57 protein-coding genes, 14 tRNA genes, 1 rRNA gene and 4 pseudogenes (1 of these 76 running past the window's edge) are annotated in these 57,671 nt (G+C 38.1%); 15 read left to right on the top strand and 61 right to left on the bottom strand.

Annotation, left to right across the window (positions count from 1 at the left end; all coding sequences use genetic code 11):
- From purB to DW963_RS11385, 4 genes are all read right to left on the bottom strand, one after another.
- On the bottom strand, positions 1-522 hold the start of the coding sequence (gene purB / locus DW963_RS11400) for an adenylosuccinate lyase (RefSeq protein ID WP_117915848.1). 909 nt of this gene lie to the left of the window's left edge; 522 of the gene's 1,431 nt are visible here — the first part of the coding sequence; it begins with the start codon at positions 520-522; its stop codon lies beyond the left edge, outside the window.
- Between the two features lie 92 nt (positions 523-614).
- The gene (locus tag DW963_RS11395) at positions 615-1,700 is read right to left on the bottom strand and encodes a hypothetical protein (RefSeq protein ID WP_147347597.1); all 1,086 of its coding nucleotides are present in this window, start codon (positions 1,698-1,700) and stop codon (positions 615-617) included.
- 299 nt (positions 1,701-1,999) lie between these two features.
- Positions 2,000-3,070, bottom strand: coding sequence for a hypothetical protein (locus tag DW963_RS11390; RefSeq protein WP_117915844.1), 1,071 nt, complete (start codon positions 3,068-3,070; stop codon positions 2,000-2,002).
- A 14-nt stretch (positions 3,071-3,084) separates the two neighbouring features.
- Positions 3,085-4,491 (bottom strand): hypothetical protein, encoded by a 1,407-nt coding sequence (locus DW963_RS11385; RefSeq protein ID WP_117915842.1) that lies wholly within the window; start codon positions 4,489-4,491, stop codon positions 3,085-3,087.
- Between the two features lie 199 nt (positions 4,492-4,690).
- Between DW963_RS11385 and DW963_RS11380 the strand changes: the two genes are divergently transcribed.
- Positions 4,691-5,401 (top strand): LytR/AlgR family response regulator transcription factor, encoded by a 711-nt coding sequence (locus DW963_RS11380; protein ID WP_158568717.1) that lies wholly within the window; start codon positions 4,691-4,693, stop codon positions 5,399-5,401.
- An 18-nt stretch (positions 5,402-5,419) separates the two neighbouring features.
- Positions 5,420-6,733: a sensor histidine kinase gene (locus DW963_RS11375; RefSeq protein WP_117915838.1), complete on the top strand. Its 1,314-nt coding sequence runs from the start codon at positions 5,420-5,422 to the stop codon at positions 6,731-6,733.
- A 13-nt stretch (positions 6,734-6,746) separates the two neighbouring features.
- Here the strand turns inward: DW963_RS11375 and DW963_RS11370 are convergent, their stop codons facing one another.
- From DW963_RS11370 to DW963_RS11355, 4 genes are all read right to left on the bottom strand, one after another.
- Entirely contained in the window at positions 6,747-7,343 is a 597-nt protein-coding gene (locus DW963_RS11370; RefSeq protein ID WP_117915836.1) for an HD domain-containing protein, read from the bottom strand.
- Between the two features lie 47 nt (positions 7,344-7,390).
- Positions 7,391-8,767, bottom strand: coding sequence for a uroporphyrinogen-III C-methyltransferase (cobA, locus tag DW963_RS11365; RefSeq protein ID WP_117915834.1), 1,377 nt, complete (start codon positions 8,765-8,767; stop codon positions 7,391-7,393).
- A gap of 262 nt (positions 8,768-9,029) precedes the next feature.
- Positions 9,030-10,472, bottom strand: coding sequence for an amidophosphoribosyltransferase (purF, locus tag DW963_RS11360; protein WP_117915832.1), 1,443 nt, complete (start codon positions 10,470-10,472; stop codon positions 9,030-9,032).
- Positions 10,473-10,498: 26 nt separating this feature from the next.
- Positions 10,499-11,377, bottom strand: coding sequence for a phosphoribosylaminoimidazolesuccinocarboxamide synthase (locus DW963_RS11355; protein WP_117915887.1), 879 nt, complete (start codon positions 11,375-11,377; stop codon positions 10,499-10,501).
- Positions 11,378-11,713: 336 nt separating this feature from the next.
- Here DW963_RS11355 and DW963_RS11350 point away from each other — a divergent pair, with 336 nt between their 5' ends.
- The 4 genes from DW963_RS11350 (at position 11,714) to DW963_RS11335 (ending at position 14,133) form a co-directional block, all read left to right on the top strand.
- Positions 11,714-11,998 carry a PilZ domain-containing protein gene (locus tag DW963_RS11350; RefSeq protein WP_243269336.1) on the top strand — a complete coding sequence of 95 codons (285 nt, stop codon included), beginning with the start codon at positions 11,714-11,716 and terminating at the stop codon, positions 11,996-11,998.
- A 261-nt stretch (positions 11,999-12,259) separates the two neighbouring features.
- The gene (locus tag DW963_RS11345; RefSeq protein ID WP_117915830.1) at positions 12,260-12,577 is read left to right on the top strand and encodes a hypothetical protein; all 318 of its coding nucleotides are present in this window, start codon (positions 12,260-12,262) and stop codon (positions 12,575-12,577) included.
- Positions 12,544-12,954 (top strand): hypothetical protein, encoded by a 411-nt coding sequence (locus DW963_RS11340; RefSeq protein ID WP_147344594.1) that lies wholly within the window; start codon positions 12,544-12,546, stop codon positions 12,952-12,954. The genes DW963_RS11345 and DW963_RS11340 overlap by 34 nt, the downstream gene beginning before the upstream one ends.
- Positions 12,955-13,260: 306 nt before the next feature.
- Positions 13,261-14,133: an Rpn family recombination-promoting nuclease/putative transposase gene (locus DW963_RS11335; RefSeq protein WP_117915826.1), complete on the top strand. Its 873-nt coding sequence runs from the start codon at positions 13,261-13,263 to the stop codon at positions 14,131-14,133.
- Positions 14,134-14,185: 52 nt separating this feature from the next.
- Here the strand turns inward: DW963_RS11335 and DW963_RS11330 are convergent, their stop codons facing one another.
- The 6 genes and pseudogenes from DW963_RS11330 to aspS form a co-directional block, all read right to left on the bottom strand.
- Positions 14,186-14,881 carry a glycoside hydrolase family 28 protein gene (locus DW963_RS11330; protein ID WP_243004321.1) on the bottom strand — a complete coding sequence of 232 codons (696 nt, stop codon included), beginning with the start codon at positions 14,879-14,881 and terminating at the stop codon, positions 14,186-14,188.
- A 26-nt stretch (positions 14,882-14,907) separates the two neighbouring features.
- Positions 14,908-15,561 carry a glycoside hydrolase family protein gene (locus tag DW963_RS11325; RefSeq protein ID WP_117915822.1) on the bottom strand — a complete coding sequence of 218 codons (654 nt, stop codon included), beginning with the start codon at positions 15,559-15,561 and terminating at the stop codon, positions 14,908-14,910.
- A gap of 32 nt (positions 15,562-15,593) precedes the next feature.
- Entirely contained in the window at positions 15,594-17,045 is a 1,452-nt protein-coding gene (gene gatB, locus DW963_RS11320) for an Asp-tRNA(Asn)/Glu-tRNA(Gln) amidotransferase subunit GatB (protein WP_117915821.1), read from the bottom strand.
- Between the two features lie 15 nt (positions 17,046-17,060).
- Positions 17,061-18,505, bottom strand: a pseudogene (gene gatA, locus DW963_RS11315) (Asp-tRNA(Asn)/Glu-tRNA(Gln) amidotransferase subunit GatA).
- A gap of 11 nt (positions 18,506-18,516) precedes the next feature.
- Positions 18,517-18,813, bottom strand: coding sequence for an Asp-tRNA(Asn)/Glu-tRNA(Gln) amidotransferase subunit GatC (gatC, locus tag DW963_RS11310; protein WP_012738698.1), 297 nt, complete (start codon positions 18,811-18,813; stop codon positions 18,517-18,519).
- 527 nt (positions 18,814-19,340) lie between these two features.
- On the bottom strand, positions 19,341-21,086 hold the full coding sequence (aspS, locus tag DW963_RS11305; protein ID WP_117915885.1) for an aspartate--tRNA ligase: 1,746 nt from the start codon (positions 21,084-21,086) through the stop codon (positions 19,341-19,343).
- Between the two features lie 553 nt (positions 21,087-21,639).
- On the opposite strand from aspS, the gene DW963_RS11300 reads away from it, so the two are divergent.
- Positions 21,640-22,593: an SGNH/GDSL hydrolase family protein gene (locus DW963_RS11300; RefSeq protein ID WP_158567494.1), complete on the top strand. Its 954-nt coding sequence runs from the start codon at positions 21,640-21,642 to the stop codon at positions 22,591-22,593.
- Positions 22,594-22,598: 5 nt separating this feature from the next.
- Here the strand turns inward: DW963_RS11300 and DW963_RS11295 are convergent, their stop codons facing one another.
- The 10 genes from DW963_RS11295 to glnA form a co-directional block, all read right to left on the bottom strand.
- Entirely contained in the window at positions 22,599-23,249 is a 651-nt protein-coding gene (locus tag DW963_RS11295) for an HAD family hydrolase (protein WP_117915816.1), read from the bottom strand.
- 23 nt (positions 23,250-23,272) lie between these two features.
- Positions 23,273-23,953, bottom strand: coding sequence for a FadR/GntR family transcriptional regulator (locus tag DW963_RS11290; RefSeq protein WP_286169348.1), 681 nt, complete (start codon positions 23,951-23,953; stop codon positions 23,273-23,275).
- A gap of 16 nt (positions 23,954-23,969) precedes the next feature.
- Positions 23,970-24,545 carry a cytidylate kinase-like family protein gene (locus tag DW963_RS11285; protein WP_158567493.1) on the bottom strand — a complete coding sequence of 192 codons (576 nt, stop codon included), beginning with the start codon at positions 24,543-24,545 and terminating at the stop codon, positions 23,970-23,972.
- A 109-nt stretch (positions 24,546-24,654) separates the two neighbouring features.
- Positions 24,655-25,347 carry an LrgB family protein gene (locus tag DW963_RS11280; RefSeq protein WP_117915811.1) on the bottom strand — a complete coding sequence of 231 codons (693 nt, stop codon included), beginning with the start codon at positions 25,345-25,347 and terminating at the stop codon, positions 24,655-24,657.
- Positions 25,340-25,735 carry a CidA/LrgA family protein gene (locus tag DW963_RS11275; RefSeq protein WP_117915809.1) on the bottom strand — a complete coding sequence of 132 codons (396 nt, stop codon included), beginning with the start codon at positions 25,733-25,735 and terminating at the stop codon, positions 25,340-25,342. Before DW963_RS11275 ends, DW963_RS11280 begins: the two co-directional genes overlap by 8 nt.
- Before the next feature lie 600 nt (positions 25,736-26,335).
- A complete protein-coding gene (locus tag DW963_RS11270; RefSeq protein WP_117915807.1) occupies positions 26,336-27,178 on the bottom strand; it encodes a bifunctional 5,10-methylenetetrahydrofolate dehydrogenase/5,10-methenyltetrahydrofolate cyclohydrolase in 843 nt (280 codons plus the stop codon).
- Between the two features lie 28 nt (positions 27,179-27,206).
- Positions 27,207-27,836, bottom strand: a complete 630-nt coding sequence (locus DW963_RS11265) for a cyclodeaminase/cyclohydrolase family protein (protein ID WP_117915805.1) — start codon at positions 27,834-27,836, stop codon at positions 27,207-27,209.
- 1 nt (position 27,837) lies between these two features.
- Positions 27,838-28,737 carry a diaminopimelate epimerase gene (gene dapF, locus DW963_RS11260; RefSeq protein ID WP_117915803.1) on the bottom strand — a complete coding sequence of 300 codons (900 nt, stop codon included), beginning with the start codon at positions 28,735-28,737 and terminating at the stop codon, positions 27,838-27,840.
- A gap of 52 nt (positions 28,738-28,789) precedes the next feature.
- Positions 28,790-29,344, bottom strand: coding sequence for an ANTAR domain-containing response regulator (locus tag DW963_RS11255; protein ID WP_117915801.1), 555 nt, complete (start codon positions 29,342-29,344; stop codon positions 28,790-28,792).
- A 44-nt stretch (positions 29,345-29,388) separates the two neighbouring features.
- The gene (gene glnA / locus DW963_RS11250; RefSeq protein WP_117915799.1) at positions 29,389-30,723 is read right to left on the bottom strand and encodes a type I glutamate--ammonia ligase; all 1,335 of its coding nucleotides are present in this window, start codon (positions 30,721-30,723) and stop codon (positions 29,389-29,391) included.
- A gap of 190 nt (positions 30,724-30,913) precedes the next feature.
- On the opposite strand from glnA, the gene DW963_RS13810 reads away from it, so the two are divergent.
- The 5 genes and pseudogenes from DW963_RS13810 to DW963_RS11230 all read left to right on the top strand — a co-directional run bounded on the left by DW963_RS13810 (position 30,914) and on the right by DW963_RS11230 (position 36,003).
- The gene (locus DW963_RS13810; protein ID WP_286169347.1) at positions 30,914-31,423 is read left to right on the top strand and encodes a CapA family protein; all 510 of its coding nucleotides are present in this window, start codon (positions 30,914-30,916) and stop codon (positions 31,421-31,423) included.
- Positions 31,354-32,250, top strand: a complete 897-nt coding sequence (locus DW963_RS11245) for a CapA family protein (protein WP_286169345.1) — start codon at positions 31,354-31,356, stop codon at positions 32,248-32,250. The genes DW963_RS13810 and DW963_RS11245 overlap by 70 nt, the downstream gene beginning before the upstream one ends.
- Before the next feature lie 69 nt (positions 32,251-32,319).
- Positions 32,320-33,327, top strand: a complete 1,008-nt coding sequence (locus DW963_RS11240; protein ID WP_286169343.1) for a polysaccharide deacetylase family protein — start codon at positions 32,320-32,322, stop codon at positions 33,325-33,327.
- Positions 33,328-33,399: 72 nt separating this feature from the next.
- Positions 33,400-34,623 (top strand): iron-containing alcohol dehydrogenase, encoded by a 1,224-nt coding sequence (locus DW963_RS11235; protein WP_117915797.1) that lies wholly within the window; start codon positions 33,400-33,402, stop codon positions 34,621-34,623.
- 1 nt (position 34,624) lies between these two features.
- Positions 34,625-36,003: pseudogene (locus DW963_RS11230) on the top strand (aldehyde dehydrogenase).
- Between the two features lie 72 nt (positions 36,004-36,075).
- Here DW963_RS11230 and DW963_RS11225 read toward each other — a convergent pair.
- From DW963_RS11225 to DW963_RS11175, 11 genes and pseudogenes are all read right to left on the bottom strand, one after another.
- Positions 36,076-36,945: an aldose 1-epimerase family protein gene (locus DW963_RS11225; RefSeq protein WP_158568715.1), complete on the bottom strand. Its 870-nt coding sequence runs from the start codon at positions 36,943-36,945 to the stop codon at positions 36,076-36,078.
- Positions 36,946-37,050: 105 nt separating this feature from the next.
- Positions 37,051-37,132: transfer RNA gene (locus tag DW963_RS11220), tRNA-Leu, on the bottom strand.
- A 42-nt stretch (positions 37,133-37,174) separates the two neighbouring features.
- Positions 37,175-38,572, bottom strand: coding sequence for an MATE family efflux transporter (locus DW963_RS11215; RefSeq protein WP_117915793.1), 1,398 nt, complete (start codon positions 38,570-38,572; stop codon positions 37,175-37,177).
- 175 nt (positions 38,573-38,747) lie between these two features.
- Positions 38,748-39,572, bottom strand: a complete 825-nt coding sequence (locus DW963_RS11210; protein ID WP_117915791.1) for an Mrp/NBP35 family ATP-binding protein — start codon at positions 39,570-39,572, stop codon at positions 38,748-38,750.
- A 12-nt stretch (positions 39,573-39,584) separates the two neighbouring features.
- Positions 39,585-41,855, bottom strand: a complete 2,271-nt coding sequence (locus tag DW963_RS11205) for an EAL domain-containing protein (RefSeq protein ID WP_117915789.1) — start codon at positions 41,853-41,855, stop codon at positions 39,585-39,587.
- A 100-nt stretch (positions 41,856-41,955) separates the two neighbouring features.
- On the bottom strand, positions 41,956-42,627 hold the full coding sequence (locus DW963_RS11200; RefSeq protein ID WP_286169341.1) for a class I SAM-dependent methyltransferase: 672 nt from the start codon (positions 42,625-42,627) through the stop codon (positions 41,956-41,958).
- A gap of 171 nt (positions 42,628-42,798) precedes the next feature.
- Complete coding sequence (locus DW963_RS11195) at positions 42,799-42,984, bottom strand: helix-turn-helix domain-containing protein (RefSeq protein WP_117915785.1); 186 nt, start codon at positions 42,982-42,984, stop codon at positions 42,799-42,801.
- A 197-nt stretch (positions 42,985-43,181) separates the two neighbouring features.
- Entirely contained in the window at positions 43,182-43,583 is a 402-nt protein-coding gene (locus tag DW963_RS11190; protein WP_117915783.1) for a DUF5688 family protein, read from the bottom strand.
- Positions 43,584-43,753: 170 nt separating this feature from the next.
- Positions 43,754-44,374 carry an NUDIX hydrolase N-terminal domain-containing protein gene (locus DW963_RS11185; protein ID WP_005334860.1) on the bottom strand — a complete coding sequence of 207 codons (621 nt, stop codon included), beginning with the start codon at positions 44,372-44,374 and terminating at the stop codon, positions 43,754-43,756.
- 461 nt (positions 44,375-44,835) lie between these two features.
- Positions 44,836-45,171, bottom strand: coding sequence for a nucleoside triphosphate pyrophosphohydrolase family protein (locus DW963_RS11180; RefSeq protein WP_117915781.1), 336 nt, complete (start codon positions 45,169-45,171; stop codon positions 44,836-44,838).
- A gap of 186 nt (positions 45,172-45,357) precedes the next feature.
- Positions 45,358-45,738: pseudogene (locus DW963_RS11175) on the bottom strand (zf-HC2 domain-containing protein); the annotation flags it as partial.
- Positions 45,739-46,088: 350 nt separating this feature from the next.
- Between DW963_RS11175 and DW963_RS11170 the strand changes: the two are divergent.
- Positions 46,089-46,502: pseudogene (locus tag DW963_RS11170) on the top strand (TnpV protein).
- A gap of 132 nt (positions 46,503-46,634) precedes the next feature.
- On the opposite strand, the gene DW963_RS13450 reads toward DW963_RS11170, so the two are convergent.
- From DW963_RS13450 to DW963_RS11150, 6 genes are all read right to left on the bottom strand, one after another.
- Positions 46,635-46,808: a hypothetical protein gene (locus tag DW963_RS13450; RefSeq protein WP_199669383.1), complete on the bottom strand. Its 174-nt coding sequence runs from the start codon at positions 46,806-46,808 to the stop codon at positions 46,635-46,637.
- A 12-nt stretch (positions 46,809-46,820) separates the two neighbouring features.
- Complete coding sequence (locus DW963_RS11165) at positions 46,821-47,135, bottom strand: DUF2178 domain-containing protein (protein WP_248834609.1); 315 nt, start codon at positions 47,133-47,135, stop codon at positions 46,821-46,823.
- A 1-nt stretch (position 47,136) separates the two neighbouring features.
- On the bottom strand, positions 47,137-47,340 hold the full coding sequence (locus DW963_RS11160) for a helix-turn-helix transcriptional regulator (protein WP_117536069.1): 204 nt from the start codon (positions 47,338-47,340) through the stop codon (positions 47,137-47,139).
- Positions 47,341-47,666: 326 nt separating this feature from the next.
- Positions 47,667-48,344, bottom strand: a complete 678-nt coding sequence (locus DW963_RS14180; RefSeq protein WP_502694426.1) for a hypothetical protein — start codon at positions 48,342-48,344, stop codon at positions 47,667-47,669.
- Positions 48,305-49,102, bottom strand: a complete 798-nt coding sequence (locus DW963_RS14175; RefSeq protein WP_502694425.1) for a MobA/MobL family protein — start codon at positions 49,100-49,102, stop codon at positions 48,305-48,307. Before DW963_RS14175 ends, DW963_RS14180 begins: the two co-directional genes overlap by 40 nt.
- A 247-nt stretch (positions 49,103-49,349) precedes the next feature.
- Positions 49,350-49,565: a helix-turn-helix domain-containing protein gene (locus DW963_RS11150; protein ID WP_004612412.1), complete on the bottom strand. Its 216-nt coding sequence runs from the start codon at positions 49,563-49,565 to the stop codon at positions 49,350-49,352.
- 171 nt (positions 49,566-49,736) lie between these two features.
- Here DW963_RS11150 and DW963_RS11145 point away from each other — a divergent pair, with 171 nt between their 5' ends.
- Both DW963_RS11145 and DW963_RS11140 read left to right on the top strand, forming a co-directional pair.
- On the top strand, positions 49,737-50,432 hold the full coding sequence (locus DW963_RS11145; protein ID WP_502694424.1) for a helix-turn-helix domain-containing protein: 696 nt from the start codon (positions 49,737-49,739) through the stop codon (positions 50,430-50,432).
- 87 nt (positions 50,433-50,519) lie between these two features.
- The gene (locus tag DW963_RS11140) at positions 50,520-51,818 is read left to right on the top strand and encodes a tyrosine-type recombinase/integrase (RefSeq protein WP_117915774.1); all 1,299 of its coding nucleotides are present in this window, start codon (positions 50,520-50,522) and stop codon (positions 51,816-51,818) included.
- Positions 51,819-52,015: 197 nt separating this feature from the next.
- On the opposite strand, the gene DW963_RS13335 is transcribed toward DW963_RS11140, so the two are convergent.
- The 20 genes from DW963_RS13335 to DW963_RS11045 form a co-directional block, all read right to left on the bottom strand.
- Positions 52,016-52,189 (bottom strand): PF20097 family protein, encoded by a 174-nt coding sequence (locus DW963_RS13335; protein ID WP_158568712.1) that lies wholly within the window; start codon positions 52,187-52,189, stop codon positions 52,016-52,018.
- Between the two features lie 745 nt (positions 52,190-52,934).
- Positions 52,935-53,007, bottom strand: a tRNA-Lys gene (locus DW963_RS11130).
- A gap of 66 nt (positions 53,008-53,073) precedes the next feature.
- Positions 53,074-53,146 (bottom strand) — tRNA-Gln (locus tag DW963_RS11125).
- Between the two features lie 13 nt (positions 53,147-53,159).
- Positions 53,160-53,233: transfer RNA gene (locus DW963_RS11120), tRNA-His, on the bottom strand.
- Between the two features lie 47 nt (positions 53,234-53,280).
- A tRNA-Arg gene (locus DW963_RS11115) sits at positions 53,281-53,354 on the bottom strand.
- A 4-nt stretch (positions 53,355-53,358) separates the two neighbouring features.
- Positions 53,359-53,428: transfer RNA gene (locus DW963_RS11110), tRNA-Gly, on the bottom strand.
- A gap of 19 nt (positions 53,429-53,447) precedes the next feature.
- Positions 53,448-53,522: transfer RNA gene (locus DW963_RS11105), tRNA-Pro, on the bottom strand.
- 145 nt (positions 53,523-53,667) lie between these two features.
- On the bottom strand, positions 53,668-54,150 hold the full coding sequence (locus DW963_RS11100; RefSeq protein ID WP_117915770.1) for a metallophosphoesterase family protein: 483 nt from the start codon (positions 54,148-54,150) through the stop codon (positions 53,668-53,670).
- Positions 54,151-54,171: 21 nt separating this feature from the next.
- Positions 54,172-54,759 (bottom strand): XTP/dITP diphosphatase, encoded by a 588-nt coding sequence (locus DW963_RS11095; protein ID WP_117915768.1) that lies wholly within the window; start codon positions 54,757-54,759, stop codon positions 54,172-54,174.
- A 2-nt stretch (positions 54,760-54,761) separates the two neighbouring features.
- A complete protein-coding gene (locus DW963_RS11090) occupies positions 54,762-55,922 on the bottom strand; it encodes a THUMP domain-containing class I SAM-dependent RNA methyltransferase (RefSeq protein WP_117915766.1) in 1,161 nt (386 codons plus the stop codon).
- A 60-nt stretch (positions 55,923-55,982) separates the two neighbouring features.
- Positions 55,983-56,333, bottom strand: coding sequence for a rhodanese-like domain-containing protein (locus tag DW963_RS11085; protein ID WP_117915764.1), 351 nt, complete (start codon positions 56,331-56,333; stop codon positions 55,983-55,985).
- Positions 56,334-56,433: 100 nt separating this feature from the next.
- Positions 56,434-56,607 (bottom strand): hypothetical protein, encoded by a 174-nt coding sequence (locus tag DW963_RS13445; RefSeq protein WP_195367708.1) that lies wholly within the window; start codon positions 56,605-56,607, stop codon positions 56,434-56,436.
- Between the two features lie 145 nt (positions 56,608-56,752).
- Positions 56,753-56,826 (bottom strand) — tRNA-Arg (locus DW963_RS11080).
- A gap of 23 nt (positions 56,827-56,849) precedes the next feature.
- Positions 56,850-56,936: transfer RNA gene (locus tag DW963_RS11075), tRNA-Leu, on the bottom strand.
- A 39-nt stretch (positions 56,937-56,975) separates the two neighbouring features.
- Positions 56,976-57,049: transfer RNA gene (locus DW963_RS11070), tRNA-Asp, on the bottom strand.
- Positions 57,050-57,066: 17 nt separating this feature from the next.
- Positions 57,067-57,140, bottom strand: a tRNA-Ile gene (locus tag DW963_RS11065).
- 4 nt (positions 57,141-57,144) lie between these two features.
- Positions 57,145-57,216: transfer RNA gene (locus DW963_RS11060), tRNA-Thr, on the bottom strand.
- A 29-nt stretch (positions 57,217-57,245) separates the two neighbouring features.
- Positions 57,246-57,317, bottom strand: a tRNA-Glu gene (locus DW963_RS11055).
- 63 nt (positions 57,318-57,380) lie between these two features.
- A tRNA-Asn gene (locus DW963_RS11050) sits at positions 57,381-57,452 on the bottom strand.
- 110 nt (positions 57,453-57,562) lie between these two features.
- Positions 57,563-57,671: ribosomal RNA gene (locus tag DW963_RS11045) — 23S ribosomal RNA — on the bottom strand; the annotation flags it as partial.

Genomic DNA, 57,671 nt, shown 5'->3' with positions numbered 1-57,671 from the left:
GTCCATAACTAATTCATTGAGCCATAATGTAGCTCTCTTACCAACTGTAGTTGGCTGTGCTGGCTGAAAATGTGTGAAAGCCAGTGTAGGCTGTGCCTTATATTTATCTGCGAACTTAGAAAGCTCATCAATAACATTAACAAGCTTCTTACGAACAAGCTTTAAGCCTTCTGTCATAATGATAATATCAGTATTATCACCAACATAGCATGAAGTTGCTCCAAGATGTATGATACCTTTAGCCTTAGGGCACTGAAGTCCGTAAGCATATACATGTGACATAACATCATGTCTTACTTCTTTCTCTCGTCTCTTGGCATCCTCATAGTTAATATCATCCTTGTGAGCCTTCAGCTCATCAATCTGCTCCTGTGTGATAGGAAGTCCAAGTTCATGCTCTGTCTCTGCTAATGCAATCCAGAGTCTTCTCCATGTCTTAAACTTCATGTCAGGAGAGAAAATGTACTGCATTTCCTTGCTTGCGTATCTTTCTGCAAGTGGTGTCTGATATCTGTCGTTCATCTCGTATCCGCCTTTCATATATCAATTCTAAGTATGCAATCATCCAGACCGCATACAAGTTAAGTATATCATAGCAGGCTTGTGTTTGCAATTTATGACTTTATTTTAAATTCTTTATACCGCTTGTGATTCTCTTTAATATTCCTATAAAATAAGATTCCCCCACATGTAATTCCAATTACTGCAATTATTACCCCATTAAATTGATTTCCTGTTCTGTTCCAATTTTCTGATACAAGCAACGGGGTTACTACAGATACATAGTATAAATTGCTAAATCCTATTATATACAATATGTGTGTAATTGTTAAAGCAAAGGATATTATCAGCGAATGCATATAATCAAAAATATCTGAAATCAAAACTATAATAGCTGAAATTGCAACCATTATAATATACTTCCATATCATGATTACAGCTATATATTGTCCTAACGACATTGGAATCTTTATAGCTCCAAACATAGGATAATCCTGTATTAACATTGTATAATCTTTAACGCCATACATATGAGTAACATTTACAATATCAGGTATAAATATAATTCCCCAGACTATTGCCACAACAATACATGTTGAACATGCCTTTATTAATATCCTCTTGCCACGCCCATATGCTGCAGAACGAATTAATGCTGTCACATTCTGCCTTTTATCATCAGACATAATACCATGTAATAAAAAAGCCAGACTCATAACCCCGATTAACGCATATTTGCTTTCATGATCATACAGTCTTTTTCCAAACATATCTTCAACAATATATGGTTTGACAACTGTTCCATTTATATCTTTTTTCTTAAGTTCTTCCAAATTATTAATATTTCTATGTATTTCATCAAGACCAGTCTTATATAAAGCTGCCTGCTTATTTGCTTCATCAAAATCTGCTTTACTGTACTCTCCTGAATCCATGTCAAATGAATTTGAAATATCAATTAACCTGTTGTCCCAGTATTCTTTTTCTTCTTCATATTTATTTACTATGCAATATAATTCTTCCGATAATTGCATTCCTTCTGCTTCATTATAATAGTTTGTTGCAATTATCATATTCTCGTCATATATATACCCTCTTTTTATACCACTGATACTTACAATATATATAACAAATAATACAACTACTATGCCCTTTCTTACCCAGAGTATTTTATATAACTCCATAATAATAAGAGGCATTTGTGCAACGCATTTCTGCCAGATAGTATTAATTCTGGCACTTATATTATCAAATATACTTCTTTTCCTTGATGCCTTAATAATGCAGGATTCCAATATACCAATCGCAGAAAATAAAATTATGCCAATAATACATATAACAATTATATAATATATCCGGTCTGTTATAATTCCACATAATCTAACATTTGCATAATTAGTCAGCGTATGCTCCGGTAAAATCATACTCCATATGTTAATATTCTTAAGGAACACAAATGAACTTTTACTTGAAATCTTTGTATACAGAATATATTCTGTCAAAATCCAATTACTACAATCCCCATTCCTATAGACACATTGCTAAATATACCAGCTATAATCCAAGCCAGTAATCCTGTTAAAAAAAATGCCAACGCAGAAAGCAAAATCATATATAAAACAAAAACAGCTTTAGTATGTGTAAAACTTATTGTTGAATATGCATGCCAGCTCTGTAAAGAATTCCCTAAAAATCCAAGTCCACCATATATGTAAAATGCAACAGAATATACACACATATATACAAACAGAGTACTCAAAATACTTATAACAGCAAGTGTAATAATTCTTTGTACTGAAAGTGCTATTCTTCCATGTCTGGATGCATATATCATATATATCAATCCGTTCTTTCTGTCATCAAAAAAACGAAATGCGCTAATCATAACAGCTATAATAATCAATATATTAATATATGAGCTTGCTGATGTAACTGCTTCTATTGCAGCACTGTTATCCGGATTAACAGATACATTATATAATTTTTTTATATCATATTTCGACTTTAAAATATTAATATGTGCAAATGATGATTTATCCGAATATATGCCTGACCGGAGCATTGTATCTGCCTGCGCAATATATTTATCTAAATCTTCATAATATCCATTAACATATTCAATATTCTGATCATACAGCTTAAGAGCTGCCTTTATTTCATCAGAATTATCTAAATATTCGTCCAGTAATTTTTCCTCATTCAATTCGATAAAATAGTCATAAATTTCTGGAGCTGTTTCCCGATATCTATTTATTTTTTCTTCGTATCTCCCCGCATCATATACTTCTTTATCAGTATCTTTAAGGACTTTCCATTCCGCCATATTCAGTATCATATATACTTTTGCTTTTGCCTTAAAGCTTGCTGTTATTTTATCCATCGTTGCACAATTATTATAATAATCTTTTAGCATTTGATTATAATACATATAAATTGTTTTAGTTGAATAAGTATTGTTATCTATTACTGTTGTATTATTAAATTGATAAAATACAATAATAGAGACAACCGAAACAATCAATATAATTATAGCAAACCTTTTGTCTAACAGTCTTTTAAATTCCACCATACATAATTGCCCCATTATTGCATGAATTTTCCATTATACATTATTTCCCAGTTTTTACTTTCAGAGAGTATTTCGTCCTTTCTCAACATAACCATCAAAAGACTATTTTCATTAACATCTCTTACATCTTCTCCCTTCCCCACAAACTCATCATATGCTGTTTCAGAATCGTTTGTACTCATTATTATATACCTTTCATCACATGCTGTAAGATTAGCATATCCATTATATTCTTTTTGATATATTATCTTTGCATCATTATCAAGGATACATAATTCTCCACTTTGTCCTGAAGATAACGCTCTGTTAATATATATATAATCATCATCGCATTGCAAATCATATGCCATTGTATCTGGCAGGTCATATATCTTTTCTTTTTCCCCTGTTTTTATATTGTATCTGAATAACGCGGCTTCTATATCAAGTTTATCTGAGCTAAGTTCGTCTATATAATATATATATTTTGTGTTTACAGCATAGCCTTTAATACTTGCATACTCATTTCCTTCAATTCTTTTATTGCAATCTCTTGGTGCATATGATTTCATTAGTTCTGTCAGATTCTCCCCCTGTGTACAATATATAGTATATATAAACATATCATTGTTCTCATCATATGAACATGTTTTAATATACAATGTATCTTTTACTGCCTGTATATCACAATCAAAATCTTTTAAATAACTGTTCTGCGCTGCTGATTTTTCATAACTCATAATCTTTTCTGTCTTATTTGTTTTAAGATCTGTCCTGTATAACACAATTTCAATTGTCTGAGATTCTAGTGAAACTGTTCTTTTCCCCCAGCTATACACAGCATTTTTAAATATACACAAATCATTTGTTCCGCCCCCATATGGAACATATTCCGGATTATCATTAATTACACAATATTCCTTTTTGTCATGTCCATTTTCATCAAAGGATATCAGCTTAGTTCCAGATGTATCATCATATGAAATCATATATAGTCTATGCTTATAATAAACAAATCCACCATCATTTTCTCCTCCTGCATCAAAATATGCTTCACACTCAACATTATTATGTTTACAATCTATCTTGCTGCATAACGGCGTAACCGTCTCGGAATTAACATCATAATAATATAATATTTTCCCATAAGCATTCTCGTCTGAATTGCCTGTTTTGTCTTTCGAATCATCCTGATAATATTTAGAATTAATCATATTATCACTCTTAACACTATAATTTCTCGCAAAATAATATCCGTCTTCCGCTACCGCCACCTTATGATTATCTTTTATGTAATACTGAAAATCATTGCTATCATATACAAAATCCGGAAATTTATTTTCATAAGTAACAGTTGTAACTTCCTCTCCAGAATAATTTTTCCCACATGCTGATAAAGCACATGCTGATAATATCATAATCGCCACCAGTGTTTTTCTCATAACTACCCTCCTGTACTTCATACTAATATCACGACGCTTTATTTAATCTATTATTATCATGTTTATTTAATTAAGTCAATATCATATGCTTGAAATGACATATTTCATGTCTGAAATGACATCATATCTCAAAATACACATTTATTTTAATCAAGTAATAAGTTATAATTATAATAATTTTATTTATGGAGATTGGATAATGAATATATTTATATGTGATGATGACAATCTGATCTGCAATCAGATTAAATCTCTATGTGAGAAATACTATATAGAACATAAGATAAATCAGCCTGATATTTATACTTTTCACTCTGGTGAAGACATGCTAGCTTCCAGTATCAGACCTGATATTGTCTATCTAGATATACAGATGTCTGGTATGGACGGCATTACTGTTGGTAATACCCTTCTAAAATCCTATCCAGCAGCAATAATAATTATTGTTACTTCTTTTCCGGAATATCTTGATGATGCTATGCGTTTCCATGTATTCAGATATATTTCAAAGCCTCTTGAAGAAAAACGTTTTATGCGTAATTTCGAAGATGCCATATCTGAATATAACTCTATTGGCGGTCGTATTATCATTAAATGTCAGGGTGCAAACTATACGATATCCGTAAAAGATGTCATTATGGCTGAAGTTAATCCTCATTGCCGCAATGTTACAATCTACACGACTTCTAATAAATATACTACTACCCAGACTCTGGCCGTCATTAAATCAATGCTTCCATCTGGCAGTTTTTATCAATGTCACCGCTGCTATATTGTAAATATGAATTACATTTTGTCCTATACAACAAACAAGATATATTTAGAAAATAATCTCTGTGCAGATATTGCCATGCGTAAATTCAATACTTTCTATCAGAATTACTCAGCATATCTTACAACTATACGATAACTCAGGAGGGAAATACACATGAATCCAATATGCTATTATTTATTCGTATATGTAATAGAAGCTATTATATTATGGCTGTATTGCAACCGCTTATTTGAAGCTAAAAGAAATACATTTTTATCTTTTCTTATCACAATCTGTTTCTTTTTATTACTTATTCCAGTCTCATTTTTAGGAAATGCAGCCATTAATATATTTTTTTCTCTCATTATTTACTTTATCTGTATTGTTTTAAATTATAATGTAAAAATATACCCTGCTGTTTTTCATGCTCTTGCTTTAACAATAATTATGGCACTGTCTGAAGGGCTTATTGCTGCCCTTCCTCACATCAGCATATATTTATACCGCGAAAATAACATTTATAATAGCTCTGGCTTAACATTCGTTATCTTAAGTAAATCTGTCTATCTTCTGGTTTCTCAATTTGCGATCAGAATATTTGACAAACAGACATATTATTTAAAAGATGATAAACCTCAAAAAAGCATTCTAATGCTGTATTTAATTCCAGTTATCTCAACCGTTATCACATTATTACTTGGTTCTATATGTATTAATGCAAATATATCTTATCCCACTAATATTATTATATTTATTTGCTTAACACTCCTTTTGCTAATCAATATCCTGACATTCTATCTGCAACAGGACATTTCAAAGAAAAATGTCGAATATGCAAGATTACAGATTGAACTGCAAAAGGAAAATGATACCGTCGAATATTATAGGTATATTCAGGAAAATAATGAAAAGCAGCATATTCTTATCCATGATATTAAGAATCATCTTAACACAATTAATAATCTTAATGACGGAAATCACACAGAAAAAATATCTCAATATATTAATAATATTCTCGGCAGCGAAGCGTTAAAAAAATCTAAAAGATACTGTAACATTGATATACTCAACATTATTATTTCAAGATATGCCGAAAAATGTAGTAATTGTAATATAAATTTTGAGGCAGATATCCGTTCAAATACTCTCGGATACCTGCCTTCTGAAGATTATACTTCTATATTCTGTAATCTGCTTGATAATGCCATTGAATCTGCAATACATTGCAATGAACCTTACATAGATTGTAATGTATCTCTCATAAGAGGCGGAAATGCTGACCTTATAAGCATTGCTAATTCCTGTGACACCTCTCCGTTAGGCTCTGATGGCAGACTCCACTCTGGAAAGCATAATAACCACCTTCATGGTTATGGTCTTAAAAGTGTAAAACGAATTGCTGATAAATATAATGGTCTGCTCAATTATACTTATTCAGAGGAAAAGCATGAATTCCGCATTGTTGTTATGCTTGAACACCCACAATGAATATTAAAGAGGTTTAATCCTCTTTAATATTCCCCTTCTCAACATTAGGTTTTATAAGCTTCTCATAAGAATATTTCCACAGCTCTTCAGAACCTTCCGCAGTTCTTGCATTTCTCTTTAATATTTGGCTGAGATGCACGCCCTTTTCTGCCCAGCTTTTTCCTTTTGAAGCATCATTTAAAATTACAGGCTGGAAGTTATCCATAGTTCTTGCAAACTTTGCCTCTGGTGTTTCCTGTGCCTCGAATTCCTCCCACAATTCACGCATATATTTCCCCTGATCTTCTGGAAGAATACTGAATATTCTGTCAGCACATTTTAACTCTCTTTCACGCTGTGTCTTCTTAGCATTCTCATCGTAAGCATAAGTATCTCCTGCATCTATCTCTACAAGGTCATGTATAAGAAGCATTGTCATTGTGCGGAGCACATCAATCTTTTCGTTGGCATATTCAGACAAAAGCACAGTCATAATTGCCATATGCCATGCATGCTCAGCGTCATCTTCCTTTCTTGACGCATCCGCCAGATACGTCTGTCTTCCAATGCTCTTTTCCTTATCAATCTCTCTTATAAACTCTATCTGTCTGTCAAGTCTGTCTTTATCCATGTTAACCTCTATTCCTGCGCTGCTTTTCAGCGCATCTTAAGTTTCTGCTAATCCGTCAATTCCAGTGACGCAACCTCGCCAACAACTATAATAGCTGGTGATGGGAAGTCTGCTTCTTTCACCTTTGCTGCAATATCCGAAAGTGTTCCGACAAGCTTTACATATGTACCATCTGTATTCTCACCGTGAATTACCGCAACCGGCGTATCTGACAACTTTCCATATCTCATCAGCTTTTCCGTAATCATGTCTATACTCTTTAATCCCATAAGGAATACAAATGTTTCATCAAGCTTTGCATATGATTTCCACCTGATTTCCTCAACCTCCGGTGACAGATTATCTGCCGTATGTCCGGTAATCACATGAAATCCACGGCTTGCACCCCTGTGTGTCACCGGAATTCCTGCCATTCCGCACAGACCGATACCTGATGTAACCCCCGGAACTTCATGTACAGGTATGCCATGTGCTTTGAGCGCAAGTGCTTCCTCGCCGCCCCTGCCAAACACATACGGGTCTCCGCCTTTCAGTCTCACAATATATTTACCCTCAAGTGCTTTAGCAACAAGCAGTTCATTAATCTCTTCCTGTGCCTTAGAATGTCTGCCGCTTCTCTTACCTGCGTATATCAGCTCACAGCTCTCCGGTGCGAACTCCAGCAGATGCTCATCTATCAGGTCATCATACACTATAACCTCTGCCCGTCTTATCTCATTAAGACCTTTTATTGTGATGAGTTCATATGAGCCGCATCCTGCTCCAACAAGTGCTGCCCCCGGAAGCACTGTCTCACTCCTGTTATCAAGATATTTCTGTAAAAATGCATTTTCTTCCTTGTTGCTGCACACTCTGTCTGCTTTCATGCAGAATTCAGACACTTCTCTTATATATGCAGCTCTTTTTCTGTCATCATCTATCTTTTCTTTAGCAAGTGTCCTGACCTCTGAAAGATAATCTAATATGCTCTCTATATTATCAGATACATTTGCTTCAAAATCTCTTCTTAACTTAGCTGCAACATGCGGACTCTTCCCACCTGTAACAAAGCCTGCAACCATATCACCCTTCTGCACAATTGAAGGAAATATAAAGTCGCACAGTTCCTGGTTATCCACAACATTTACAGGAATACCCTTTTCTTTGCACAATCTTACAGCTTCTTTATCCACTTCTTCCCCAGCCGCCGCGATAACAAAGTCCGCATTTTCAATATCTTGTGGTGTGAATATTCTTCTTTCAACACTTATATTATCGCAAGCCTGCGCCACTGCCTCTATGTCAGAAACTATAGACGGTGCAACAACTTTAATCTTCACGCCAAAGCCCTTCAGCCTGCTTATCTTTCTTGCTGCCACCTTACCGCCACCAATAACAAGGCATTTCTCCCCTTCTATTTCTTTAAAAAACGGAAAATAACTCATCCTGTTCCCCTTTTTCTTGTATTTATTGTCATGATACATGAAACTGTTAATTTCTGTTTGCTTTAGCCTGATTTTCTTTGCTTGTTGTCATGATACCTATAAATAGTCGCATATTCAGCAATTTAGTAGGTAAATTTCGATTGTGACTATTATAATAGTGCTACATTTTTACTAAAAATGCCTACTAAATAACATATTCCATGCTTTTAGTAGGCATCTTGTGTCATATATTCTATTATTCTGCTAAAAAACACCTACCAAATCAGCCCATCTCTCCACGGATATCAATCTTAGGCGGCTCAATTGGATAATTGCCTGTAAAACATGCGTCACAGTAACCTGTCTGTCCACATATCATCTCGCTTAACTTGTCAACCTCAAGATAGCCTAATGAATCTGCTCCGATAATTTCACAGATTTCATCTACAGAATGACCTGATGCAATAAGCTGGTCTTCTGAAGGAATATCTGTTCCAAAATAACATGGGTGAAGGAACGCCGGTGAACTGATTCTCACATGAACTTCCTTAGCACCTGCTGCCTTAAGAAGACTTACAATTCTCGCACTTGTTGTTCCTCGTACAATTGAGTCATCAATCATGACAACTCTCTTGCCTGCAACTGCTTCCTTAAGTACATTCAGCTTAACCTTAACGCTTGACTCTCTCTGTTCCTGCTTAGGTTTGATGAATGTTCGTCCAACGTAGTTATTCTTGATAAATGCATTACCATAAGGAATTCCTGATTCCATTGAGAAACCAAGTGCTGCCGGATTACCTGATTCAGGAACACCAACGACAATATCAGCATCTACAGGGTGAGTCTTTGCTAAGATTCTACCTGCATTAATTCTTGACTCATATACGCCCATTCCGTCAATCTTGCTGTCTGGTCTTGCAAAATATATGTATTCAAATATACATCTTGCTGTATTTTTCTGGCAGAGTGACTTATCAGACTTGATTCCGTCTTTAGTGATAGTAACAACCTCTCCCGGTTCAACATCTCTTACAAACTCTGCACCTACAGTATCGAGTGCACATGTCTCTGATGATAAGAAGTATGCATTATCTCTCTTACCGATACATAATGGCTTGAAACCAAATGGATCCCTTGCTCCAATAAGCTTTCTGGGACTCATTACGATAAGTGAATAAGCACCCTTAATCTTCTTCATCGCATTTAACACAGCTCCCTCAACAGTCGGAACATTAAGTCTTTCTCTTGCGATTAAGTAAGCAATAACCTCTGAATCAATAGTTGTCTGGAAGATAGCTCCTGTATAAGAAAGCTCTTCACGCAGTTCAACCGCATTAAGAAGATTACCGTTATGTGCCATACCAAGAGTTCCCTTAACATAGTTAAGAACAAGTGGCTGCGCATTCTCACGGCTGCTGCTTCCGGCTGTTGAATATCTTACATGTCCGACACCTATATTACCATTAAGCTTTTCAAGCTTTTCAGGATTAAAGACTTCATTAACAAGTCCCATATCCTTGTATGAAAGAACCTTTCCCTTAGGTCCTTCTGTATCACTGACTGCTATACCGCAGCTTTCCTGTCCTCTGTGCTGAAGGGCAAAAAGGCCATAATATATTGTAGATGAAACATCATTGCCATCGAAATCATATACACCAAAAACTCCGCATTCCTCATGAAGTTCATCTTCAGCATAGTGGCTGTCATTAATATCAATCTGATTCATAATTCTCCATTCCTTATCGACTGTGATTATTTGCGGGAAAAATCCTTACCAGTAAGAAGCTTATATGCTTCCTTGTACTTCTCAACTGTCTTCTCGATTACATCATCTGGAAGTAAATAATCACTGTCTGGATTAGCCTTTAACCAGTCTCTTACAAACTGCTTGTCATATGATGGCTGGCTCTTTCCTGCCTCATATCCTTCTAATGGCCAGAATCTTGAGCTGTCTGGTGTAAGCATCTCATCACCGATAACAACTTCACCGTTCTCATCAAGACCAAACTCAAACTTAGTATCTGCAATAATAATACCCTTGCTTAAAGCGTACTCTGCACATTTCTTGTAAAGAGTGATAGTTGCATCCTTAATCTTAGTAGCGTATTCCAGACCTTTTCCTGGGAACTGCTTCTCAAGAACTTCTATACTCTTCTCAAATGAAATATTCTCATCATGGTCGCCAATCTCAGCCTTAGTACTTGGTGTGTAGATTGGCTCAGGAAGTTTCTCTGATTCCTTAAGTCCCTCTGGAAGCTTAATTTCACAGACTGTTCCGTTCTCCTTGTAGCTTGCCCAGCCACTACCTGTTATATATCCTCTTACGATACACTCAACAGGAAGCATTGTAAGCTTCTTGCAAAGCATGCTTCTTCCAATATATTCATCCTTGTGGAAGAACTCTGGCATGTCATTAACATCAACTGAAACCATATGATTAGAAACAACATCCTTAGTATAATCAAACCAGAACTTTGACATCTGTGTAAGAATTGCTCCCTTTTCTGTAACCTTATTCTTTAAAATATGATCAAATGCTGAGATACGGTCTGTAGCAACCATAACAAGCTTGTCATCGCAATCATATACTTCTCTTACTTTTCCTTCATAGAGTAATTCACATTTTCCCATGAGTTCATCCATCCTTTTCTTCTTAATAAAATTATTAGTTAAAAAGTTATCAAACCGTAGTATTTATGCGGTTTAAAAACAAACAAAAATATTATATACCAGCGTCCATTCAAAATCAATAGACTTTATCTTTTGCAATAATGCATTGCGCATTACCTTATTAAAGTGTATTATTAAAAATACAAATATAGTCAGTTTTTAGAAGTGTACTATTCACTCGAATAATAATATTAAGATGGGAGATTTATTATGGCTAATGGAATTGAAAAAAGACGTTTTAAAAGAATGAAAGCAGACCTTACACTTAATGTTTCTTCTCTTTTTAATTAGGACAACATGGAAATTAAGAATCTTGATTCACCTATCAAGGTTATCAATATATCTGAGGGTGGTATAGCATTTGAATCAAAAAGCATGCTTCCTATCAACTTTTATTTTAATGCTGCTCTTAATCTTGGCTCTGAAACAGATACTCTTTACAGTGTTGTCAAGATTATAAGAAGTCAGCCGATTGAGGGCACTGACAATTATCTTTATGGCTGTGAGTTTGTCGGCATGGCACCGATTCTTGGTTATATCTTTGATGAATACGAGGCTGAGATTGAAGCCGGAAAAGAATAAAAAGGACTAAAGGCACCACGCAGTTCTTCTCACTGATTGTCTGATTGGGTCTTATTGTTTCTCACTGCTTTAAAAAATTCTGCTGTAGAAAAGTATTTCCTTAACACCTCAAATAAAGTATGTCATCTTGTTGTATCTTATATTGGGGAATTTTAGCACATTGTTGACAGCAATATTTACTTCTAGTAACATATAGTTATATTATAGTTCGGAAATAAATAGTTCAACATGACAGTATGCACATAAAAAGGAGGTTTTTATATGCACAAAACAAAAAAAGCAGCATTTCTTTCTCTTATAATCTTAATAATAATTATAGCTGCATTATTACTAAGACCTCGCCACATTAAGCTTGACTTATCAGATAACAGCAATATTTCAATTGTAAGAGAAGGAAATGAAATAAGTCTGACATCTGATGAAAAATCACAATTAATTGATATAGTAGAAGATATAACTGTTATGCCATGCTATTTGCGCCTGCATCTGGATGGACTTACAGAATATTATATACCAGCACAGACAATCGTACTAACAGCATTATTGTGCTTGACAATAAAGTCACAATTAACAGAATGAGCTATCATCCTTTCGGAAAGTCTGCATCACTTGTCACAGATTTTCTTGATACTATATATAACAGAAGCCTTGTAACAATCAATATAGACAACGCTGACAGCATTACTGTCATCAACAAATCTAATGGCAAAACTGGCGTTTTTGAAGGTGCAAGACTGAAAGATTTAACAGACGCTTTAGCTTTCACGCCTTCTCACCCAGTTACTTTTCATGATGACAATGATTCTTCTGTTCAGTATGTACTCAACATACAATATAAAGATGGCTCTTCTGAAGAACTGTCTATTGTAAAATGCCCTGCAATTCTTTACAAAAACCAGTATCTGAGTGTTGACTTATATGCATTGGAATTGATTCAGGAAGAAGTTGACAACTAATGCAATATGAGAGCCATTGGCTAAATACGAGCAATTATTAGCTGCCCAAGCAGAAAAGAAAAATTATGACACAATACAAAAAGTTGCATGCCATTCAATCTAATAATGAATCACATGCAACTTTTTAATTGCTCTCATTAAATACCGTATCTATTTAATATTTTCTTTCTATTGTATATTGCATTAAAATATATTTCATGTTATTATGCAATTATGTTAAATATTATATTTAACTGTCTGGCAGGTTTTACATTTCGCCAATAATATCCACAAAACAAGTCACTAAATGAATAGCGGAGGAATTTTATGGGGAATACTGCACCTATTATGGAGGCAACAGGAAAGATTGATTATGGTATGACTAATGATTACATGTTTCGAGCAATACTGCAAAAAAGCAGAAAAACACTGATTGGACTGGCAAGTGCATTGCTGCATCTTAACCCTGAAGATATTAAGGATATTGAAATAACCAATCCTATAATATTAGGGGAAAGCATTAATGCCAAAACATTTATACTTGATGTAAATATTCTGCTTAATAACAGCAGAATGCTTAATCTTGAGATGCAGGTTAATAATCTGCACAACTGGGAAAACAGGTCATTATGTTATTTATGTTCAGATTTCAGCCAGCTTAATAAAGGTGGCGCATACGAAGCTATTAAACCTGTTATCAATATTGGTATTCTTGATTATACTTTATTTGAAGACGCACCGGAATTCTACGCTGAATTTGAACTATTGAATAAGAAAACTCACAGAAGGTATAGTGACAAACTTGGTATCAGTGTGTTAGACTTAACTCAGATACATATGGCGAGTGATGAAGACAAGGCTTATGGAATAGACACATGGGCCACTGTCTTCAAGGCTAAGACATGGGAGGAGTTGCGTATGGCTGTTCAGAGTAATGAATATATGAAAGATGCAGCAGAGACTTTGTATGAGCTTAATAGTGACGAAACAATCCGCCAGCAGTGTGAAGCACGAAGACGGGCTGAGATTGAAGAAAAACATATGCAAGATAAATTGAAGAAACTAGAGGAAGATAAGGAAAATCTCACAAGAGAAAAAACTGAATTACACATAAAATTGCAAAATGAAATATCAGAAACCGAAAAGTGGAAAGCTAAATACGAGCAATTATTATCAGCCCAAGCAAAAAAGAAAAATTAAGTCACAACTCAAAAATCCCAGCAGCACATATATCAGTGCTGCCGGGATTTTTCTATAATATCTCATAAGTTGTCTGTTCGCTTGTAAGACAGTCGCATCCAACACGGTTCTCACTGCTTGTAACAAATGATGAAGCCTTAATGTGTATATCAGTGATTGTCTCAGGCATATCCTTTAACGGCTCTATAACAACTGCTTCCTTAGCTCCGAGGCAGTTAATTCCCTCGAAATTAATATTCTTAAAATAAGGAATATCGTCTTTGTCGATTCCGTTAATTTCTTCATCTCTGTCAAGAGAATTAAGCACATATGACATTGTAAGAATAATTGCCTGTTCCTTAATATCAACCATATTAATATTCTTTATGTTAATATTTTCGATAACGCCACCTCGTCCAAGTGCGCTCTTAATGCGGACTCCGACATCAGTTCCAAGGAAAGTACAATTCTCTACCAGTACATTTTTAATACCACGGCTCATCTCGCTTCCGATAACGAAGCCTCCATGTCCCTCATTAACGAGACAATCATGGATATATACATCCTCACAAGGTCCCTCAATCTGTCTTGCGACGGCATTCTTGCCTGACTTTAAGCAGATTGCATCATCACCTGTTTCAAATGTACAGTTGTGGATATGAACCTTCTTGCATGATTCAACATCAATTCCATCACCGTTCTGCGCATAATACGGATTGCTCACCGTAACATTTCTTACTGTAAGATTCTTACAGAAAAATGGGTGTATATTCCATGCTGGTGAATTCTTAAATGTTACACCATCAAGAAGAATTCTTTTACAGTGACGAGGCTTACCATTACAGGTCTGTAGAAATCATAATATTCGCTTGCTTTCTCAAGAGCATTCTCAGCGTCAAGCTGGATATTATGCTCATTACCTTTAAATGAGCTTTCTGTCGGCATCCATACGCCGCCACCTTTAGTATCAATTATATACTGGCTCTTTTTCATAAGAGCTTCCCACTGTCTATCAGTAATCTTAAACTTTTTTACAGGGCGCCACAGATCACCACTTCCGTCAATAACACCACCACCGGTTATACCGATGTTAATAGCATTTTCAGCCGTGATTGGAGACTTGGCTCTTATACACTCCTGACCTTCATAGTTAGTAATAATAAGTGGATACTGGTCAATATCTTTAGAAAATTTAAGTATTGCGTTCTTCTCAATTCTTAACTCGACATCGCTCTTAATCTCAATCGGTGCAGTAAACCAGATTCCCGCAGGAATCACAACAGTTCCGCCGCCCTTTTCTGAGATATAGCTAATAGCCCTGTTTATAGCATCAGCATTTCTTGATGCATCTTCAATAGTATAACAGTATGGTCTTGCACCATAGTTGTCAACATATACTATTCTGTCAACAAATGACGGGAGTTTTACCTCAAAATCAACTTTTTTCATTCCATATCTCCTTATAGTTTTAAGTTCATATGTTACTTTAATAGCTCCTGTAACAAAGCATTTACCATTCCCGGATTAGCCTTGCCCTGCATTGCCTTCATTGTCTGTCCGACAAGATAGCCGATTGCCTGCTTTTTGCCGCCTTTATAATCAGCAACTGACTGTGGATTATCTGCGATAACCTTCTCAACTGTTGCCCTAAGTGCACCTTCATCATTAACCTGCTTCAAGCCATGCTCCTCAACATATGCGTCAACATCAACATTTTCAGCAAATACATGTTCAAATATCTCCTTAGCTGCTGCGTTGTTGATTTCCTTTTTCTCAACAAGAGTAATAATCTTGGCAAGGCTTTCAGGTGAAAAAGTTAATTCTTCAGCTCTGAATTCTCTTCCAGTCTTAGCTGATTCTTCTTTCATGAGTCGCATTGTCTCGCCCATAATCCAGTTAGAAACCTTCTTTGGCTGATTGCAGATTGCTGTAGCTTCCTCAAAGATTTCTGTGAATTTCTTAGAATCTGTAAGAATCTCTGCATCATATTCAGGAAGTCCGAATTCTTCAATATAACGTGCCTTCTTCTCGTCCTTGAACTCTGGCTGTTTTGCCTTAAGCTCTGCTAAATACTCATCACTGATGTGAATTGGAACAAGGTCCGGGTCTGGGAAATATCTGTAATCCTGTGCATCTTCCTTTGAACGCATAGCATATGAATATTCTTTGTCATCATTCCATCTTCTTGTTTCCTGCACAACCTTCTCGCCTGCTTCAATTAAGTCAATCTGTCTTGCTGTCTCAGCCTTGATTGCTCTTTCAATTGCTGCAAATGAATTGAGGTTCTTAGTTTCTGTTCTTGTTCCGAACTCCTCTGAACCACGCTCTCTTACAGAGAGGTTGACATCAGCTCTCATAGAACCTTCCTGAAGCTTGCAGTCAGAAGCACCAAGATACTGGATTGTTGTTCTTAACTTAGTAAGATAAGCAATAACTTCTTCTGCTGAACGCATGTCTGGTTCAGAAACAATTTCGATAAGAGGCACACCTGAACGGTTATAATCTACATATGACACGCCCTCCCACTCATCATGAACAAGCTTTCCAGCATCCTCTTCCATATGAATCTCGTGGATTCTTATAGTTTTCTCTGTTCCATCTGCTAACTTCACATCAACATGTCCGTTACGGCAGATTGGAAGATAAAGCTGTGAAATCTGATAATTCTGTGGATTATCAGGATAGAAATAATTCTTTCTGTCAAATTTGCAATCCTGTGTAATTGTACAGTTAGTTGCAAGTCCTACTGCTGCTGCATACTCTACAACCTTCTTATTAAGAACAGGAAGCGACCCCGGCATACCTGTGCATACAGGGCAAGTATGTGAGTTAGGTGCTCCACCGAATTCAGTTGAGCATCCGCAGAAAATCTTTGTCTTAGTAGCTAATTCAACATGGACTTCAAGTCCGATTACAACTTCATAATCCTTCATACTTATACCTCCCTCCTATTCAAATCTTCCTCGTGCCTGCTCATAAGCGTAACCTGCACGGATAAGATTATTCTCTTTAAAGCAGTCACCAATGAGCTGTAAGCCGATTGGAAGACCATTCTTGTCCTTGCCGCATGGAACTGAAAGTCCCGGAAGTCCTGCAAGGTTTACTGAGATAGTGTAGATATCTCCAAGATACATTTTTATTGGGTCTGATAATGATGAGCCAAGCTTTGGCGCTGTTGTAGGAGCAACAGGTCCAAGGATTACATCATATTTTGCAAATGCTTCGTCAAATGCTTTCTTAATAAGCGCCTTAACTCTTAATGCCTTAAGATAATAAGCGTCATAATAACCTGAACTTAATACGAAAGAACCGAGCATAATTCTTCTCTTAACCTCTGCACCGAAGCCCTCTGAACGAGTCTTTTTGTACATGTTGTGGAGTCCTTCGTATTCTTTAGTTCTGTATCCGTATTTAACACCATCGAATCTTTCAAGGTTAGAACTTGCCTCTGCTGCTGCAATTGTATAGTAAGTAGGAATTGCGTACTCTACAAGGCTTAAATCAAACTCTTCCACGATTGCTCCCTTGCTCTCAAGAACTTTGGCAGCGTTAAGAACAGCCTCCTTAACCTCAGGGTCAAGACCTTCTCCAAAATAATCTCTTGGAATACCAATTCTCATTCCCTTAACATCATCAACTAATGCATTTGTAAATGAATAATCATCTCTTCCAATTGATGTTGAGTCCTTATCGTCCTTGCCTGCGATAGCTTCCATAATAGTTGCACAGTCAGTTACATCCTTACATAAAGGTCCAATCTGGTCTAATGATGAGCCGTAAGCAATAAGTCCATAACGTGAAACAGTTCCGTAAGTTGGCTTTAAGCTACAACACCACAGTAAGAAGCCGGCTGTCTGATTGAACCACCTGTATCAGAACCAAGTGCTGCAAAGCACTCATTTGCTGCAACTGCCGCAGCAGAGCCACCTGATGAACCACCAGGTACATGCTCAGGATTACGTGGGTTCTTAGTTGCACCAAATGCGCTTGTCTCAGTTGTGGAACCCATCGCAAATTCATCCATGTTAGTCTTTCCGATAATTACTGCTCCTGCATTTTCAAGTCTTACTACTGCATCTGCTGTGTAGGTTGGAACGAAATTACCAAGTATCTTAGATGAGCATGTAGTAAGCATGCCCTCTGTACACATATTATCTTTGATTGCAAATGGTACTCCGGCTAAAGGTCCTGTAAGCTTACCTGCCTTGATATCCTCATCTGCTTTCTTGGCTGCTGCAAGAGCTTTTTCCTTGTCAAATGTGACATAGCAGTTAAGCTCATCTTCAGATTTTTCAATCTGTGCAATAACAGCTTCCATAGCCTCTGTTGCTGTTGTCTCACCCGCTTTAATCTTAGCAGCCAGTTCAACAGCTGTATAATCTAATAAACTCATATGCGTCCTTTCTATGATTCAACAGTTTTAGGTACAATAAATCCTGATTCATTACATTCAGGTGCATTAGCAAGAGTTGCCTCGCTTCCGTCACCATTAGTAACAACGTCTTCTCTCATTACATTATTAACAGGGAACACATGTGACATAGGTTCTACCCCTGTAGTATCAAGCTCACCGAGCTTGTCAATATAATCAAGCATGCTAGCCATATCCTTCTTGGCAGCTTCCTTCTCTTCATCAGAGAGTTCAAGCTTGGCAAGGATACCAACATACTCAATTGTCTCATCACTAATTACATTAGCCATGTGTGCGTCTCCTTTCGTTGTCGTTATATACGCCTGGAGAAATTGGATAAATCATCACAAGACACGCTTTCGCTACTTGTCGCACGCAGCGGTACTAAGCGAAATCAGCCACCTCCGTCTGGAAAGCCAGCTTTTCAGACTCCGCCAGCCGATTTTGCTAAGTGCCGGCGGCTCCAAAGTGTCTTGTTCACGCTTTATCCAATTTCTCCAGGCTCACACATCTACCCCGGAACGAACGCACGACATCGCTTTGCTCGTCGGGGGAGTGAAAACCTCCACTCTTTCTCTTAGGAAAGTTTATGTTAGGTTAGCGGTTGTTGGCACCGAGCAGGCGGCAGGATTTTTTATAAATTCACAAGCAAGGTGCTTTGGAGCCGCCGGCACTTAGTGGATTGGGCGAAAGAGGTTGGGAAGCTTGCTTACCATACCTCTGTTGCACAATCCACTTAGTGTCCGCTGCGAGCGACAAGCAGCGAGAGCGTGCCTGCGGTGAATTTATAAAAATCCTGCAGTCGTCCGTATGCCTCCTAATCCCTAACCTTAATATGAACTTCCCTAAGCTGCTGCTCTGTTACCTCATTTGGTGCTCCGCACATTAAATCCTGTGCTGTTCCGCTCATTGGGAATGGAATTATCTCACGGATATTCTCTTCATTTCTAAGGAGCATAATCATACGGTCAACACCTGGTGCCATACCTGCGTGTGGTGGTGCACCAAACTGGAATGCATTGTATAATGCTCCAAATTTTGCCTTTAATACTTCTTCGTCATATCCGGCTATCTCGAATGCCTTAACCATTATCTGCATGTCATGGTTACGAACTGCACCTGATGATAACTCTACACCGTTGCAGACGATATCGTACTGGTATGCAAGAATATCAAGAGGATCTTTTGTATTAAGTGCCTCAAGTCCTCCCTGTGGCATTGAGAATGGATTATGTGTAAATCCAATCTTCTTAGTTTCAGGATCTCTTTCGAACATTGGGAAGTCGTTAACATAACAGAATCTGTATGCATTTTTCTCAATGAGATCAAGTCTCTCACCAAGTTCGTTTCTGATCTGTCCTGCGAAGTACGCAGCTCTGTCTTCCTTATCAGCGATGAAGAAGATTGTATCTCCTGGCTGAAGTCCTGCAAGGTCTTTGATTTCTCCCTTGAGTTCTTCTGGTATAAACTTATCGATTGGTCCCTTGTAGCTTCCGTCTTCAAGAACCTCAAGGTATCCAAGTCCGCCCATTCCGATTCCTGTAGCGAACTTAAGCAACTTCTCATGCTGTCCCTTTGAAAGCTTTGCGTGTACATTGATTGCTCTTACAGTCTTGTTCTGGAAAGGCTTGAATGTACATTTGTTAAAGAATTCTGAAAGGTCGATAATTCTAAGAGGGTTACGAAGGTCTGGCTTATCTGAACCAAATTCAAGCATTGCCTGCTTATAGCTGATGATTGGATAAGGTGCCTGTGTAACTTCGTATCCTTCTGGTGCGAATTTTGCAAATGTTTCTGTGAGAACCTCTTCACCGATTCTGAACACATCTTCCTGTGTAGCAAAGCTCATCTCGAAATCTAACTGATAGAATTCTCCTGGTGAACGGTCAGCTCTTGCATCCTCATCTCTGAAGCAAGGTGCAATCTGGAAATATTTATCAAAACCAGATACCATAAGTAACTGCTTATACTGCTGTGGTGCCTGTGGAAGAGCATAGAATTTGCCCTTATATTTTCTTGAAGGTACGATATAATCTCTTGCACCCTCTGGTGATGAAGCACAAAGGATAGGTGTCTGGATTTCAAGGAATCCCATGTCTGTCATCTTCTGACGAAGGAATGCGATAACCTTTGATCTGAATATCATGTTATCCTTAACCTTCTGGTTTCTTAAATCAAGATATCTGTACTTAAGACGTACATCCTCTCTTACTTCCTTAGAAGTCTGTACTTCAAATGGAAGCTGCTGGTATACTTGTCCAAGTATTGTAATCTTCCTAGCTTCAAGCTCGATTGTTCCTGAAGGAATCTTAGGATTATAAGTTTCCTCATCTCTCTGCTCCATAATACCCTCGATAGCGATACACTCTTCCTTATGAATACCATCAAGTAATGTTGTATCACGAAGTACTACCTGAAGTACTCCATACATATCTCTTAAATCGATAAATGAAACTCCTCCGTGGTCACGGATGTTCTCAACCCATCCTGCAACCTTTAACTCCTTGCCGATGTAACTTTCATTAACTTCACTTAAGTTAACATCTCTGTACATGTTTGCCATTGCAATCTCCTTTCTTTTCTGGACAAGCAAAATGTTATGTCCTGTCAAATAAAATAATAATGTCTAACATCCTGCTATGCTTTTTCGCGCAAAAAAGCCCCAGGATGTAATATACATCCCGGGGCGAATAAACTGTGTTATCCGCGGTACCACCCGCATTGAAAAGTTCTAAGCTTCTCATCTCATTGCACTTAACGCGTGTAACGGAATGACCTACCCAGCCGTGGCTGCTCAACCATCCAACTCCAGAGCGTTCCTCTTATCAATTCCCTGCGTATGCTTTCAGTCGGTGGCATCGCTTTCCTGTCAGGTTCCATGAAAAGAAGTCTCTTTCATAGTCTTTAAGATATTCATACACATGAATAATATCATAAAGAATATTACTTTTCAAGTACAATATCATGTTCTTTTTATCTGTTTTATATCAATATAATTGCAAAGTATATGTAGTTTGTGAAAACGTTTAGGATTATAATTGATGAAAAGCGACGGAGGCAATATCTCTGCTCCTACATGGCAGTCGAATTTTGCTTCGCAAAACAAGGAGGTATGTATGAACATTTATCTTGCTGGAGACTCTATTGTACAGAATTATACTGAGGAAGAATTTATTGCAGGCTGGGGACAGTTCCTGCCACGCTTCTTTAAGCCTGATGTAAATGTATTTAACTATGCCAAGGGTGGCAGAAGTTCAAGACTTTTTATTAATGAAGGAAGATTTGAAGAGATTGACAGACATATTCAGTCCGGAGACTATCTTTTTATAGAGTTCTGTCATAATGATGACGATTCAAAGGATTACAAATCTATATTTAACCGTCAGACTCCGCTTGGCGTACCAGATGAATCAGGTCGATTTCCTGTTATAGCAGGAGTTAAGATGCCTAAGAATTATATACCATCTGAATATATTGAGGCACTTAATAGCGATGATTCGATAACTGATAAACAGGCTGTTCTTAACAGTGTTCTTGCCATAAACCAGTCTTATCCATATGACACTTACTATCCATACTCAAAAGACGCTTCTATGGGCAGTTACAAATGGTTCATCAAACAGTTTATTGATATGGCAAGAGAGCATGATGCATCTCCTGTATTAGTTACTGCACCTGCAAGAACATTTTTCAATGCTGACGGAACAATTATGGACGCTCCAGGCTGCCACGGTGGCAATAATTTCAGCTATATAAGAGCTATGCGCCAGATTGGTGAAGAAACCGGCACACCTGTACTTGATCTGTTTTCTTATTCAGTTAATCTCTTTGAAAAAATCGGACATGATAATATACATAGATATACCTCTATCAAGAAAGGTATCAATAAAGGAAAATGGCCTGACGATTTCTTAAAAGAACTCGCCAAGCCAGAAACTGTTTCTGAGAATACACATTTTAACAAGGACGGTGCAATGCTTATCACCGAAGGTCTGGTAGAACTGATTCTTAAATCCAAGAACCCCCAGCTTTATGAATTGCAGTCCGCCTTGCTTCATAACGTGATATAAGTATATTACTTATTAATGAATTCCCATGCTTGTTCGGGGCTGTGTACAACAAACTCAGCCCCATTATCCTTTAAGAACTCTTCATCTCTGAATCCCCAGCCAACCATACATACATCCATTCCTGCATTAGCCGCTGTCTGGACATCTACTTCTGAATCCCCGACATATACAGCCTGTGTTCTGTCAACATCAAACTGTCTTAATACTTCATTAACACTGTCCGGATATGGTTTTCTTCTTATGCCTTCTCTCTCTCCAACCGCATAATCAAATAGTCCTGGAAAATAATCCTTACATAATGCCTGTACTCCATAATCAGCCTTGTTAGACACAACCGCTGTGTACACACCGGCATTTCTTATATTCTCAATAAGTTCTTTTATTCCATCATAAGGTCTTGTCTTATCTGCACAGTGCTTCTTATAATGCTCTGTAAATGTTTCATGCACCTTAACTATCATGCTTTCTGGTGTTCCCTGTGGTACTGCTCTTTCCATCAGCTTTCTTATCCCATTGCCAACAAAATGTCTAATTTCTTCAATCGTCCTCTCAGGCATGTCAAATACTGAAAGTGCATAATTAGTACTATCTGCAAGGTCTTCCAATGTATTAAGTATCGTTCCGTCCAAATCAAATATAACGATTTTGTATTTCATATATCCTCCTTGTTATGGCTTCTTTATCCCAGCAGCTCCTCAATTATATCGTAATGCTCATCAATCGCTGCATTAAGTGTCTCAATATCCTTCTTTATAAGGCTATCATATATCATTTCATGTGTCTTTAAAAGTTTCTTTTTCTTAATTCCATCTGCATGCTTTATGACATAATCTATCCATTCGCGGTAGACTTCAACAACAGCTTCCATCAGTGTAATCCACAGGTTGTTGCCTGTATCTGCAATCAGTTCCTCGTGAAATGCTTTATCAATATCAACAAGTGCATCACCTGTTTCTGTCATCATCTGATTAACCATGCTTTCCAGTCGTTCCTGTTGTTCTTTCATAAGACCTGTATGTATTACTGCATTACACACTGACTTTTCCATCATGCGGCGGAATTCGCACACTTCGCGCTTAGTAACAGTTTTTAATGCAATCATCATTAATATTGTCTGCTTTATGGACTGCCCGACATTTTCTGATATATAATTGCCAGAACCCTGACGGCGTTCTATAAGTCCCATTCCATGCATAATACTTAAAGCTTCTCTTGTTGAATTGCGTCCTATCCCAAGAGTTTCTGCAAGTGCACGCTCAGTAGGCAGTCTGCTTCCTATTGTAAGCTCTCCGCTTTTCATAAGCTCATAAATATATTGAATTGCCTTTTTGTATTCCTGCGAAATTTTTTTCTGATTCATGTCAGCTGATTCCAGATTACAACACCCCTGTCTCATTAATATAGGCTTCTATAAGTCTTAATGCACCATCTTCCCCAACCTTTGAAACATCTATGCATATATCGTAATATTCTGCATTTCCCCATTCTTCACCTGTATAATAATTGTGATATGAGCGTCTTCTAAGGTCTGTATCTTCAACTATCTTAGCTGCTTTCTTAGGGCTGACATTGTGCTTCTTTTCTATAAGTTCTACTCTTTTTTCTTTGTTTCCTGTGAGAAATACTGATATAACATCTTCTCTGTGTCTGAATGCATTGTTTCCACATCTGCCGACAACTACGCAATTTTCATTACCGATTATGTCAGCCATAGCCTTGCGTGGAGTTTTTCCATTATCTGATGTATCATCACCTGCCATTGTGTCAGCATACAGCATCATATCAAGTGGCATTTCTCCATAAAAATATGGATATTTTTCATACAGACCTTTCTCTTTTGCCAGCCTACAAACAGCATCCTTATCATAAAATGGTATAAAATATTTCTCTGCCAGTGCTTTTCCTATCTGGTCACCCATACATCCACATTGTCTTGCAATCGTGATTATCATATATACCTCTTTTCTGCGCACGCTTTTTGCGCATAATAGGTTTGTGCCAAGTGCGCGCAGGCACAAACCCCGCATGTGAAAATATTATTTTCACACTATCCTCATAATTTTACATAAATCCAGCAAATAACGATGAAAGTGCAACTGTAAGTATACCTGCAACTGCAATTGAAAGACTGCTCATTGCTCCTTCAATTTCGCCCATCTCCATAGCCTTGGCTGTTCCTATAGCATGTGCGGCAGACCCTAACGCAAGTCCTTTGGCAATTGGCTCTTTTATTCTGAATATTCTACATATAAGCTCACCAAATATATTTCCAAGCACTCCCGTTACAACTATTACCGCAACTGTGATTGTTACATAACCTCCAAGTTCTTCTGATACTCCCATACCAATAGCAGTAGTTATTGACTTTGGAAGAAGTGTAACATATTCAGCATGGCTCAGATTCATAATTTTAGATAACACAAGTACCGTTGTTAAACTTGTAAGCACACCTGATGCTATTCCTACAACAACTGCCTTGTAATTCTTCTTAAGAAGACTCCACTGCTCATACAGCGGAATTGCAAGACATACAGTTGCCGGTGTAAGAAACCAGCTAAGATACCTGGCACCCTGATTATATACATCATAATCAACACCTGATACTGCAAGTACTATTATTGTTATTATTATTGATATAAGCAGTGGATTGAATATTCCAAGCTTAAATTTTTTCTTAAGCACAGAACCAATAAAGTATGATAAAAGACTTAAAGTGACTCCTGCAAAAAGTGATTCTCTGAAAAAATCATTCATTAACATTAACCTCATTTCTTTCTGCTTTGCGTAATTCTCTCTTCCTGTCAGCGTGTATGATTATCTGCGAAACCTGACCTGTAACAGCCATAACCGTTATTATCGCAACAACCGTAACAATAAGCACCGGCACAAGTACCGGCTTTAACACACCCCATGAAGACATCAGTCCTACTCCTGCTGGAATGAACATAACAGGCATTACAACTATAAGAAATTTCCCTGCATCTTTTACCCAGCTAAGCTTTATAAGTCCCGTAATAAGTCCCACAAATAGTATCACCATTCCATATATACTGGCTGGCACGGGAAGCGGAAGCAGATATTTCAACGCCTCCCCGATAAAAGAAATCGCCAGTATAATAAGAAACTGTCTTAATAATTTCATAATAACTCTCCTATCCTGTAACTGCTGTTGTAAATTGGTAGCACCAATTCTTCTTGTTATAATACATTTTCTACTGTAATAAAGCAAGTGGAAAATGCGTCTTTGGGATAATTCTTGGGTAGCGTCCTCATTTTTATGAATGGCTTTTGGACTTTTTTATGTCTTCCCACAATTCTAACGTCCAATCTGCTCGGCTTCGGCTTCCCTTTTGGACTTCATCGTGCCTTCACTCTGCTCTAACGTCCAATCTGCCGGGCTTTAGCTTCCCTTTTGGACTTCATCGTGCCCTCACACAGCTTCAACGTCCAATTCTCCGCGCTTCGGCTTCCCTTTTGGACTTCATCGTGCCTTCACACAGCTTCAACGTCCAATCCTCCAGGCTTTGGCTTCCTTTTTGGACTTCATCATGTCTTCCCGCATCTCTAACGTCCAATCTGCCCGCCTGAATTCTAAATCTACCTAATTCCTACATCCACCTGCACACAAGCCCCATAACACGAAAACTGCCGCATCATTCCTGACACGACAGTTTTACTCACTTATATCCAATTCAAATCTTAAAGCACCGTACGGGAATTGAACCTGCGCTATCAGCCCATTTTACCCTCTTCTTGCCTTAGCTGCCTTAAGCAGATGTTTTGCAAGAACTGATGTTGTTACCGAACCTACTCCTCCAGGAACCGGTGTACATACAGAAGCGTTCTCTGCAACATCTTCAAAATCAACATCACCACACAGATTGCCGTCTTCATCAACATTTATTCCAACATCAATTACAACTGCACCGTCTGCAACGAATGATTTGTCAACCATCTTTGCAACGCCTGCTGCCGCAACAAGCACCTCAGCACCCTTACATACTCCTGGCATATCAACTGTCTTAGTATGACACACTGTTACTGTTGCATTCTTCTTCATAAGCATCATCGCAACCGGCTTACCGATAACAAGACTTCTTCCGATGACTACTGCTCTCTTACCCTTTAAGTCAACTCCTGCATAATCTAACATCTCAATTACAGCTTCTGCTGTACATGGACCATATCCTGTCGGATTCCCTGCATATACCTTTGCAAGATTCATAGGTGATATTCCGTCCAGGTCCTTCACACTGGCAATTCTGTTCTCAATTGCCTTCTCATCAAGATGCTTTGGCAAAGGTCTTAAAAGAAGAATTCCGTCAATATCCTCATCTTCATTAATCTTGTCAAATTCTTTCTGGAAAGTATCATTATCAATATCAGCAGGAAATGTATATGAAGTACATCTGAATCCTACTTTTTCCATCTTCTTGGTAGCGCCACGCTCATATGACATATCATCTGGTCTTTCACCAACACGCACAATTGCAAGATGTGGAGTTGCGCCCTTCCAGTCCTTCATCTCTTCAATAATCTTCTCATTAATAGCATTAGCAACCGGTAATCCCTTAAGTGTCTCCATATATCCCTCCTTATTTTGCAATCTTGTTCTATGGTCTTACAGCGTCCATAACTCTTCCAAATGTTTCTTCTTCAATCTGTGCTGCTTCAACAAGCATCTTATCTGCCTTAAAGTTCATATCTTCAGCAAGTTCTCTGTCCTTCATAAGCTTTGTATTGATAAATACATTAAGTGAAGCCCCCTTCATTGCAGCCTCACACATTGTTATGCCGACACCTGCATCACTGATTGCAATTCTGCTTCCAATTACAGATATACGGTCGATAAGCTTCATGGCTTCAAGTATAAGCTCCATCATTGACAGAGGGGCTTCTGAGGCTGTAACAAGTGCCTTTGCCATAATTGCTTCTCTTTCCTTAATCTGTTCTTCTGTATCCTTAGGAAGACCATAAGCTGCTGCAAGAGGCTTAAAGCTTTCAGCATCCTTATCCATGCACTCTGCAAGTCTCTTTGTAAGGTCTGTCGCTTTAACAATAAGTTCTTCAATCTCTTCCTGATACTCTGCATATTTCTTCTTTCCTGTAGTAAGTGCAAGCACCATATTACCAAGGCTCATGCCTACTGCTGCCACATATCCGCACGCTCCGCCGCCTCCCGGCACCGGTTCACTTGAAGATAAAACCGCAAGAAAATTATCCATTGTCATATCTGTCATCATATTAAATATCTACCTCCCCTGTAAATACTGTTTTCGCCGGGCCTTCAAGATATACGGTATTCTCATCTTTATCCCATGTAATCTTTAAGTCACCTCCAAGAAGATGAAGTGTTGCTGTTGTGTCGCACATTCCGTTAAGAACAGTTGCAACAAGGCTCGCACATGCACCTGTACCACAGGCAAGTGTCTCCCCGGAACCTCTCTCCCACACACGCATATTAAGATTATTCTTATCTATAACCTGAATGAATTCAGTATTAATTCTCTCTGGAAATGCTTTGTGATTTTCAAAGAAAGGTCCGATTTTTTCAATCTCAAATTTCTTAATATCAATATCTTTATCAAGATAAACAATAGCATGAGGATTACCCATTGAAACTGCTGTTACCTTGTACTCCTTACCTTCTACAACAATAGTCTCATCCACAACAGGTGTCTTAACAACCTTTCCGGCAATTGTCTCTGTCTCACAGCCTTTATATTCTTTAAGTTCCTTCGTATCAACAGGAATCTGTGCTGCCTCAAGAATTGGTGCGCCCATGTTAACCCTTGCCGTCTCAACCCTGCCATCTGCACCGGTTTTAAGTTCAAGTATCTTCACACCTGCAAGTGTATCAATAGTAACTGTTGTCTTATCTGTAAGTCCATTGTCATACACGAACTTTCCAACACATCTTATTCCATTGCCACACATCTGTCCCTGCGAACCATCTGCGTTGTACATCTCCATAAAGAAATCTGCTTTATCTGATTTCTTGATAAGAATAAGTCCGTCTGAACCTACTCCAAAATGTCTGTCACTTAAGTCAATTGCGACCTGTGACGGATTATCAATTACTGACTGTGTGCAGTCTACATATATGTAGTCGTTGCCTGCTCCATGCATTTTAGTAAACTTCATACTGCGTCTCCCTTTTCCTATATATTATAAATGCAGTGATATATCACATTTGTCATACATCCTGATATATTCCCATCACCATAGTTGCTGACTCTACCATTGTATTGCCACTGTCCATGCTGCATTTCTGGATATATCTGAATGCTTCCTGCTCTGACATATTATTTCTTTCCATAAGCAGATGCTTTGCATCATCAATTATCTTCTGTTCTTCCGGACTTCTCTTTCTTGGCTGTGACCGCAGTTTCTTTCTGCGCCTTATCTGTGCCTGAAGCATCATCTCTATAGTTGACACAAGGTCATTAACCTTTATTGGCATTGCCGCACATACAATTCCATTGTCCTGACAATCTTCCCATCTGTTCTGGGACGCAACTAACAACATCTCAAAGCTCTTTGGCTTATATTCATATAATTCAGTATAAACCATATTATCTGACAGCTTATATCCGCATATTATTATTCCATCAGACAATGTATCTGCCTGATTGATTGCCTGTGCTCCACTCGTACATGGTACAGCGACATCGAAGCCTCTGTGAATCAAAAGGTTCCTTACTGCTTTAGCCTCCTCTAACTTGGGAAATGCTACAATCAATGTGGACATCAATTAACTCCTTTTCTACTCAGCATACGCTTTACCATGTTTAATCAATACTTGTAGAGATATTCATCAATTTCCCACTGTGAGACTCTTGTTGTGTAGTTTTCCCATTCTTTCATCTTAGCTTCAACATATTTGGTTGTAATATGTTCTCCAAGTACACTGCATAAAAACTCATCTGCCACAAGACAGTCAACTGCTTCCTTAAGGTCTGCCGGCATATTCTCTATTCCTGCTGCCCTTCTCTCGCCAGGTGTCATCTCATATATATTGCAGTCAACACTATCAGGTACTTCTATCTTGTTCTTAATACCATCAAGTCCTGCTGCAAGGCAGAGTGCCAGTACCAGATATGGATTAGCTGTCGGATCCGGATTTCTTAACTCAACTCTCGTTCCATTTCCTCTTGATGCAGGTATTCTTATAAGCGGACTTCTGTTCTTTGCTGACCATGCTATATATACAGGTGCTTCATATCCCGGAACAAGTCTTTTATATGAATTAACAAGCGGATTAGTTATTGCTGACATACCTCTTGCGTGCTTCATAATACCAGCAATAAAATGATATGCATCATCTGATAAACCAATCTTTCCATTCTCATCTGCAAATATATTCTTACCCTCTTCAGTTGCAAGTGACATATTAATATGCATTCCAGAACCGCTGATACCAAACTTTGGCTTTGGCATAAATGTTGCATAAAGTCCATGTCTCTTGGCAATTGTCTTAACTGTCATCTTAAATGTCTGTATATTATCTGCTGTCTTTAAAACCTCATCATATTTAAAATCAATCTCATGCTGTGCAGGAGCAACCTCATGATGTGAAGCCTCAATCTCAAATCCCATATCCTCAAGAGTAAGAACCATATCTCTTCTTATATTCTCGCCCAGGTCATTAGGTCCAAGATCAAAATATCCAGCTTTTTCATGGCTTAAAGTTGTAGGAAGTCCGTTGTCATCTGTATGGAACAAGAAAAATTCACATTCTGGACCGACATCAAAACGGTATCCCATTTCATTCGCTTCTTTAATAGTTTTCTTAAGTATCCATCTTGGGTCGCCCTCAAAAGGCTTGCCATCTGGTGTATACACATCGCAGATAAGTCTTGCAACCTTTCCCTGCTGTGGTCTCCATGGGAATATTTCAAATGTATCGTAGTCAGGATACAGATACATATCTGACTCTTCAATTCTTACAAAGCCTTCAACAGAAGAACCGTCAAACATACATTTGTTATCAAGTGCCTTCTCAAGCTGGCTTGAAGTAATTGCAATATTCTTAAGTGTTCCAAAAATATCTGTAAACTGAAGACGTATAAACTCTACATCCTCTTCTTCAACCATCCTGAATATATCATCCTTATTGTATCTGCTCATAAGAAACCTCCGCTATAATTATATATTTCTTATTGTGGCTTATTGCCAGCTTTTATAAATATACTACATTTTAATCTCTTTGTGTAGAATACTAATATTTTTCTTGAATAATTTTGTTTCTTAATGTACCATAGTTATGCATATTTCGTCTTTTTAAGACATATATTAATAATTTTAAGGGAGATAAATTATGGCTAAGAAAACAAATGTACCTCTTAAGAGACGCAGACGCTCTGAACTTAATGCAAAACTCATTGCTATCATTGCTGCTGTACTCTTTGTTGTAACTATATGTATCGTATTCGCTGTTATTGGCAGTCACAAAAAAGAAAATAATCCTTCTGTTGCCGATAACCAGAATAATGAAACTACTGCTGAACCAACAACAGAGGAAGAAACTACAACCAAGGTTCCGACTATAGAGGTCGACCTCATGATGATTGGTGATATGCTTATGCATGAAGGTGTTGTAAAAAGTGGTCTTATGGATGATGGAACTTACAACTTTGACCATCTCTACACTAACATAGCTAAGGATATCAACTCTGCAGACATAAAAATCGTTAATCAGGAAACAATCCTCGGCGGTTCTGATTTTGCTTACACAGGATATCCAACATTTAACTCACCATGGCACTTGGTGATGCAGAAGTTAAAGCCGGTTTCAATATTATCCTTCATGCTACCAACCACACATTAGACAAAGGACTTAAGGGTGTTGAGAACTGCCTTTCATTCTGGAAGACTTATCATCCTGATACTACTGTTCTTGGTATCAACGAAACAGAGGAAGATTATGAGAATATATATGTTTATGAAAAAGAAGGTTTCAAGATAGCATTTCTTAACTACACATACGGAACTAATGGAATTCCTATTCCTGATTCCAAGCCTTATATTGTAAACATGCTTGATAAGGATAAGATTACAGCAGATGTAACTAAGGCTAAACAGCTTGCTGATATGGTTATTGTACTTCCACACTGGGGTACTGAATATGTCTACACACCAGATTCTAACCAGAATTACTGGACACAGCTTTTCTTAAGCCTTGGTGTTGATGTTGTTATCGGTACACATCCTCATGTCCTTGAGCCTGTCGAGGTAGTATCTGATACTAAGGGACATGAAATGCTTGTATACTATTCACTTGGTAACTTCGTTTCTAATCAGGATCAGAAGCCTCGTATGATAGGCGGTATGGCTAAGATGACACTTGTTAAAGATGAAACAGGATGTTATGTTAAGAATTATAATCTTACACCTGTTATAACACAGAAGCTTTTCGGCCAGAAGGCAATCACTACATATAAATTAAGTGACTACACAGAATCACTTGCATCAGGCAACGCAATCCGCAACGATTCCGGCTGCTCTGATTTCAGCCTTTCATACTGCCAGACTCTCGTTAAGCAGATTCTTGGCGATGATTACGATGAAAGCACAAGTGAATTAAATGTTTCACTCCATCCTGATGGTCTTGTTAAAGATACATCTGCAACAGAAAGCAGTTCTTCTGCTAAGTAATGAAAAAATCAGTAATTTTTTAAAATATAAAGAGATATATTGATACTAAGCATTATCCGAGGTATCAGTATGTCTCTTTTTTCTAATAAGAAAATGCGCATTATATTCATATACTGCGTTATAATCATTTTAGTAATCTGCGGCATAATAACCGCAAGACATAAACAATCCTCTTCTGAAAATTCTGCAAACACATCTACAATTACCAATGAGCCACCTAAATCATCAGACAGTTCAGGTACTTCCGATAAATCAAACAACTCCGATAAATCCAGTTCATCAAATGATTCAAGCAGTTCTAATCAGTCAACTCCACCAGATTCCGACAGATTACCGCCATACAACTCATCCAATCAGGGAAACGGAATTGGCGGCGGCGCAATCATGGGCAATTGCAGCATAGGCAGCCGTAAACTTCCTATATACTGTGTTGACCTTAGTAAAAAAACTAATCTTGATACCTCCAAAAAATATGTTTCCATATCATTTGACGCCGCATGGGGCGATGAAGATACTATAAAGATTCTTGACATTCTTGATAAATATAATATCAAAACCACATTTTTCATGACCGGAGGCTGGGTGGACAGCTACCCTGATAAGGTTCTTGAAATCTATAACCGCGGTCACGACCTCGGCAATCACAGCCAGAACCATAAAGAAATGAGTAAACTTTCTGTAAATGAGCAGAAAGATGAAATCATGTCTGTTGCCAATAAAATAAAAGAAATCACCGGATATACGAGCTTCCTGTTCCGCCCGCCATACGGTGATTACAATTCAACACTTATTGATACTGTCTATGGCTGTAACTTCTATCCTATAGAATGGGATGTAGATTCCCTTGACTGGAAGGACTATGGAACAGATAACATAATTAAGACCGTGACAACACATAAAGCTCTTAAGAACGGTTCCATAATTCTTATGCACAACGGTGCTAAATACACAGCTGAAGCTCTCGAATCCGTAATAACCGGTCTGCAGTCACAAGGCTACGAAATCGTGCCTGTATCGCAGCTTATTAATACTGAGAATTTCCATATGGATGGAACCGGTCTGCAGATTCCTGACTAACCCCTTGTCAATATAAACTTCGGGTATTATAATTTGGTAGTCAAAATATTTTAAATTCAAAAGAGGTGTACAATGAACATTTTCAAGAAAATATACTGCAGAAGTTTTCAGACTGTATTCAAGATTGCACTGCCATTTCTTCCATACAGGAAGCCTAAAATTGTAAGTGCGTTATCTGACATTCCATCTGTACTTAACAAAAAGAAGAAATCATGTCCTATAATTATTACTGATCCAGGAATTGCAAAGCTTGGCATTCTTTCTATGCTTACAGATGTATTCGACAATTCCGGCATTGAATACCATGTTTACGATAAAACTGTAGCTAACCCTACAACTGATACTGTGGAAGAGGCACTTGCCATATATAAAGATAACAAATGTGACTGCATAATAGGCTTTGGCGGCGGTTCAAGCATGGACTGTGCCAAAGCTGTTGGTGTAAGAATAGCAAGGCCTAAGACACATCTGTCTAAGCTTGGAGGAATCCTTAAGGTTCACTCAAAGCTCCCTCTGCTGATTGCAATTCCTACAACAGCAGGAACAGGCAGTGAAACTACTCTTGCCGCCGTAATTGTAGACGCCACAACCCGCCACAAATACGCTATCAACGATTTTCCTCTCATTCCAAGATATGCAGTTCTTGACCCGAAGGTAACACTTACGCTTCCTCCTTCAATTACCGCAACTACCGGAATGGATGCACTTACACATGCCGTTGAAGCCTACATCGGAAACTCAACAACTCCAGGCACAAGAAAAGACGCGCTTATGGCTACCAGGTTAATATTTAACAATCTTGACAGAGCATACACTCACGGCTCTGATACAACAGCAAGAAAAAATATGCTTAAAGCCGCTTATTATGCCGGATGTGCATTCACTAAATCATATGTCGGATATGTCCATGCAATTGCACATTCTCTAGGTGGCGAATATAATGTTCCTCATGGACTTGCAAATGCCATAATTCTTCCAATGGTTCTTGAAAGCTATGGAGAATCCATCTATAAGAAGCTGCATGACCTTGCAATTGCCGCCGGTGTTGCAGATAAGGATATGTCCGATGAAACTGCTGCCAAAGCATTTATACAGGCAGTCAAAGATATGAAAGCGAGATTTAACATTGGTGATACAATTCCTGAGATTAAAGAGGAGGATATTCCTAAGCTTGCAGGGTATGCCGACAAAGAGGCTAATCCTCTCTACCCTGTTCCGGTTCTTATGGACGCTAAGACACTTGAACAATTCTACTATAAACTTATGAAAGATAATACGCTTGAAAATGAGGTATGATATGGAAGCTACACAGATTAATAAACTTGTACAATCGCAGAGACATTTCTTTCTTACAGGTACAACACTTGATGTAAATGTAAGATTGATGCCTTAAAGAAACTATATTCGGCAATTAAGAAACATGAGAATGAAATATTTGATGCTCTCTATAAAGACCTTGGCAAAAGCCAGTTTGAAAGTTATATGTGTGAAGTCGGGCTTACTCTCAGCGAGATATCTTATATGCTAAAACATATAAGGACATTCAGCAGAGAGAAAAATGTTCCAACACCCCTTGCGCAGTTTCATTCCAGAAGCTTTAAGAAGCCGTCACCACGCGGAGTTGTCCTTATTATGAGCCCATGGAATTATCCATTTCTTCTGACAATGGAACCCCTTGTTGATGCAATTGCCGCAGGAAACACAGCGATTCTTAAACCAAGTGCGTACTCACCTTATGTCAGCGATGTTATATGTCTCATAATAAAAGAAATATTTGACCCTGCTTATGTATCTGTTGTAACTGGCGGAAGATCTGAAAACACATGTCTGCTTAATGAACATTTTGATTACATATTCTTTACAGGAAGCCAGGCTGTCGGCAAAGAAGTTATGCGCAAAGCCGCTGAATACTTAACCCCGGTAACACTTGAGCTTGGTGGAAAAAGCCCATGTATAGTAACAGAAGCTGCGGACTTAAAGCTCGCTGCCAGAAGAATTGTATTCGGCAAATTCTTGAATTGCGGGCAGACATGTGTTGCACCTGATTACATATATGTTCAGGACAGTGTCAAAGACCAGCTTGTGAAAGAACTTATCAACGAAACAAAGCGTCAGTTTACAAATTCTCCACTTAACAGCAATGATTATGGCAAAATTGTTAATGAGAAGCATTTTAACAGGATATCAGGCCTTATCGATAATAGCAAAGTCGTTCTTGGTGGTGCATCAGATGCTGACTCACTGCGTATTGAACCTACGATAATGGATAATGTAACATTTGACGACGCTGTGATGCAGGAAGAAATATTCGGTCCGCTTATGCCTATAATTACCTTTCACTCTATCGAGGAGGCAGTCAGCACTGTTAATGCACACATGCACCCGCTCGCTCTGTATATATTTACTAAGAATAAGAAAGAAGCCCGCTATGTAACCTCAAGATGCAATTACGGTGGTGGCTGTATCAATGATACAATCATTCACCTTGCAACTTCTGATATGGGCTTTGGCGGATTCGGTGAAAGCGGCATGGGCTCATATCACGGAAAAGCCGGATTTGATACATTTTCACACTATAAGAGCATTGTAGATAAAAAATGCTGGCTAGACCTGCCTATGCGCTACCAGCCATACACGAAATCAAATAACAGTTTAATTCATATGTTTTTAAAATAATTAATTTGCAGAAAAAACAGCGCTATATTGCATACAATGGCATACGGCGCTGTTTTTTCGTTAATAATGTTATCAATAAAAAAAGATTGAAAATGACTTCTCGAAAACTTCTCCGGCGCCAAGATGATTACTGTATTCCCTGTCCTTAAGCTCCCCTGTAAAATCTATGGCATCTGTTCTTCCATACCACGGCTCTATACATACAAATGGAACATTTTTTGATTTGCATGACCACAGACCAAATACCGGTGTATCAAACTTAACAGTAACAAAAGGCTTTTCATTCTTTACAAGACTTACCGTTCCTGCCTGACCACCCTCAATTATAAATGCATCTTTTTCAAAGCTATCCTCTTGTATTGTATATTCATGATTAATTAATGGCAGCTCATACTCATCCCTCGCCATTAATTGATAATCTCCTATCAGATGATATGTAATTCTGTCTGCATCAAATCTTATCTTGCAGCCAGCCATGTCTGCATCATTCTCTGGTGTTACAAAAGCCGGATGACCACCTATGCTGAAATGCATCATTACATTATCTTTATTGATTACTCTGTACACTTCTTTAATCTCATTGTCAATAAGGTGATACTCCAGCTCCAATGTAAAATCAAAAGGATATTTCTCTTTAGTATTTTCATCGGATTCAAGTCTCATAACCAGCATACCGTCATTATGCTTAACAAGTGTGAACTCCATATCTCTTGCAAATCCGTGCTGACCCATTTCATATACTTTTCCATTATAAATGCTTTGGTTATCCTTATATTTACCAATAAGCGGGAACAGCACCGGTGCAACTCTTTTCCACCCCTCAGGATTGGCATTCCACATTCTGTGTGTATTGTCAGTTTTACATAATACATCTCGTATTTCACACCCCTTAGAATCCACCGTAACTTTTAAAATGTTGTTTTCTAATACATACTCTGCCATATTGTTCTCCTTTCCGGACATGTTTTCTTTATTGTACATCACAATCTGATATTTTCCAAATCAAAAAAAGCTGACACACAAAGAAGTGCATCAGCCTTAAAAATATGCGGATAACAGGAGTTGAACCTGCACGTCTGTTGACACTAGAACCTAAATCTAGCGCGTCTGCCAATTCCGCCATATCCGCGAACATTTGCTATATTACCATATTCTTTCAATGTCGTCAACCTCACGCCGTCTTTCGCTCACCTTCATTTTGTTTATTTTCTGCAATTCTCATAAGTTCTTTCCATGATGGCGAGAACAGATAATAGCCTATCATTGCAAACATTCCAAAACTGAAAGAAATTGGGAAGCACAACATTACCCATGTTCCATCAAAGTATCTGTTAATAATATAGGCACTTGGAATTCTGACCGCCCAAAGCATAAGAATGTTGACAATTGTAGTATAACGCACCTTTCCTGTTCCGTTTACAATAGATATTATACAGTTAAAGATAGCAAAAAACCACTGTGAAAGCAGCATGACAACAACATGCCTGCTCGCATACATCAATACCATTTCATCTGATGAAAAGAAACGGATTATAGGTTTATGTATCATTATAAAAAACAATCCAAAGCTTAATGTAATAAGACCTGAACACAATGGAATTCTCCAGTGTCCTTCTTTAATTCTTGAGTATTTCTTAGCACCGTAATTCTGACCTGAAAATGTAGTGGCCGCCGAAGACAATCCGGTAATTGCTATGTTAGCGCAGCCTGTAATTCTTCCTGCTACTGCACCTCCCGCCATAAATATAGCACCCTGTGAATTATTAAAGGTCTGTAATGCAACATGTCCTAATGAATAAAGCGAATTATTAAGACCAATCGGCAAGCCAATAGCCAGAATATCTTTCATCATTGTTCCAGAGAATCTTCTCGGCAAAAATGTAAACTGTATCTCTAGAAACTTCTTTCTTATATAAACAATACTTACAATCCATGAAATAAACATTGCAATACTTGTAGAAAGTGCTGCACCAGCTACATCCATTCCAAAACCTGCAACAAACAGTAAATCAAATACTATATTAGAAACACATGACACAACCAGAAACCATAGTGAAGCCTTGCTGTCTCCAAGTCCTCTTAAAATTCCGGCATTCATATTATACCCCAGATTACCAAGTGTGCCTAAGAATACAACCCTTGTATAGATTAATGCGGCATCCCACACATCCTGCGGCACTTTCATGAATTCCAGAATATATGGTGCTGCAAACCAACCTAGAATTCCAATCGGAATACCTATAATATATATAAATGTTATTGAAGTCCCACATACTGAAACAACCTTTCCCGATTCCCTGGCCCCGGTATATTGTGAAATAAGAATAGACACACCTGTTCCTATTCCTAAAAAGACACATAATAATACTTCAACCGGCTGCGAACTCGTTCCTACCGCAGCTAAAGATGTATCACCACAGTATTTACCTATTACAAGTGCATCAACCGTAGTATATAACTGCTGCAAAACATTTCCAATAATAATCGGTATCGCAAACAGTATAATATTTCTCATGATATGACCACATGTCATATCAATCTTGCCTTTTTGTTTTTGTGAATATGCCATAATTTACTCCTGCTTATTATAAAATACCCTATTTGGATCCTTCATATATAATACTGTAATTCAATCATACATTCTAGTGATTTATGGCATAAAATACAGAAAAATCGCTATTATTCTTTTAATAAGCTTGTAAATAATACAGCTTCTATAAGACAAATATATATATATTATTATGTTAACCCATAATCGCATTAAATATTTCATCTAATGCGGACACATCAAGTTCCTCAGCCTTTCCTGAATCAACAAGTCCAGCTACCTTTGCGTCCATTGGAAGCTTTGCAACTGTCTTGATATCATTAGCTGCTGCCACTTCATCAATCTTACTCTTTCCGTATATATAATGAATATTACCGCAGTCTGGACATTTGAAATAAGACATGTTCTCGACAATTCCAAGAACCGGAATATTCATAAGCTTAGCCATATTAATTGCCTTCTCAACAATCATTGAAACAAGGTCCTGTGGTGAAGTCACTATAATGATTCCGTCTATTGGCATAGACTGGAAAACTGTAAGAGGTACATCCCCTGTTCCTGGTGGGCAATCAACAAACATACAGTCTGTCTCATCCCAGTCAACATCTTCCCAGAACTGCTTAACAACCCCAGCAATAACAGGACCTCTCCATATAACCGGGTCAGTCTCCTTTTCCATAAGTAGATTGAGTGACATAACCTTAATACCATTCTTTGAAGTCTCAGGATACATTACAGTTCCATCTTCATTACATGTTACCCTTTCTGTAAGTCCAAAAGACTTAGGAATTGATGGTCCTGTAATATCTGCATCAAGTATTGCTGCCTTCTTTCCTTCCTTGTTAGCCTTAACTGCCAGCATTGATGTGACAAGTGATTTACCAACCCCACCCTTTCCACTGACAACAGCTATAACCTTCTTAACTTTGCCATTATTGGCATTACGCACTATCTGTGGTCCTTTTCTTGATTCGCAGTCTGAACTGCAGCTTGAGCAGCTTCCTGAACAATTCTCGCTCATAACTTCCTCCTATTATTCATTCATATATTTTTGTTCAAATTCTTCGACTGGTATAGGCTTTGAGAAATAATATCCCTGGAATATATGACAACCCATCTCTGTCAGCATAATAAGCTGTTTCTCTGTCTCAACACCTTCAGTAATTACTTCCATTCCAAGTTTGCCGCCAAGAAAAATAATAGTCTCCAGAATATCCTGTCCTTTAACCTCATTCTCTGTAGCACGCAGGAATGCCATATCAATTTTAAGAACATCTGCACTTATATCTTTTAACATATTCAGTGAAGAATATCCACTACCAAAATCATCAATCTCTATCTTAAATCCATAATCCCTGAGAGCCTTAATTACCTCCATATTCTTCTTAAGATCAGACATAAGTGCTGTCTCGGTAATCTCTAGCTTTAACATCTTAGGTTCAATATCATATTTCTTGACAATTGATGTAATAACCTCATATACATCTATAAGATAAAAATCCTTAGTAGATATATTTACAGAAATATAATGAACCGTATCACCCTTCTTCTTCCATTCACTTAATTTAGCTGCTGCACATTCCCACATATACATGTCAAGCTTATATATAAGACCTGTAGTCTCCAGAATATCAATGAAGAAGAATGGCGACAGCAAACCTCTCTCAGGATGCTGCCAGCGCACAAGCGCCTCTGCTCCATAAGCCTTACCATGAGTATTAACCTGTGGCTGAAGAAACATTTTAAATTCTTTCTTCTCAATTGCCCCTTCAAACTCACTGATAACTCTTCTTTCTTCAAGAGTTCTCTTTAACAGCTTATCATCATAGTATGCAATATTAGTTTCATAATTATTCTTAATAGTCTCGCTCGCAATAAATGCTTTATCACACATATTACTTACAGGCTCATCAACATCTTCAATATCATAAACACCAACTACAACCCTTATCTTAAATGATGCATTGTTGAATCTGTCCTGTATACTTACAATGCTATTCTGCATTACTTCATTCTTAAAACTATCCTTCGGCATACACACAGCAAATCTGTCATTCTGGATTCTTCCACATATATAGCCACTTTCAGATGAAGCCTTAATAAGCCCCGCCTGCATTTTAATAATCTCATCACCTTTTTCGATTCCAAAAAGCTCATTAACAAGCTTAAAATCTTTAATATTACTGCACACCAGACAATATTTGTGATTCCTGTCGTTTCTCACTACATTGGCAGTTTCCTCATAGAACTGCTCCTTATTAAGGAGTCCCGTGAGATTATCATGTGTAGCTCTGAACTTTTCATATTCTAAAAGCTCAACAGCTTCCGTACGATCATTAAATATGAAATAATCACATATAAAATTATGCTTATCATCATATACACGATTATATGAAATATCAAAGCTTCTTCTCTCTTTCCCCTCGCTGATTGTCTGCCTGAATTTCTTATTATCATGCTCTGTCTGAGTCTGAAGCCAGCTAGCATAATTATGCTCTACTTCATTAATATTATCAGTAATAGAATACATTTCTTTAACAATACCATTACAGTATATACATCTTCCAGCATTATCAAAGCATATAATTCCACTATTCATATCCCTGATTATAAGTGAAAATGTATTCTCAATAAGCTCATTAGGAACATACCTGTATGTAAGATAATATATAAGTACAGACATGATACCAAATGCAACCATTGACATGTCATATATTGAATCAGACCACATAGTCATTATATCAAGCAAAGATGCAGCAAATAATAATATAAGAATAGCAAAATACCTGAATCTGTAGAATCTTGACATTCTCTCAACCATTACTATATAACTTAAAATAAGCATCAACATAATGCCATAAGCAAATACATAATGTAACCTGCCCAGAACATTACCCTTTGCAAACTGAACAATTATCTGGTCATCCGATATATCTGTTATATCAAATATCCATCTCGTCCATGCATTAATCAAAAATGCAACGGTCTCAAACAGTGAATAGGCAATCATAAAAACTTTTACACCCACAATGCCCTTAAACATGCCTGTATAATACTGGGTATAATACATAAGAAGTACAAGCAGCCAGTCAAAACTCGCCATAATAAGTCCCTTGCACAACACTGTAATGGTAGTCCCTGGAACATATGTATATACCAAAAATATTATCCCACATATAAATGCACCAAGCTCATATAAAAGCACAACTCTTGCCAATGCGCCCTCTTTTTTATATGCCTTTAAAGCACACGCTCCAATCATTAAAATTACCGCCGTAATAATAAGCCCATAAAATACTCTCATAAGCGATATCTCCTAAATCAATACTAAATTTCACGACTTGTTTAAATAGTATTATAGCGCAAACTTCTTATTATTGCAAATGTGGCACAGCCAGATTCTTTTAACTCTGGTAAACAAACAGACGATTCATTCCCTCCTGCCACGGATACTCAAATTCCAGATAAATAATTTCCTTTCCAAAACGTGCAAATCTTTCTTTCCAGTAATTTGTTGTAGCCTGTCTTAGTCTCATAATATGATTCTCTTCATAAATGTTATTTCCCATATTCTCATATCCGAAACTTTCCAGTTCTTCTTTTGAATAATACGGATTCATTTTAATAAACCAATATCCACCAGGCTTCAATACCCGTTCTAAATCTTCAACTACCTCCTTTGACACATCTTTGGGCATTACATCCAACACATTTGATAATATCACTCCATCAAATGAATTTTCTTCTAATTGCTTTACCGTATGGTCTGTACCTTCAAGAAAAGTTGCCGTTTTATAATCACTTAATCTTGCTGTTTCAATTGCAAATTCAATGCCCGTTTTTGAAGCATCAATTCCTAAAACTTTATGTGTAGGCTGATACTGCAAATATTGAAAAGAAATATCTCCTGTACCACAGCCAAAATCTAATACATTTGTTGTTTTTTGTGCAAACAGCTTTAACGCTTCGTCAAACATTGTTTCCACTTGTAAATCTAAAGTTCTTAAATCCACAGGTGTACATTCCTTAAATACCTGATTCCACATTTCTGTTTCTCGCTCATATGCCTTGTTCATAATGCTGCCATCTCCTTTTATTCTCACACATGCTTCACAACAGGACCGCCCTTATTAAATTCATTTAATCATGTCCTTTAATATATTGAACTACCTTTTTGTCAATCTTTGCTTTCTTATACCAGCCAATACCTATCATTACAATTCCAACAATAATGGCTGTAGCTCTTATCAATGAATCTGGAGAGAAATATCAAATTGATTACTCATGCTTACAAGTATTTGCAAATCAGGATAACTTTTTCCATTTTCCCAATTTGAAACAGTTTGTCGGGTAACATGAAATAATTTGCCAAACTCCTCTTGTGTTAATTGATTTTCTTTCCGAATGTTCAATATTTGATTCCCTATATTCATAATATTACGACCTCCTTTCAATAATATTATCCGAAAAATAATGTCCAAAATAAAGCAATCATCACATTACATTGCTTATATAGTTACGCAAAGATTCTTTGACATGTGCTTTTCTCTATAAATTACAATTAATTTTACCCATTTTAACATAAAACTCAACCAAGTTAGAACTTCCATTTACATTTCATTCCACTGCCTCAGACATCTGATGAAGCTGTAGCATTGAAATCAATATCAATGATTAGCTTATATGTAATGGCTAAATCCGTACCTTTCAATAGCCTGTAAGGTATAGTCTTTAGTCTGCTCTTATTAGAATCAGCATTCACCAATGTATAGACAATCCTGTCCTTTAGCTTCTCCAAATTGATTTCACAATCAAACTTAGGAAACAGGCTTCTATTAATCACAGCTACAATCTCGTCAACTGATTCACTAGTCCAGTAACATATCTTTGCAACATTCATGTCTTTTCTCCTGACCTGAATTCCTTTCAGTTTTGTGTCATTGTTCTTCATAACTTCAACCCTTTTGACCTCATATTCTTCTCCAAGTCTTTTCTGCACTTCATCAACCACATCATTCATTTTGTCATCCATAATAACCTCCTATAAATAAAATAAAAGCAAGCACTTAAGTTTCTATACTCAAGTACTTGCTCTGTTTCTTTGTATCAAAGTTATTATATATAGTTTAAAGTTGGTGATTTACAGGTGATTTATAAGATGTAATCTATAAACTTGAAGTTGTCAGTTTAGAAAACCGGAAGTCAATCAAATAAAGCTTCCCATTTTTCTGATTGCATTGCATTAAAACACATCGCAATTTGTTCTTTATTATTCTTTTCTTCTGCAAGTTCTGGAAGCTCATCAATTCCAAAATAATCAAAACCTGTTGTTTCAATATTCGTTTTAAATTGACCGCCCGTCACTTCACATTGCATAAAAATCTTACATACTTTATACGCATATATTGGAAGATTATGTTTCTCCCTATCTTGAACAGCAATCACACGTTTTACAGTAACATCAAGTCCTGATTCCTCTTTGACCTCCTTTATTGTATTCTCCTCTACGGAAATATCGACATCACACCAACCTCCCGGTAATGACCAAGTACCATTTGCTTCATGAACCAATAATATTTTCCCGTCTTTAAAAATCGCAGCCCTTGTATCTATTTTAGGAGTCTGATATCCTACATCACTGCAAAATAAATTTTGAACTTTTTCTGTAGATATTTCAGTTTTATAGCTTATCATTTCAGCAGAAATTTCTCGGATTCTTTCATATCGTTCTATATCAAATTTGTCCTTTCCATAAAACAAACCACCCTGAGCAATAGCTTGTAATTCTACTGCCCATTTTAGCCATTGTTCGTTTTTATTCATAGATTATCGCTCCTTTAAATTCCGATTTGTTTTACCCATTTTAACATAAAACTCACCCAAATTAAAACTACAATTCTCAATCATTCCACTCCCCCTGACACCAAGTGCCACAAAAGTGCCCAACTTGCCCACAAACATTCCCAGTGTTTATGCGGGTTTTCAAAATCACAATAATTAATACATGGAAATAATAAAGAATGAATTTCTTCACAAGACGACCGTTCCCCTCCTAGTCAGTAGGCACGGAAAGGAAAAAGGGAATGGTTTTTCAACCATTCCCATCTTAATGAGCCCACCGGGGTTCGAAGCCGTGAGACCGCTTAAACACTAGCTTTCTTTGGACTCCTTTATGGCACTAGTCCAGTAGGAGCCGATAGCCTGTGTAATGATTAGTGATGAAATAAGTGCCGGAAAAGTGCCCGAAATTTCAATAATGATTATACTATTATATTTTGATGAATTTATATATCTCCTTTTAGGCGCACTAGAGATTTTTTTGTTTCAAATCCGTCTGGATATCTCATCTTTAATTTATCGATATTTGCTTTAAAAATATCTTCAAGAGATATATCTAGTGCTGTCGCAGCTTCTGCCAAATACCAAGCTACATCTCCAAGTTCCTTTGCCAAATGTTCCTTGTCCAATTCATGTCCTTGAGCCATCCATTTTTTTACTATATCAATGGCTTCTCCTGATTCGCCACATAATCCCATTACACTATTTATTAATACATCTCTTTTGCTTAGTTCAGGATTTAAAGTCGTCATTGCCAATTCCTGATATTCATTAATCTTCATTCTAATCTCCATTTCTGAGCAACTTTTGTTGCGAAGAGGCGAAGAAAAATTTGCGCAGGCAATTTTCCTCTGCCATCAATGGCTATTTGTTCTGCTCATAAACAAATAGCCGTGTGATAAAATAAGCTATCGAGCTTATTTTTCACACCAATATTCCCCATAATGTACAAACTGAAATTGTTCTGCTTAGTTTGGCAACTCGCTTTCTTCAACGGGAACTGCCTCTAAGTCAGTGTTGCTCCAATAAGAGCTAATATCTGCACTTGTAAAGTATTCAAAATTATCTGTGGAAGATTTCAGATTGCCTTTCTTTACTCCATAGCAGCCATAAATCAGTTCATAACTTGTTCCATCAGAAAGGTTAAATCTGAAACTTGTTATCTCTGCTCCAGCGGTTTCCTCTACCTCTTTGAGTTCCAAGGATAGCCCCTCAAACATATCATACAAGTTCTTTATGGTTTCTTCGGCAACAATGACCTTCTTTTCTGCTGACACAGGTACTCCAACAAAGTGATACATTTCTATATTTTCAACATCACCTACCTCAAAAGGCAAATCAATATTGACTGTCTTGTTGTTGCACCCAACCAAGCCAAGCACACAAACCACCGCTAAAACTAATGCTATCAACTTTTTCATACAATCAACCTCCTTAGTCAAATTCCGATTCTCTTAATTCTACAAACTTGAATTTGAAAACCATAAAATTATGAGTGATTATTGCTCTCCATAGGTTATCAATAAAATCCTCCAAAAGCCTTGAAAATAAAGGATTTATCGCAGTGTGTTCGCCTTATCCCTTTATATGATTTCACACAAGTTTACTCTTTCCCTGAGTGCTTATAAGGGCAAAATCAAGGGCAAGAAAATCTCATAACAAGATATAACAGAGTGTGGCAATCGGAGAACTGTGACATATGTGCGAATATATTATAACGGAGGATTTTTTAATGGACAAGTATATTTATGATGAAAGAAACGGTTTATGGTATGAGTTGCAGGGAGATTATTATATTCCTTGTCTTACTTTACCAACCGAAAAAGAACACAAGCCTATCGGCTTATGGGGACAGCGACACAAACGCTATTTGTAGGAACATAAAAGGGCGGTTTACATTACACTGCTCACAAGCGGCAAGTTGAACAGTTACCTTGCTGACATTAACGAACAGGCAACAAATATGATGTTCCGCTTGGTCGAGCAAATGGCTGACAGGGAGGGCGTGACCAAACAACTAAAAGCAGAAAGCCCGATATTATGGATTGGAAGAATGAATGAGATACAAGCAAGGGTGAGAGAAATTATATATAGCGAACTGATTTATACCTAAAAAGAGGGCGGCAGCATTTTTGCTGTCGCTCTCTTAATTACCATATCGCAAGGACAGATGAGCCAGTCAACGGCGAGTGTAACCCGTTTATCTTGACCGGCTGTTTTTGCTATTCATTCGATAAGCAGAAATCTATCTTTTTTTCTTCTCCTGTCCTAATGAAATAAATCCTATCGTAACAGCCAGTGCAAGTATAATGTCATGCTTACCCAATGGATTGACTATAATCAAATATACTAGATATGCTGTGCAAAGTAACAATACCGCCAGCAGGATTTCATGTGCAATATTTGTATTCTTAAACATTTTGTGTCCACATTATAATCGCTTGTCAAAATAAATCGTTGCAACCAGTTCAATTAAATTGCGTATTCCAATATAGAGCAAAGCAAAAATTGAAACTCGTTGGAGTGTAACTGTTGTTTGCATATTTATAAAAAGTGGTAGAACAGCAATTAAAACTATCAAAATCGAATGTGCAAGATTTGCGGCATTACTCGCTTTTAATTGTATCAGTTGCCAGCGTTCATCTCCTCTGTATTTCACTTGCTTCTTGGCTTTTGAAATATATAACCAAAGAGTTATGCCTAATGCGATAATGAGAAAAACTAAGATAATTATTTGTTCATTCATGTTATTTATCCTCCCTATGCTCAAAAACTTCATCAATAGAAACGCCAAAAACTTCTGCAATCTTAAAAGCCAACTCCAAAGACGGAGTATATTTATATTTTTCTATTGATATAACCGCCTGTCGAGAAATCCCAACCTTATCTGCCAAATCTGCTTGTGTCCAATCTCTTTCGGCTCGTAGAACTTTAATCCTATTCCATATCAAAGTCATCTCTCCTTTCCAAAATGTAACTAAGTAATTACATACATAGTGTAATATGCTCATTACATTTTGTCAAGTGATAATAACAAAAATAGAGAGAAAGGTTTTCATAGTTGGTAAATAGTAACCTGAGAGGTTTTCATAGTTTTTGCATTGTGGAAATGTATAAAACAAACTGGAGGTCTATCGCTTGTTTTCAGTTACTTGCTTCTTTACTGCATATGAGAATTTTCTCAGTTGTTCAAGCGTTTGTTAAAAATTGTGAGAACAAATAGAATATTATGTATGCCGCCGCTATGGGCAAAACCGTAACGGCGGTTTTTCAATGCCTATCGGCTATCTCTGTCAATGGATTTCTTACGCTGTCTTTGCGGTGGTTTCTGCTTGTTGCGTTCCTGTATCTCACGCAGATGTTTTAGCACGCTCTGCTTTTCGGGTGGTCTGTGCTGTTCTTTAGCGGCGGCTGTCGGTTTCCTGCTGACTTGATATTCCCACTCGGCAAGGTCACGGTTGTACTGTTCTACAACGCTTTCCATTTCTCGGAAAGTCCTCATAAAAACTTGTACATCGGGATAACCGTCCGCTTTGAGTGTATCGGGGATTTTATCCAACCTGTCGGCAACCTCCGCTTCGGTTTCTTTGATTTTTACCTCCAACGCTTTTCGTTCTTTACCTTTGAAAAGCCCCTTTGTATCGGCAAGCTGCTGTTTCAACTGCGGCAAAACTTTATCCCGCAAGTTTTTAATTTCCATTGCCTTATCCTGTACCTTTATCATCAGATTTCGCATATGACGGAACTCTGCCATATCAATATCAAGTGTAGGCTTGGGCGGCATATCTTTTTCCCGAATAAGGTTTTGAAGAAAATCTTTTGCCTTTGTCACAATCCCACGGAACAGATTGGGCAGCCAGCCTTTGCTTTTTATAGATTGGCTTGCTTTGTTGTGTATCTCGGTCTGCTTGACTTCTAAAATCTTTGCTTCGGAAATACCCGATATGAGTGCCATATCCGCTGTCCTGTTCCATTCCTGCCTTGCGGCATTATCCGTTTCATCTCGGCGGCTTTGGGATTGTTCTTGCCGATTTTCTTGGTGGGAAGATAAACGCTGTTCTTATCAAATACCTTTAACTGCTGTTCGGGATCGGAGATATGCCGATTGATAAGGTCGGTATAAATCTCCTTTACCTCCCGAAGAAAAGGCTCACTTTTGAATTTATCATCTTTCACAGTAAAGAGGTGGCTTTCGTAAACCTCGCCCTTTTTTATGACGGTGCAGCCTTTTCGTATCTGTCCGTCCTCTCCTATGATTTCTTTCTTGGTGCGTACCCTTTTGCCTGTTTCATCATAGAACACGCTGCGAGTGGCTATCTTGATGTCAGGTTCAGGAAGCAGTTTCCTTTCGCTGAAGATAAGGTGGATATGATAGTTTGTCTTGCGTTTGTTGTGGTGGAGAGCTGACACGCACTCCACACCATACCGCCTGCGGAACTCCTCCGTAAAATCTTCAAGGACTTCCTGCGGCTCGTATCTTGTATAAATTTCGGGCAGGGCGATAATCAATTCCCTTGCTTCAATACATTTGCCCTCTGTACCGCTTCGCTTAAATTCCTGCTGGCTTTCCCTTGCAAGGTTACTCCAAAATTCATTGTCGGCGGTGCGGTAGGTGGCATAGAGGTTTTCCTGTCTTGCGTGGCTTGTGATATAGGATATTCTTCCCTTGACATTGGGTAGCTTTGACATCTGTATAAAACTGTGTCTTGCCATATACTCCTTCCTCCCGTGACGGGCATACTCTTTTTGCAACCGAGAAATCGGTTGCCGCTGTTTCGGCGGCGTAAGCAGACGGACAGCGAAGAAAACAGCGGGCTGTTTTCTTCTGTATCATAGTGGCGGTGCTTTGCCCGAAGCTGTGATACATAGCCCCCTGCAAGGGCGAAATACCCAGAGTACAAATCGAAGATTTGTGCGAGGGGTGTATTTCGCTCTCAAACGCCGAGGGCTTGGAGAACGGTTATTCTACTTTGCGGACATCGTTTTCATTGAGCAGGTTTCTTCCCTGATTGACGCTCATAAATCGCTCTAAAGTATCCCTGCGGATAATCGCTTTTCTTCCGACCTTGAGGACGGGAAGTTTGCCCCAGTCTACCAACTTACGCATTGTATTTCTTCCGATACCCGTACATTCTGCGGCTTCTTCTATGGTTAAACCCATTTTGATATTGCTCATTTTATCAACCTCCTTTCAAAATACGCATTTTGCAACTATGTATCTGTAATTATACTTATTTCGCTATCTCTTGTCAACTTATTTTGCAACTTATTAAGGAATGTTTTTGTCTATTATTAAATTTATGGTTGCAAAATAGGTTTTACTATGCTATACTATCAGCAATAGGAGGTGGAAACCTTGAAAAAAGAAATTGTATTCACCGCAAAACAGGTCGGTGAACGAGTGAAAGAACGCCGAACAGAATTAAACTTAACAATGCCCGAACTTGGTAAGCGTGTCGGGGTAAATAAATCTACCATTCAAAGATATGAAGCGGACGGTGTAGACCCGAAGCGTACAATGATTATCAACGGGCTGGCAGAAGCACTCCTGACAACTCCCGAATGGCTGACAGGACTTTCCGAAGATAAGGAGTATGACAGCCGCACTTTATGTGCAAGGGATATGGAGGAACATATCAAAAATTATCTTGATACGGTTTCTTCTGTGGTAAAGGGAGAACCGCACCAACAGCTGCTCACGACATTCCTCGGAAAGATGATTGACCTCTATACGGTTATGACTTATCACTTTGCAGACGCTATGGCTGAGGTTGACCGTGTAGCGGAGGACGAGGGCTTAAAGCAGTCCTTACGTCGCTATGCGATTGAGTCAGGGGCGATTATGGAAAGAGTTTACCGTAAAGAAATGGAACTTCCTATCGAGGATATGAAGCAGTTTTTAGATGGGATTTTACATATCTACGATGAGGGACGCACCGCTGTAAAGATGGGCGACCTGTTCGGGATAGTGACAGTAGCCGAAGAAAGGGTTGCTGAAAAAGAAAAATTCCGTGGCTCTTTGACAAGTGAAAACGATGACTGACACTCATCGGTATAAGTAACCTTATTACTTTACGCACACCATATGTCACAGTCTCGATTGCCACGGATAGAAAGGGGAAATTTATCTATGGCAAAAGGTTCTGTAAGAAAAAAAGGTAAAAAGTGGTACGCACGCTTCTATATCGAAGATGAAAGCGGCAGAAAAGTACAGAAAGAGTTTGTGGGAACAGAAAGCAAGTCTGAAACAGAAGCCCTGCTCAGAAAAGCAATCGCTGACTATGAGGAAAAGAAATTCGTTGCGAAGTCTGAAAACATCACAGTTGGTATGCTGCTCGATCTGTGGGTGGAGGAAGAACTGAAACCCGGCAATCTCAGCAATGGTACGGTAATGTCCTATCAGGGAACGGTCAACCGTATCAAACAGCACCCGATAGGAAACCGAAAGCTGAAAACCGTAACCGCAGACCATTTACAGGCGTATATAGACTTTCTCAGCTTTGGCGATACAAATCCTGACGGTACAACCGCAAAGGCACTCAGCAAAGGGTATCTCCGATTGTTTTCGGCTGTTTTACAAGGGGCGTTCCGTTTTGCGGTATTCCCGAAAAGACTGATAACCTTTAACCCGATGCAGTATGTGGTATGGCGAGGAAAGAAAGAAGAATACGAACTGTTCTCGGACGAGGACGGAGAAACTGCCTCCACACCAACGCTCAGCTACGAACAGTATCAGAGATTAGAGGACTTCCTGAAAAAGAAAAACAATCCTGCACTTCTTCCGATACAGATAGCCTACTATACAGGCTTGCGTATTGGAGAGGTCTGTGGTCTGACTTGGCAGGACATCAACCTTGAAGAACAATATCTGACAGTACGCCGCAGTATGCGTTACAACGGGGCAAGGCACAAAACAGAAATAGGAGCAACAAAGCGTAAAAAAATCCGCACCGTGGACTTTTGCGATACGCTTGCCGCAATCCTGAAAACTGCGAAAACAGAACAGCACAAAAACCGTTTCCGATACGGGGAACTGTACAGCCTTAATTACTATTTGGAGGTCAAAGAAAAAGACCGCACCTACTATGAGGTTTACAGTCTGCCGAGGTCGGAGGAAGTCCCAGAGGGGTACAAGGAATTATCCTTTGTCTGCCTTAGACCTGACGGGGCATTTGAAGCACCGAGTACGGTGGGGATTATGTGCAGGACAGCGAGAAAAAAGGTGGAGGGATTGGAGGACTTCCACTTCCATATGCTCAGACACACTTATACAAGCAATCTGCTTTCAAACGGTGCAGCACCTAAAGATGTGCAGGAACTTCTCGGACACGCTGATGTCAGTACCACAATGAATATTTACGCTCACGCTACAAGGGAAGCAAAGCGTACTTCCGCAAGACTGCTGGATAAGGTAATCGGCGGAGAATAAAAGTTTCCCTTGTTTCGGCTCATAAGGGCAAAAACAAGGGAAAATACCTAAGGTTTGAACATTTAATAGGCGATATGCCTTGAAAATACAGGGTTTATAGAGGGTTGAATAGATAAACTTGAATTTGTAGAGCTAATTACAGTCTATTAGAACATATTTACATTCTTCGCAAGCCCAAGCTTTTGTACGATTTTGAGTTACTCCATTACCAACGGGAATATGAATAGCACCATTTTTAATTGCATTTCCTTCTGTAAAAAAATACAAACTTTAGATTTAAAATAGTCTTCCCTTGCCCAATACAATGCCCCTTTTGCACTAGGTCCAAGTGCTCCAAGTACCATATTTTTCCCACATTTAGGACATATCATTTCATCAACCTCCCATATTCAAAAATTTGTTTTAACAAGTCATCAAATTACGATTTCTCTTTCTATTCAACTACACGCCAACTTCTTTAAAATTTTAACATTATATTTAAGCTCATTCAAAGAACTCAAATAAACACACATGTGGAATCTTCAAATTAAGTTTGTTTATTTGAAATTGCAATATAACTGCATATAGAAATCAGAAAATTTATACAGTACAAAACAACCGCTCCTAAACTAAACAATGTTTCTCCAAGATAAGTTAGTCCTGGCATAAATCCATATCCAGGTAAATCATTATAGTAAATCATCAGTCCTATGGATATAAGCAGCGGAACTAGTTCTGCCGAAAACAATATCCGCCAAAGCTTTTTTGTTTTCTTGCGAATGGATATCACAAATAATATTATTTGAAATATTAAAATCACTATATATGTAATCAGTAGGAACAGTGCCATTACTATTTCCCTCCGTAAATTCCGATTTGTTTTACCCATTTTAACATAAAACTCACCCAAGTTAAAACTACAATTATCAATCATTCTACTCTCCCTGACACCAAGTGCCACAAAAGTGCCCAACTTGCCTACAAACATTCCCAGTGTTTATGCGGGTTTTCAAAATCACAATAATTAATGCATGGAAATAATAAAGAATGAATTTCTTCACAAGACGACCGTTCCCCTCCTAGTCAGTAGGCACGAAAAGAAAAAAGGGAATGGTTTTTCAACCATTCCCATCTTAATGAGCCCACCGGGGTTCGAACCCGGGACACCTAGATTAAAAGTCTAGTGCTCTACCAACTGAGCTATGAGCCCACAATATATACTAAATATAAGCTGCTATCTATTTCAATCATCCAGCTTCGGATTCTGTCTACCGAGCTGGGCTAGCTGGATTCGAACCAGCGTAATGCAGGGATCAAAACCCTGTGCCTTACCGCTTGGCGATAGCCAAGAAATAAAAAAAGGGTGGGTACAGGGATTCGAACCCTGGACCTTCAGAGCCACAATCTGACGCGCTGACCAGCTGTGCTATACCCACCATAATGCAAAAGTCATAAGCTACTGGCCATGACTCATAAAAAAAAGTGTGCCCGGGGGGATTCGAACCCTCGACCCACGGCTTAGAAGGCCGTTGCTCTATCCAGCTGAGCTACGAACACACAAAGCGGTGATGGGAATCGAACCCACGTATCTAGCTTGGAAGGCTAGTGTTCTACCATTGAACTACACCCGCATAATTATTAAGTTGTAAATCGGGGTGACAGGATTCGAACCTGCGACCTCTTGATCCCAAATCAAGCGCTCTAGCCAAGCTGAGCCACACCCCGTTTTTGTTTCTTGCGTTTGCTCTGTTCCGCAACGCAAGAATGATTATATTATAAGGTGTACTATCTGTCAACACTTTTTTTGAATTTTTTTTATTTTTTTTTAAAAATTTCTCCGCAAATCTGTGAACCCGCATATTTACTGGGTTTATACATATCTCAAATCAAACGTCATTTCGCCATTATCATCAATTTCTAACATAATATATGTGCATCTTTTGTCTGCCTGACGTGGATATGAGATACTTCCAGGATTAATAAATGTCAGTTCATCTTCAACCAGAATCAATGGTCTGTGAGTATGTCCAAACATAACTATATCTATTCCCCTTGCTATACATTCCTCCCTAAGAGTCTGTAAATCAAGTGAAACACAATAATTATGACCGTGTGTTAATAAAATTTTTCTACCGGCAAGCTCAATTTCACGTTCTCTTGGAAGTGGTGAAAAAAAGTCATTATTGCCTGGTACCATTATTGTTTCACACCCAGCAAGCTCCTGTATTATATCTTCTTCTCCTTCTATATCACCAAGATGAATGAGTAAATCAAATGGCTGCTCATTATATATTGCCTCTGCCAGATTACCATGTCTTCTGTGTGAATCGCTAACAATCATTATCCTCTGCATAAAACCTCCAGAATGAGCCAATTAAAGACACTCATCCAGTTCTTTCTTTATAAGTTCAAGTGCTTTACCTCTGTGGCTTATCTTATTCTTCTCTTCAGGATCAAGCTGTGCTGATGTTTTACCATATTCTGGCAGATAAACTATAGGGTCATAACCAAAACCGTTCTCTCCAACGATTTCCTTGCTTATAAGCCCCTCCATTGTGCCTCTCTTAACAATTTCCCTTCCATCAGGAAAACACACCGCTATGGCACATACAAACCTGCCGCTTCTGTCCTGCCCTTCAACACCCTCAAGTCGTTTAATAAGAGAAGCATTTTTAATATCATATGATGTATCATGTCCCATATATCTTGCAGAATACACGCCAGGCTCTTTATTAAGATAATCAATTTCAAGTCCTGAATCATCTGCCATTGTAAGCTGCCCTGTAAGTTTACAGACAGCTCTCGCCTTAATCAGCGCATTTTCTTCAAATGTAGTGCCATTTTCCTCCACATCTAGGTCAATTCCAGCATCCTTAAGAGAAATAATATTATATTCTTTAAGAATTTCTTTAACTTCCTTAACCTTGTCCTTATTATTAGACGCTAAAATAATTGTAGTCATAATTATCTGTCCTGTCCCTTCTCTTTCTTAGGTGGCTTTGGTCCCTGGAATGAGTAAAAATATGTCTTTAACATTCCATTATATATCTTTCTGTTCTTATCCGGCTTTCTGCCAAAATATTTGACAGCATCCTCATATGAAGTAATCATATAGGCTGACCATGAATCTAGCTTTGCAAACTGTCGTCCAAATGCAGAATATATTCCAGGAAGTGTTTCCTTGTCCTCAAGTCTTTCACCATAAGGCGGATTAGTTATAATAAAACCGTATTTCTTATGATGGCTTAGGTCTGCCACGCTTCTTTCCTGAAAATGTATTAACTTCTCTACACCGGCATTCTCCGCATTGCTTCTTGCCTTTCTGATAACATCTGCGTCAATATCAAATCCCTGGATATCAGTTTCAATATCAAGATTAATCATATCCTCAGCTTCTTCAACAGCATCATACCACAATTGCTTGTCAATTATATTAGTCCACTTCTGTGCAGTAAACTTACGATTCATTCCCGGTGCAATATTAGCTGCTATCATAGCTGCTTCAATTGGAAATGTACCACTTCCACAAAATGGATCAACAAGAATTCTGTCACTTTTCCAAGGAGTCAGCATAATAAGAGCAGCAGCAAGTGTCTCAGATATAGGAGCTTTTCCAGCTGCCGGCCTATATCCTCTCTTATGAAGTGAATCACCTGACGTGTCAAGTGCAATAGTGACAATATCTTTCATAATAGTTACTCTTATAGGATAAGAATCACCATCTTCCTCAAACCATCCGATTCTATAATGCTCTTTAAGTCTCTCTACAATTGCTTTCTTAACAATTGACTGGATATCAGAACTGCTGAACAGTTTACTGTTAACAGAATTAGCTTTGGTAACCCAGAATTTACCATTCTTAGGTATGAATTTCTCCCATTCAAGGTCTTTGGTTTTATCAAATAGCTCTGTAAATGTTTCAGCCTTAAATTGGCCCACTTTAATCAAAATACGCTCTGTTGTCCTTAAATTGATATTAGCACGGCATATGGCCTCAGAATCGCCCACAAAAGTGACCTTCCCATCTTCTACTGATGATATATCATATCCAAGATCATATATTTCTCTTTTTAATACTGATTCCAGGCCAAAATGGCAGGGAGCAATTAATTCGTATGTATTCATATATCCTCCAAATGTACATTTATATATATATTAATGCCTATGCAAATGAGTGTCAATCCGTTAATTGATTACACAATTTCCCTTATATGCCTCAAATCCTCCAACCACTGTCTTACATCGATATCCGAGTCTTGACATTTTCTCGCATACAATCAGACTTAACGCGCCTTTATCACAATAAAAAATATATGTTCTCTCTTTATTACTGAATAATCGTCTGAATTCATACGAAACTTTTCCGTATCGGAATATATTATTTATATCTGCCATCAGCTTATTATATTCATAATGTATAGCACCCTTTATTCTTGCCTGTAAGAATTTGGCTTCTTCTCTTATATCTATTATTGTTACATAGGGATCATTTACATAATAATCTATTTTTCTGGAACTAACCATTTCACATGACATATGTTACCTGCATAATATAGATTTTATTATATTATACTTTCATTATATCGTTTTATTACCACTTTGTTATGTAAGGCCGCGTATGCGACCCATATTCTGACTAATAGCAGTCAGACTCATCTGAACCTGATTTCTTATTCTTAGAATTCTTAGATGACTCGTTTTTGCTGTTTGTGGAATTAGTCTCATTGTATGAATTTCTTGAGTTTGTTGAATTGCTGGAATTAGTAGAATTCTTTGAATTTGTTGAATTTTTTGATGTGTTCTTTGACATAATATCAACCTCCATTAATATTTTTCATTAATGTAGTATTGCTGTTTTGTCTGTTTTTATTCATTAGAACACTTATAAATATATTTTGATATTAAATATTCCTCAGATAATAAAAAAACCTTGCATATCTGCAAGGTTAAATAAATGTACGTGACAAGATTCGAACTCGCGACCTTCTGGTCCGTAGCCAGACGCTCTATCCAGCTGAGCTACACGTACTTCCTAAACACTCTCGTGTTTAGTGCCGGCAACGGGAATCGAACCCGTATGGGAGTATAAGTCCCGCAGGATTTTAAGTCCTGTGCGTCTGCCAGTTCCGCCACACCGGCTTGGTGTACTATTAATTATTGCCATCATAATGATAGCAGCGACCCGGATGGGGTTCGAACCCACGACCTCCGCCGTGACAGGGCGGCGCTCTAACCAGCTGAGCCACCAGGCCATAACGAGTAGAACAAGTGGACCTTCGGGGACTCGAACCCAGGACCGACCGGTTATGAGCCGGTTGCTCTAACCAACTGAGCTAAAGGTCCAAAAAGCCGACTGTCGGAGTCGAACCAACAACCTGCTGATTACAAATCAGCTGCTCTGCCATTGAGCCAAGTCGGCAATTTGAATTTCCTTTATGTTCTACTCTATGACTCCAAGGGGATTTGAACCCCTGATACCACCGTGAAAGGGTGGTGTCTTAACCGCTTGACCATGGAGCCGTATAAAAAAATATAAGAATGAATTGGAACAATTATCCTATTGTCCTATATCCATTCTTATAACTCCCCGAGTAGGGCTCGAACCTACAACAACTCGGTTAACAGCCGAGTGCTCTACCATTGAGCTATCGAGGATTATAAACTTGAAAGATTGCTCTTTCAAAACTGCACATTAAAATTCTTTCATCCGATTACTCTTAAGAATAACTCTCTTTGTTCTATCCAAACCGTCTTAACCTTTTCTTTTGGTTAAGCCCTCGACCTATTAGTACAGATCAGCTCCATATGTCACCACACTTCCACCTTCTGCCTATCTACCTCGTCGTCTTCAAGGGGTCTTACTAACTTACGTTA

The organism is Eubacterium sp. AM46-8 (assembly GCF_003466705.1).
GTDB lineage: Bacteria > Bacillota > Clostridia > Lachnospirales > Lachnospiraceae > Lachnospira.
The sequence above is the reverse complement of the archived record's forward strand: the minus strand, read 5'-3'. Positions and strand labels throughout refer to the sequence as shown.

Coding starts and splice junctions, on each gene's coding strand:
- DW963_RS11385 (WP_117915842.1), bottom strand. CDS start 4,491: ATGAGAAAAACACTGGTGGCGATTATGATATTATCAGCATGTGCTTTA.
- DW963_RS11240 (WP_286169343.1), top strand. CDS start 32,320: ATGTCTCTTTTTTCTAATAAGAAAATGCGCATTATATTCATATACTGC.
- DW963_RS11215 (WP_117915793.1), bottom strand. CDS start 38,572: ATGGCATATTCACAAAAACAAAAAGGCAAGATTGATATGACATGTGGT.
- DW963_RS11165 (WP_248834609.1), bottom strand. CDS start 47,135: ATGAATGAACAAATAATTATCTTAGTTTTTCTCATTATCGCATTAGGC.
- DW963_RS11285 (WP_158567493.1), bottom strand. CDS start 24,545: ATGATAATCACGATTGCAAGACAATGTGGATGTATGGGTGACCAGATA.
- DW963_RS11180 (WP_117915781.1), bottom strand. CDS start 45,171: ATGAAGATTAATGAATATCAGGAATTGGCAATGACGACTTTAAATCCT.
- DW963_RS11085 (WP_117915764.1), bottom strand. CDS start 56,333: ATGTCATGTGAAATGGTTAGTTCCAGAAAAATAGATTATTATGTAAAT.
- purF (WP_117915832.1), bottom strand. CDS start 10,472: ATGAATCAGATTGATATTAATGACAGCCACTATGCTGAAGATGAACTT.
- DW963_RS11190 (WP_117915783.1), bottom strand. CDS start 43,583: ATGGATGACAAAATGAATGATGTGGTTGATGAAGTGCAGAAAAGACTT.
- DW963_RS14175 (WP_502694425.1), bottom strand. CDS start 49,102: ATGGCAAGACACAGTTTTATACAGATGTCAAAGCTACCCAATGTCAAG.
- DW963_RS11290 (WP_286169348.1), bottom strand. CDS start 23,953: ATGAATCAGAAAAAAATTTCGCAGGAATACAAAAAGGCAATTCAATAT.
- DW963_RS11265 (WP_117915805.1), bottom strand. CDS start 27,836: ATGATGACAGATATGACAATGGATAATTTTCTTGCGGTTTTATCTTCA.
- DW963_RS13335 (WP_158568712.1), bottom strand. CDS start 52,189: ATGATATGTCCTAAATGTGGGAAAAATATGGTACTTGGAGCACTTGGA.
- DW963_RS11370 (WP_117915836.1), bottom strand. CDS start 7,343: ATGGATAAAGACAGACTTGACAGACAGATAGAGTTTATAAGAGAGATT.
- DW963_RS11245 (WP_286169345.1), top strand. CDS start 31,354: ATGGCACTTGGTGATGCAGAAGTTAAAGCCGGTTTCAATATTATCCTT.
- DW963_RS11350 (WP_243269336.1), top strand. CDS start 11,714: ATGGAAATTAAGAATCTTGATTCACCTATCAAGGTTATCAATATATCT.
- gatC (WP_012738698.1), bottom strand. CDS start 18,813: ATGGCTAATGTAATTAGTGATGAGACAATTGAGTATGTTGGTATCCTT.
- DW963_RS11295 (WP_117915816.1), bottom strand. CDS start 23,249: ATGAAATACAAAATCGTTATATTTGATTTGGACGGAACGATACTTAAT.
- DW963_RS11225 (WP_158568715.1), bottom strand. CDS start 36,945: ATGGCAGAGTATGTATTAGAAAACAACATTTTAAAAGTTACGGTGGAT.
- DW963_RS11345 (WP_117915830.1), top strand. CDS start 12,260: ATGCACAAAACAAAAAAAGCAGCATTTCTTTCTCTTATAATCTTAATA.
- DW963_RS11280 (WP_117915811.1), bottom strand. CDS start 25,347: ATGAATGATTTTTTCAGAGAATCACTTTTTGCAGGAGTCACTTTAAGT.
- DW963_RS11355 (WP_117915887.1), bottom strand. CDS start 11,377: ATGGGAAAATGTGAATTACTCTATGAAGGAAAAGTAAGAGAAGTATAT.
- DW963_RS13450 (WP_199669383.1), bottom strand. CDS start 46,808: ATGTTTAAGAATACAAATATTGCACATGAAATCCTGCTGGCGGTATTG.
- dapF (WP_117915803.1), bottom strand. CDS start 28,737: ATGAAGTTTACTAAAATGCATGGAGCAGGCAACGACTACATATATGTA.
- DW963_RS11205 (WP_117915789.1), bottom strand. CDS start 41,855: ATGAGAGTATTTTATGGGCTTATTATTACGGCGGTAATTTTAATGATT.
- cobA (WP_117915834.1), bottom strand. CDS start 8,767: ATGAGTTATTTTCCGTTTTTTAAAGAAATAGAAGGGGAGAAATGCCTT.
- DW963_RS11100 (WP_117915770.1), bottom strand. CDS start 54,150: ATGCAGAGGATAATGATTGTTAGCGATTCACACAGAAGACATGGTAAT.
- DW963_RS11335 (WP_117915826.1), top strand. CDS start 13,261: ATGGGGAATACTGCACCTATTATGGAGGCAACAGGAAAGATTGATTAT.
- gatB (WP_117915821.1), bottom strand. CDS start 17,045: ATGAAGGATTATGAAGTTGTAATCGGACTTGAAGTCCATGTTGAATTA.
- glnA (WP_117915799.1), bottom strand. CDS start 30,723: ATGAGCAGATACAATAAGGATGATATATTCAGGATGGTTGAAGAAGAG.
- DW963_RS11200 (WP_286169341.1), bottom strand. CDS start 42,627: ATGAACAAGGCATATGAGCGAGAAACAGAAATGTGGAATCAGGTATTT.
- DW963_RS11090 (WP_117915766.1), bottom strand. CDS start 55,922: ATGAATACATACGAATTAATTGCTCCCTGCCATTTTGGCCTGGAATCA.
- DW963_RS11380 (WP_158568717.1), top strand. CDS start 4,691: ATGAATATATTTATATGTGATGATGACAATCTGATCTGCAATCAGATT.
- DW963_RS11300 (WP_158567494.1), top strand. CDS start 21,640: ATGAACATTTATCTTGCTGGAGACTCTATTGTACAGAATTATACTGAG.
- DW963_RS11140 (WP_117915774.1), top strand. CDS start 50,520: ATGGCAAAAGGTTCTGTAAGAAAAAAAGGTAAAAAGTGGTACGCACGC.
- DW963_RS11185 (WP_005334860.1), bottom strand. CDS start 44,374: ATGAATAAAAACGAACAATGGCTAAAATGGGCAGTAGAATTACAAGCT.
- DW963_RS11210 (WP_117915791.1), bottom strand. CDS start 39,572: ATGAGCGAGAATTGTTCAGGAAGCTGCTCAAGCTGCAGTTCAGACTGC.
- DW963_RS11390 (WP_117915844.1), bottom strand. CDS start 3,070: ATGGTGGAATTTAAAAGACTGTTAGACAAAAGGTTTGCTATAATTATA.
- DW963_RS13445 (WP_195367708.1), bottom strand. CDS start 56,607: ATGTCAAAGAACACATCAAAAAATTCAACAAATTCAAAGAATTCTACT.
- DW963_RS11195 (WP_117915785.1), bottom strand. CDS start 42,984: ATGAATATAGGGAATCAAATATTGAACATTCGGAAAGAAAATCAATTA.
- DW963_RS11150 (WP_004612412.1), bottom strand. CDS start 49,565: ATGAGCAATATCAAAATGGGTTTAACCATAGAAGAAGCCGCAGAATGT.
- DW963_RS11235 (WP_117915797.1), top strand. CDS start 33,400: ATGAACATTTTCAAGAAAATATACTGCAGAAGTTTTCAGACTGTATTC.
- DW963_RS11375 (WP_117915838.1), top strand. CDS start 5,420: ATGAATCCAATATGCTATTATTTATTCGTATATGTAATAGAAGCTATT.
- DW963_RS11325 (WP_117915822.1), bottom strand. CDS start 15,561: ATGAAAAAAGTTGATTTTGAGGTAAAACTCCCGTCATTTGTTGACAGA.
- aspS (WP_117915885.1), bottom strand. CDS start 21,086: ATGGCAAACATGTACAGAGATGTTAACTTAAGTGAAGTTAATGAAAGT.
- DW963_RS13810 (WP_286169347.1), top strand. CDS start 30,914: ATGGCTAAGAAAACAAATGTACCTCTTAAGAGACGCAGACGCTCTGAA.
- DW963_RS11255 (WP_117915801.1), bottom strand. CDS start 29,344: ATGTCCACATTGATTGTAGCATTTCCCAAGTTAGAGGAGGCTAAAGCA.
- DW963_RS11095 (WP_117915768.1), bottom strand. CDS start 54,759: ATGACTACAATTATTTTAGCGTCTAATAATAAGGACAAGGTTAAGGAA.
- DW963_RS11395 (WP_147347597.1), bottom strand. CDS start 1,700: ATGCCTCTTATTATTATGGAGTTATATAAAATACTCTGGGTAAGAAAG.
- DW963_RS14180 (WP_502694426.1), bottom strand. CDS start 48,344: ATGGCACTCATATCGGGTATTTCCGAAGCAAAGATTTTAGAAGTCAAG.
- DW963_RS11270 (WP_117915807.1), bottom strand. CDS start 27,178: ATGGAGACACTTAAGGGATTACCGGTTGCTAATGCTATTAATGAGAAG.
- DW963_RS11275 (WP_117915809.1), bottom strand. CDS start 25,735: ATGAAATTATTAAGACAGTTTCTTATTATACTGGCGATTTCTTTTATC.